A 56203-nucleotide genomic window follows, 5' to 3' on the forward strand; every position below is an offset into this window, starting at 1 on the left:
CAGTCGGAAACTCCGCCCCATCATTAGGGCATATTGTCAAAAAACGCGATGCCGTCATGCCCGCGAATGCGGGAATCCACTGCCTGATGTTTGTGAAGCATTGTTTTATCAATGCTTTTTGAAACTTGTTTTGGATTCCCGCGTGCGCGGGCATGGCGGCGCGGTGTTTTTCGGTCAATTGACGACACGCGGGGCTGCGCCTGATGTGGGGCTTTGTGGTTTGGAACATCAAAAATACCCTGTTTTTCAACAGGGTATTTGCGTTTTAGGCAGTTTGTGTTTGCTGTGCTTTGTGGGAATGTGTTTGATGCTTTCCGCATCAGGGTGTGCCGTTTATCAACAGCCGTGATTGCCGCGCAGACAGGAATCCAAAACAAGTTGAAACAAACTTTGATGCCATATCGCCTGCCAAGCATCGGGCAGTGGCTTCGCATATTCACGGGTATGGTGGTTTAAAATTTGGATAATGATGCGCCGCGTTCCAGTGCCAATAATGCCTGTTTGCGCCACAAGCCGCCCGCGTAGCCCGTCAGTTTGCCGTTGCTGCCGATAACGCGGTGGCAGGGAATCAGCAGGGAAACGGGGTTGCGGCTGTTGGCGGCGGCAACGGCACGGACGGCGCGGGGTTTGTCCAGTGCGCGGGCTTGTTCGGCGTAGCTGCGCGTGTGTCCGTAGGGAATGTCGCACAACGCACGCCATGCCGCCCGTTGGAAGGGCGTGCCCGCAGGTGCGGTGGCGATGTCGCGGAAATGGCGGCGTTGTCCGGCAAAGTAAGCGTCCAATGCCTGTTGCAACACGGCAAAGCGGGCATCGCCGCGCCCGTCAAGCAGACGGTGCTGCCACGCGGCAAGGGCGGTGTGGCTGTGGCGGTCGTCATCAAAAGCGAGCAGACACAGCCCTTGCGGGGCATACACGGCGGTCATGCCGCCGAGCGGGGTGTGAAGACGGGCGGAAGCAAGCGGTGTTTCGTTCATCTTGTGCCTTTTTCTGTTTGAAGCCCCGCCGTTTGCGGCGGTAAAATGGTTTTTTATTCAGGCGGGGCGTAACGCCGTCCGAATCGGGGCAAGGCATGGGGCTGTGCTTGATGTGCAAACGGGTGGAATGGACTCAAAAACACGGCACTGTTATGCCCGCGCAGACGGGAATCCGAGTCGAAGCACGACAAACCTTGATACAACATCGTTTGCCGGTCATCGGGCGGTGGTGTGGTGTTAAGAAAATCGGTTTGGAGGTGCGGTGTTGCGCCCTAAATCTAGGGCGTGTCATCAATTAACCGAAAAACCTCTGCACCGTCATTCCCGCGCCGGCGGGAATCCACATCGAATGCCAAGCATCAGGTGTGGCTTCCCTCAAGCAGGGGAGGGAGCGAGATTATTGGGCAACACCCTGATACCACTTGATAAATTCATCGGGCGGCACAAATCCCAACACCGCATCGCTGCGGCTGCCGTCCGCTTTCAGCGCAAACAGTCCGGGCGGGCCGTACAAACCGTATTCCCGCAACAAAGCCTGATGCGCGGGCGTGTTGGCGGTTACGTCAATTTGAAACAGCCGCTCCATCGGTACGGCGGCGCGGACGGCGGCATGGCGGAAGGTTTTGGCCTCCATTTCCTTGCACGACACGCACCAATCGGCGTAAAAATCCAACAGCACCGGTCGGGACGGGTCGCTTTGCAACGCCTTGTCCATCGCCGCTTTCAGCGCGGCAGGGTCGGTGAAAGTATGCGCGTGGGCGGCATCGGCGGCGGGCGGCGGATACAAGGTCAAAAAGTCGTGCAAACGCGTGGTTTGCCGCGCCGCGCTTTGCCAGCCGAACCACAAACCGCCCATCGCCAACACCGCCGCCAGCAATGCCGAAGCCGCTTTCAGGCTGCCTGAAAACCCTTTCGCCCGCCACGCCAAATACAGCGCGGGCAACACCAACAGCGCGGCGTACAAAGCCGCCGTCAGCGCGTAGGGCAGGTAAGGCGTGGCAAGGTACACCGCCACCGCCAGCAACAACACCCCGAAACCGTATTTGATGCCGTTCATCCAATCGCCCGCGCGCGGCAGAATGTGTCCGCCGAACGTCCCCACCGCCATTAACGGCACGCCCGTTCCCAACGCCAGCGCGTACAAAGCCGCCCCGCCCAACAGCGCATCGCCCGTCTGCCCGATGTAGCCCAAGGCAAACGCCAACGGCGGCGCCACACACGGCCCGACAATCAAGGCCGACAACATCCCCATCACAAACACCGAAGCGATTTTTCCGCCCGACAACTTATTGCTTTGGTTTTGAAAATAACTTTGCACGGCGGCGGGAAGCTGGATTTGGAACACGCCGAACATGGACAATGCCAACACCACCATCAGCGCCGCCGCCGCCAACACCACCCAAGCCTGTTGCAGCCACACCGTCAGCAACGCCCCCGTCAGCCCCGCCAACACGCCGACCAAAGTGTAGGTCAAAGCCAAACCCTGCACATACACCAGCGACAACACGAAACCGCGCCGTTTGCCGCCGCTTTTGTCGCCCACGATGATGCCCGACACAATCGGCAAAAGCGGATACATGCACGCGGTAAAGCTCAAGCCCAAACCCGCCGCAAAAAACCAAAACAAATTCAGCCACAAAGTGTCCCGCGACAGCGCGAAACGGCTGCCCTTGCTTTGTTCGGCGGAAGCAGGCGCAACCGTTGCCGCAGCATCAGTTGCGCCGTTTGACTTTTTTAAAAACAAATCCTTCGGCTGCGCCGCTTCGGGCACGCGGTATTCGCCCGCGCCCTTGATGTCAAACTGCGTTTCCACCGGCGGATAGCACACGCCTACATCGGCGCAGCCCTGATAATGCAGGGTCAAGGTGTAATTTTGCGCGGCGGCGGGGTCGCGATATGCCCATTTGCCTTCGGCTTGGTGGTAATACACGGTTTGTTTGCCGAAAAATTCGTCTTCTTTTTCTTTGCCTTCGCTCATTTCGGGGTCGGCGAGCAGCTCGGCGGGCGCGGTTTCGGCGGTGATTTTGCTTTGGTAGAGATAATAGCCGTCCGCGATGTTAAACTCGGCGCGGATGCCGTTTTCATCGGCGTGAACGGTGGGGACAAACGCCTGTTCGGGCGGAAGCAGGTCGTTCGGATTGACTGCCGCGCCCGCAAACGCGCTGAAGCCCAGCAGCGTGGCGAGTAAAATTAAAATTTTGTTTTTCATGGATTTCCTTTCGGTTGTTGAACAAAAAATCGCACCGTCATTCCCGAGAATGCGGGAATCCGATTTTGATTTTCACAAAGCGGTGTTTCATTCCACTTGGATTCCCGCCTGCGCGGGAATGACGGCTGTGTGTTTTTTCGTCAAACGATGATGCGCCCGACTTTCAGGCTGCCTGAAAGCGGCACACAAAGGCGCAAATTATTCAGCAAAGCCGCCGCGCCGTCAAACCGCAAAAGCCCGTATAATTGCGCCTTTACCCGATTTCACAGAAACCATGCCCGCTTCCCTTGAGATTCTGCAACAGCGTTTGGGACACCGTTTCCGCCGCCGCGAGCTGTTGTTACGCGCACTCACCCACCGCAGTTTCGCCGCCGAACACAACGAGCGTTTGGAGTTTGTCGGCGACAGCATTTTGAATTACACCGTTGCCAAAATGCTGTTTGAAACCTTTCCCGATTTGCCCGAAGGACGTTTGTCGCCGCTCCGTGCCGCTTTGGTGCGCGAAAGCACGCTGGCGGACACGGCGCGGGAGTTGGATTTGGGCGCGGTGCTGCGTTTGGGCGCGGGCGAGCTGAAAAGCGGCGGACGGGAACGCCCGTCTATTTTGGCAGACGCGCTGGAAGCGGTGTTTGCCGCCGTGAGTTTGGACGCGGATTTTGCCGCCGCCGAAGCGGTGGTGCGCCGCCTGTTTGCCGACAAGGTGCGCCAAGCCGAGCGTTTGGCGGGCGGCAAAGACCCGAAAAGTGCCTTGCAGGAAAGGTTGCAGGCGCAAAAACTGCCGCCGCCCGCCTACCGCATCGAGCATCAGCAGGGCGCGGGACACGAAGCCTTGTTTGACGTGGCGTGCGATTTGGGCGCGTTGGGACGGGTGTTCCGCGCCCGCGCTTCCAGCCGCCGCGCGGCGGAGAAAGATTGTGCGGCACAGGCGTTGGCGTGGTTGGCGGCGCGGAAAAAATGACGGGCAGGCTGCCTGAAACCATCACATTTTATCAAAAGGAATTTTTATGAATAAAAATAACAACTTGCCCACCAACGAACCCGAATCCGCCGACAACAAAGCCGCCGCCGCTTTGAAAGACGTGTTCAGCCTGCACCACGACCAAGCCCACCCCGACAAAATCGATGCCGCCGTCCGCGCCAATGTGCGCGTGTCCGGCACGAATATGTGGGTGCTGATTTTTGCCATTGCCATCGCCAGCATCGGCTTGAACGTGAACAGCACCGCCGTGGTGATTGGTGCGATGCTGATTTCGCCCCTGATGGGTCCAATTGTCGGCATGGGCTACGGCGCGGCGGTGGGCGATGTCGCGCTTATCCGCATGGCATGGCGCAATATTGCCGTGTTTGTGGTCATCAGCCTGATTACCGCCACGCTGTATTTTCTGATTACGCCCCTGCAACAGGCGCAAAGCGAGCTGTTGGCGCGGACGCAGCCGACTTTGTGGGACGTGCTGATTGCCTTTTTCGGCGGCAGCGCGGGCATTGTCGCCGCCACCCGCAAGGAAGCGGGCAATGCCGTTCCCGGCGTGGCGATTGCCACCGCGCTGATGCCGCCTTTGTGTACGGCGGGCTACGCTTTGGCACACGGCAAATGGGATTATTTTTTCGGCGCGTTTTACCTGTTTTCCATCAATTGCGTGTTTATCGCCTTTGCCACGCTGATTTTTGTCAAACTGCTGAAGCTGCCGCGCCGTGGTTTGGTAACGGACGGCAAACGTTTGCTGCACCGTGTGGTGATTACCGCCGTGATTGCGGCGGTGATGGTGCCCAGCGCGTATTTGGCGGCGGGCTTGGTGCGTCAGGAGTTGTTCAACACCACCGCCAACCAAGTGGTACAAGAACTTCAGAAACAGGAAGGTTTTTATGTTTTGCGCAGCACGTTTGACCACCGCAAACAAACGGTCGGGCTGATTATCAACGGCACGGGCAACACCGAAAAAATCACCGCGCTGCTCACGCGCAAATTAAACGATGCGGGCGTGCGCGAACCACAGGTGCGGGTGTTGTATGCGGGCGGCAGCCACAGCTTGGAGCAGGCGAAAGCCGAATTGGAAAAAACCATTCGGGCGAATGCCGAGCGTTACAGCCAACCCCAAAACGATGCGGAAGCGGTGTTGGCGGCGGGGCAAGCGGTGCGCGAAACCGATTTGCTGGCGGAAATCCGCGTCCAGTTTCCCGAAGCCACTGGCGTGTTTGTCGGGCGCGGCGCGTTGTGGCAGACGGAAAACGCTGCCGAAGCGGCGGCTTCGCTGGCGGCAGTCAATACGGAAGCAGACGAAGGCTTGACCGTGTGGCTGCGCCTGTCCGAGCCTTTGAGCGAAAAAGAACAAAGCCGTTTGCGGGCGTGGCTGAAGCAGCGTAGCGGCAACCCCGATGTGCATGTTTTCCTGCAATACGCTGCCGAGCCGTCCGGTCAAAGTCATGAATAAATTAACAATTTTAACGGCTTATACGGTTTTGATGCTTGCCGTGCCGCTCGGCGTGTGGCTGGCGGGTTATGCGTGGCTGCCTGAAAACGTGTTGAATTTCAGCCCCGCCGTGCCGTATTTGTTGATTTTGACCGACACGGGTTCGCCGCCGTATGCGGTCGGCACGGCGGTGCTGCTGATGTTGTGGCTGGCGTATTTGCTGCGCGGGCGGGTGCATTGGCGCGTGGTGGTGCTGATGTGTCTGCTGTCTTTGGGCAGCACGCAACTGATTAAAAGCGTGATGAAACAGACTTTTCAAGAACCGCGCCCGTTTGTGGCGGCGTTGGCGGTTTCAGGCAGCCTGAACGCGCCCGCCGACTTTTACCGCTTGCCCGATGCCGAACAAAACGCGCTGGTGTCCGCGCAAGCCGCAGGCATCAACCCGCGCCTTGCCGCACACCAAGCCGGACACCACGATTATTCCTTCCCGTCCGGACACACCATTTTTGCCGTGTCGTGGCTGCTGCTGTTTGCCGGTTTCGGCTGCCGCGTCCGCGTGTGTGCGGCGGTGGCGGCGTGGGCGGCGGCGGTGCTGTTGAGCCGCGTGCTGCTCGGCATGCACTATCCCCTTGATTTGCTTGCCTCAACCCTGATTGCGGGCGCGGTACACGCGGGCTTGTTTGCCCGTGTGCTGCCGCGTTTGCAAAACCGTTTTCCCCTTTTAAATAAAGATTTGAAATCATGAATGAAATTGCTTACCGTTGCGGCTTTGTCGCCATTGTCGGACGACCGAATGTCGGCAAATCCACGCTGATGAACCACCTGATTGGACAAAAAATCAGCATCACCAGCAAAAAAGCGCAAACCACCCGCCACAAAATCACCGGCATCTACACCGACCCCGCCGCGCAACTGGTGTTTGTGGACACGCCGGGCTTCCAAACCAACCACCGCAACGCCTTGAACGACCGCCTCAATCTCAACGTTACCGAAGCGATGGGCGGCGTGGACGTAATTGTGTTTGTGGTGGAAGCCATGCGCTTTACCGATGCCGACCGCACCGTGTTGCGCCAACTGCCCGCGCACACGCCCGTGATGCTTGTCGTCAACAAAATTGACAAGGACAAAGCCAAAAATAAAGAAGCCTTACAAGCCTTTATTGACGAAGTGTCCGCCGCATCCGCCTTTGCGGGCGTGGAAACCGTCAGCGCGAAACACGGCCTGCGTATGGCGAACCTGATTGCCGCGCTCAAACCGATGCTGCCTGAAAGCGTGCCGCTTTATCCCGATGACATGGTTACCGACAAATCATCGCGTTTTCTGGCGATGGAAATCGTGCGCGAAAAACTGTTCCGCTATCTGGGCGAAGAACTGCCCTACGCGCTGAATGTGGAAGTGGAACAATTTAAAGAAGAAAACGGCATGTATGAGATTTATATCGCCGTGTTGGTAGACAAGGAAAACCAAAAACCCATCGTCATCGGCAAGGGTGGCGAAAAACTGAAAAAAATCTCCACCGAAGCGCGTTTGGACATGGAAAAACTGTTTGAACGGAAAGTGTTTTTGCGGGTGTGGGTGAAAGTGAAATCGGGCTGGGCGGATGATGTGCGCTTTTTGAACGAATTGGGCTTGTAAAACCGCAGGTCGTATCATCATTTGAATTTTTGTACTGAACATTCAGTGCAATATAAAAATCCGTCATTCCCGAGAATGCGGGAATCCACTGCACGATGTTTGGCAAGCGATGTTTTATCAACGCCTTTAAATTTGTTTTGGATTCCCGCCTGCGCGGGAATGACGGCGTTTTTTATGATTCGTTGATTTTCAATGTAAGAATTGAAATGATGACACGCCCCAAGTCAGAGCAACCCTCTTTCCTGCTGGCGGGGTTGGGCAAAAAACAAAAAGGCGAAACGCCGACGGAGGGAGTTGGCGGTGTCCGTTCGGCGTTTCTGGGTTCAGCCCTTCGGTGTTGGGCGGGAAAGGACTGAACTTGCGGCGCATTATAGTGGGATTGTGCGGGCTTGGCAAGCGGTTTTTAAGATTTTCGCCAACCCAAGCCGGTTGGTGGCGGCAACACGGCGTTTTCAAAGCCGTTTTCTGCGGCGGCGGGCGCAGATGTTGTTGCTTCGTGTTCGCGCAGGGCATCGGCAAAACTGCTGATGTGGTCGTAGCCGCTGACACGGTGGCAAGGCACGACAATGGCAATTTTGTTCTGCCCCGCCGCCGCCGCAATGTGCCGCGCCGCGTTGGGCTTGTCGGTTTGCGCCGCCAATTGCGCGTAGCTGCGCGTTTCGCCGTAGCCGATGGTGGTCATCAATTGCCACATTTGGCGTTGGGTGTCGTTGCCGATGAAATCCAAATCTGTGGAAAACGCACGCAAAGTGCCTTGAAAATACTGCGCCAATTCATCGCGCAAACGGGCGATGAGCGGGGTTTCGCGCCATGCGAACAGTGCCTGTTTTTCGCGCTGCACTGCCAAAAGCTCGCTTTCCACGCCTTTTTGCGCGACAAATTTCAGCAGACACAAGCCTTTTTCGCCGCACACCGCCAGCATTTCGCCAAAGGGCGAGTCCATCACCCCCACCGCCAGTTCGCCGCGATATTGCGAATGCGCTTGCGAACGCGACAGCAAAAAGGCAATGCGGCGCAAACGGATGTAGTCGTCCAAATCCATGCCCGTGTGTTGGCGGAATGCCTGTTTGAGCGCATCGGTGTCGGCGGCGGCAAGGTGGGCGTGTTCGGCGTAGGCAAGCGAGGGGTTGGCCTGACACGCGAGCCATCGGGCGTAGGGTTGCCAAGGCTCGGGCAACAGGCGGGCGGGGTCGGGGAGCTGGAGCAGGGACATGGGGGAGCAAAAATGCGAATCAAAAACCGTATTGTACGGTTTTTCGCGCTGCGATGGGCAGGATTTGTTCGGTGTGGTTGGTTTTGTACATATTGTCCAATAATCAAATCACCAATGGACGGTTGCATCATTTTTCTTGCCATGCTTGTCCAAAAAGTCTAAAATCCGCGCTTTCTTTTCACATTATCCCAAAAACATCATGGCACAAACCCTTTACGACAAACTTTGGAACAGCCACATCGTCCGCGAAGAAGAAGACGGCACCGTGCTGCTGTATATCGACCGTCATCTGGTTCACGAAGTAACCAGCCCGCAAGCCTTCGAGGGGCTGAAACTGGCGGGGCGCAAACTGTGGCGCATCGGCAGCATCGTGTCCACCGCCGACCACAACGTTCCCACCGGCGAGATTGAAGCGGGCATTCAAGACCCGATTGCCAAATTGCAGGTGGACACGCTGGACAGCAATATTAAGGAATTCGGTGCCTTGGCGTATTTTCCGTTTCAGGACGCGGGGCAGGGCATCGTGCATGTGATGGGGCCGGAACAGGGCGCGACTTTGCCCGGTATGACGGTGGTGTGCGGCGATTCGCACACGTCCACGCACGGCGCGTTCGGCGCGTTGGCGCACGGCATCGGCACTTCGGAAGTGGAACACACAATGGCCACGCAGTGCATTACCGCGAAAAAGTCCAAATCCATGCTGATTGAAGTTTCAGGCAGCCTGAAAAACGGCGTTACCGCCAAAGATTTGGCTTTGTACATCATCGGGCAAATCGGCACGGCGGGCGGCACGGGTTACGCCATCGAGTTCGGCGGCGAAGCGGTGCGCGGTTTGAGCATGGAAGGGCGCATGACTTTGTGCAATATGGCGATTGAAGCGGGGGCGCGTTCCGGCATGGTGGCGGTGGACCAAACCACGATTGATTATGTGCAAGGCCGTCCGTTTGCGCCCAAAGGCGAACATTGGGACAAGGCGGTGGCGTATTGGCGCACGCTGGTGTCGGACGAAGGGGCGCAGTTTGACAAGGTGTACCGTTTTGATGCGGCAAACATCGAGCCGCAGGTAACGTGGGGCACGTCGCCGGAAATGGTGGTGGACGTAAACGGCCGCGTGCCCGACCCTGCCGCCGAAAGCGACCCCGTCAAACGCGGCGGCATGGAACGCGCTTTGCAATACATGGGTTTGCAGGCAGGCACGCCTTTGAACGAAATTGCGGTGGACATTGTGTTTATCGGTTCTTGCACCAACAGCCGCATTGAAGATTTGCGCGAAGCGGCGGCGGTGGCGAAAGGGCGCAGCAAGGCGGCGAATGTGTCGCGGGTGTTGGTGGTGCCGGGGTCGGGCTTGGTGAAAGCGCAGGCGGAGCGCGAGGGCTTGGACAAAATCTTTTTGGACGCGGGCTTTGAATGGCGCGAACCGGGCTGCTCGATGTGTTTGGCGATGAACGCCGACCGTTTGGCACCGCAACAGCGTTGCGCGTCCACCTCCAACCGCAATTTTGAAGGGCGGCAGGGCAACGGCGGACGCACGCATTTGGTCAGCCCCGCGATGGCGGCGGCGGCGGCGGTAACGGGACGGTTTACCGATATCCGCGCTTTGAATTGATGGATTTTTAGGCAGCCTGAAAATGTTTGAACCAACAACTGTTTTACACGGTTTCCGCGTCCGCCTTGAGCCGCTTGCCGCCACGCACGAAGCGGGTTTGCGGACGGCTGCGGCAGACGGGGAACTGTGGCATTTGGTGTATGCCAGCGTGCCGGAGCCGCCCGATACTGCCGCCTACATCGCTCAAGCGCACGGCATGCCAGACAGCCTGCCTTTTGCCGTCATCGATGAAACAGACGGCAGTGTGTTGGGCAGCACCCGTTTTTACCACATCAACCGCTCCGCCCGCCGCGCGGAAATCGGTTACACATGGTATGCGGCACGCTGCCAACAGACACACGTCAATACCGTTTGCAAATATCTGATGTTGTCTTATGCCTTTGAAACAGCAGATTGTTTGACTGTGGGTTGGCGCACGGACGGCATCAATATCCGTTCGCAGGCTGCGATTGAACGTTTGGGCGCGAAAAAAGACGGCGTATTGCGCGGTTTCCAAGTGAGGCGGGACGGTTCCGTCCGCGACACAGTAATGTACAGCATGACGGCAAGCGAGTGGGCGGACGGGGCGAAAGCACGTTTGGCAGCAAAACTGCCGTTTCAGGCTGCCTGAAAGGAAAAACATGAAACAAAAACTCTTGATTTTACTGTGCATCAGCGCATTAAATGCTTGCGCTGCCACTCCGAATCCCATCGCATCCGAAAAGGAACCATCCATGAATACCCCCGACGCCTACATCGGACACGGCAAAACCCGGCCGGAACCTCCTGCGCCCCTGCCCGAGCCGAGCGGCCCGATTCCCGTCATCAGTCCGCAAGAACTGATGACACGTTTTTTGCATTTTGCCGACAGCAGCACGTTTGCACAGCTTACGCCCGAATATTTGGCGCAGATGTTCGGCGTACCGGTTGCACGTTTTTTTTACGAAGAAAGCGGCAATTACGGCTTTATTCTGCCTGCGGCGGGGCAATGGTTCCAAATGGTTAAAGTGGTGAATGACGGGCGCAGGGTTATGTTTGCGTTTATTTTGGACCACGCGGATAAAACCGTTCGTCCCGAATTGGTGCCGGTGTGCGGAATGAGTTTGGACGATTTTGCCGATGCTGCCGAAGCGCGGGGGTTTCACGTACAGGCGGTTGCCGATAAGGGGGTGGTATTGCGGGGCGCAACAATGCGCAAAAGCGGTCGTATGATTGAGATTTCTTCCTCTGCGGCTCACGCACCCGATGAAAAGCGCGGCATCGGTAAGGCATGCATTGAGATGATGACCGTAAGCTTTGCCAAATAAGCAGTAATACGATTGAACGGGTAATGTAAGATGAACACGAATTTGTCTGAAGCATCGTTGGCGGTGCTGGAACAATACCGCAGATTGCCGGGCGTGCAAGCGCAGCACCACCGCAATTTGTTGCAAGCCATTCAAGCTTCCCCCTTATTGGTGGAAAAGTTTAATTCGGCGGTGGCGGAAAACAAATTGAAAGGCATTTTTGTATTGCCGGAAAATTCTTTTGCCGGAGGCTTGTTTGACCCGGAAAATCAAGCCATCGGTTTAGGGCGTGTCATCAACTGACCGAAAAATCTCTGCACCGTCATTCCCGCGAATGCGGGAATCCAAGTCAAAGCACGACAAGCCTTGATAAAACATCATTTGCCAAGCATCGGGCAGTGGCTTCCCGCATTCGCGGGAATGACGGTAGTGTTTATATTCCGTTGATTTTCAATGAAAGAATTTAAATGATGACACGCCCTAAGGTTGTCGCGTTTGATGAAATTGCCGCCGCAAAATTAGCAAACTGCTTCAGGAAATGACCCGTTAAGCCAAGTAGTCCGCTATAATCGGGCGCGTGCGTTCTGCACACCGTTTTCAATATTTACAAGGAATTTGATATGAAAAAAACATTCGCATTATGCCTGTTGGCATTCGGTTTGGCTGCCTGTAGCGGCACGTGGAAAGGCATGAAGTCCGACACTTCGCGCAATCTGGACAAAACCGAAGCCGCCGTGGAAAAAGGCTGGGACAAAACCAAAGAAGCCGGTGAAAAAGTGGCGGACAAAACCGAAGGCGTGCTGAAAAAAGGCGCGGAAACAGTCGGCAAAGGCGTGCGCAAAACCGGCGAAGCCATTGAAAAACTGGGTCAGTAAACCCGCATTTCAAAAGGATAAAACCATGAAAAAACTGATGCTTGCCACATTGTTGGGCTTGGGCTTGGCGGCGTGTGCCGACACCCGCAGCCATGTCAGCGATGACGGCAAAACATGGGAAACCGTGCGTTATCCCGAACAGAAAAACCAACAATAAAACCCGCGCGGCTGCCTGAAAACGTGTTTCGCTTTTTCAGGCAGCCGCGAAACAAAAAAGGAACGCCATGAAAGCCTTTACCACGCTCACCGCCATCGTTGCCCCGCTTGACCGCAGCAATGTGGACACCGATGCCATTATTCCAAAACAGTTTCTCAAATCCATCAAACGTTCCGGCTTCGGCCCCAACGCCTTTGACGAATGGCGTTACCTCGACCACGGCGAGCCGGGCATGGACAACAGCAAGCGTCCGCTCAACCCCGATTTTTCGCTCAATCAGCCGCGTTATCAGGGCGCACAGATTTTGCTGACGCGCAAAAATTTCGGCTGCGGCTCTTCGCGCGAACACGCGCCTTGGGCGCTGGACGATTACGGTTTCCGCGCCGTGATTGCGCCGAGTTTTGCCGATATTTTTTTCAATAACTGCTATAAAAACGGGCTGTTGCCGATTGTGTTGTCGGAAGAGGCGGTGGATTGGCTGTTCCAACAAACCGAAGCGAACGAGGGCTACCGTTTGACGGTGGATTTGCCCGCGCAAACCGTGTCCGCGCCCTGCGGCAGAAGTTTTGCCTTTGAGATTACCGAGCACCGCAAACACTGCCTGCTCAACGGCTTGGACGAAATCGGGCTGACGCTGGCGCACGCGGACGATATCCGCGCCTTCGAAGCCCGCCGCAAGGCGGAGCAGCCTTGGCTGTTTGCCGAATCCTGATTCGGGGACGCATCTGCTGATGCGCCCGAATCGTTGTTAAATTTTTTCCGATGCGGGACGGCGTGCTGCCGCGCCCGCTTTTGTGCCGATGTTTGAAGAAGATTTTGCCCAAACGCCGTTGTTGTCGGGGTTGAACCCCGAGCAGTTGGCTGCCGTAACCTATCCTGCCGAGCCTTTGTTGATTTTGGCGGGGGCGGGAAGCGGCAAAACCCGTGTGCTGACCACCCGCATCGCGTGGCTGCTGCACACCGCGCAGGCGCAGCCGCACAATGTGTTGGCGGTAACGTTTACCAATAAGGCGGCAAAGGAAATGCGTACGCGCTTGGGGGCGATGGTCAGCCATTCGCTGCGGCGTATGTGGTTGGGGACGTTTCACGGTTTGTGCCACCGTTTTTTGCGCATACACCACCGCGAAGCGGATTTGCCGCCGTCTTTTCAGGTGTTGGACAGTGCCGACCAGCTTGCTTTAATCAAGCGTTTGCTCAAACAGGCGGGCATCAGCGAAGAAGCCGTTGTGCCGCGCGTGTTGCAGGGCTTTATCAACGCGCAAAAGGAAAACGGCTTGCGCGCTGCCGATTTGGACGCGCCCGACCCGCACACCAAGCGTTTGATTGCGTGTTATGCCGATTATGAGCAGACCTGCCGGCGCGAAGGCACGGCGGATTTTGCCGAGTTGTTGTTACGCGCTTACGAGGTGTTGAACGCCCGCCCCGAATTGCTGGCACATTACCAAAGCCGCTTCACCCACATTTTGGTGGACGAGTTTCAAGACACCAACGCGCTGCAATACCGTTGGCTGACTTTGCTGGCGGGCGGCGGGGCGGCGTTGTGCGCGGTGGGCGACGACGACCAGAGCATTTACCGTTTTCGCGGGGCGCGGGTGGGCAATATGGCGGATTTGATGACGGCGTTCGGCATTGACGCGCCGGTGAAGCTGGAGCAGAACTACCGTTCGGCGGGGAATATTCTGGCTGCCGCCAATGCCGTGATTGCCCGCAACCGCAAGCGTTTGGGCAAAAACCTGCGTACCGGTGCGGGCGCGGGCGAGCCAATCCGCTTTTATTCGGCGGCGGACGATGCGGCGGAAGCGCGTTTTATCGCGGGGGAAATCCAAGCCCTGCGGCAAGAAGGGCTGCCGCTTGCCCACATGGCGGTGCTGTACCGCAGCAACGCGCAATCGCGCATTTTGGAGCAAACCCTGTTTGCCGAACGCATTCCCTACCGCATTTACGGCGGTTTGCGCTTTTACGAACGCGCCGAAATCAAACACGCATTGGCGTATTTGCGTTTGGCGGTGCACCGCGATGACGACCATGCCTTGCTGCGGATTATCAACATGCCCCCGCGCGGCATCGGCGCACGGACGGTGGAGCAGATTCAGCAGCAGGCGCAGTCGGCGGGCGTGTCCCTGTTTGCGGCGGCGGTGCAGTTGGCGGGCGCATCGGCGAAAATCGCGGCATTCGTGCGCCTGATACACGATTTGCACGAACGGGCGCAGGTGGCGGATTTGGCGGAGCTGACGGCATACACCGTTGCCGCAAGCGGCTTGCACGATTATTTTGCCAAACAGAAAATCCCCGCAGAACGCGAGCGCACCGAAAACTTGGACGAATTGGTGAACGCGGCGCGTTTTTTCCGCCCCGAAGAAGCGGCGGGCTGGGACGGCGTGTCCGCAGACACGGCGGGTGTGGCGGCGGTGGCGGCGTTTTTGGGGCATGCCGCATTGGAAGCGGGCGACAATCAGGCAGACGGCGGACAAGACGCGGTGCAACTGATGACCGTCCACGCCGCCAAAGGCTTGGAATTTGATGCCGTGTTTGTGAGCGGATTGGAAGAAGGGCGTTTTCCGGGTGAACAAAGCTTGGGTGATGCCGAAGCAATCGAAGAAGAACGGCGCTTGATGTATGTCGCGCTCACGCGGGCGAAACGGCGGCTGTATTTGAGCATGGCGCAACAGCGCATGCTGCACGGCATGACGCGCACGGGCGTGCCGTCCCGCTTTGTCGGCGAAATTCCCGAAAACCTGCTGCATTTTCTGTCGCCCAAACCGGCGCGGCGCGGTGCGGGGCATTTCGACCGTTTCGGTGCGGCACAAACGGCGGCGGCGGGGGGGGGATTTTATGCGGGCTTGCGGGTGCGCCATACCAAATTCGGCAAGGGCGTGGTGCTGGCGGCGCGTGAAGCGGGCGGCAGCGTGCGCGTCAAAGTCAATTTCGGCAGCGCGGGCATCAAAGAATTGGACACGGCATTTGCCCGTTTGGAAATGGAGGACTGACGGTGCAGTTTGACCATTTGAGCCGAAAACATCCGCGTTTGCAGGGCTTGTTGGCGCAGTCGGCGCATTTCCGCCGTTTGGACACGGAAGTGAAAAAGCTGCTGCCCGCAAATCTGGCGGCGCATTGCCGTGTTGTCCGCGTGGACGAACAGGGGCAACTGGTGCTGTTCGCATCGGGCAACATGGCGGCGGGGCGCTTGCGGATGATTCTGCCCGCGCTGCTGCCGCGCTTGCAGAATTTGGATGAAACCATTACCGGCGTGGTGTGCAAAGTGATGCCGCCGAACGAGCCGCCGCGCCCGCCCAAAACCCTGTTTATTCCCGAGCAGGCATTGGCGCGTTTTGACGAAACCGCCGAACGGCTGGCGCACCATCAGGGGCTGGCGCAGGCATTGCGCGATTTGGTACGCAACCACCGCAATCAGGCGGATTAGGGCGCGTTATCAATTGACTGAAAAAACGCCGCGCCGTCATTCCCGCGCAGGTGTAGCTTGGGTTGGCGTACAGCACAAACCCAACAAAATCCATAAATTTTCGGAAAAATATTGGGTTTTCACTTCGTTTCAACCCAAGCTACGCTTGCTGCCGCATTGAAAATTCTTGCAAGGTGTCCGACCTTGCAAGGATTGTTGCTTGCAAAACCGCTTCGCAAAGCAACTGATGACATGCCCGAAAACAACGCCGCAAACAGGTTTGTGCTGTTTGCGGCGCATCATCGGTCAGACGGCATGCCTTAATCGACCAAAACCACCTTGCCGTTCATGCTGGCGGAATGTCCGGGAAAGGTGCAGAAAAACACATAGTCTTCGCCCTTTGCCAGCTTGCTCACATTCAGCACCAATGTGTCTTCCTCGCCGCCGCCGAGCAGCTTGGTTGCGCCAATCACGCGCCCGTCGCCCGCTTTCAGATAATCGTTGTCGGCACCGGCAGCCGTGCCGTCCGCGCCCACCCCGTCTTTATCCGCCGCTTTGGTGATGACCAGATTGTGTCCCATTGCCGCTTTGGGCTGTTTGCCCGCGTTTTTCAAAGTGATGGCAAAATCTTTGCAGCTTGATTTGACTTGAATTTCTTTGGTGTCGAATTTCATCGAATCATCGCTGCTGACGGTGAAGACGCACTCGGCGGGAACATGGACGGCGGTGCTTGGGGCAGACGCGGCGGGCGGTGCGGCGGGGTTTTCGGCGGGTTTGGCGGGCTCTTCGCCGCCACAGGCAGCCAGCATCAAGGCGGCAGCCAACAGACTGATATGCGTTTTCATCAAAATTCCTTTTCGGTTTCAAACTGTGCCGTTGCCGGCGGAACAAAGCCCCTAAGGCGTGTCATCATTTAAATGTTCCTACTGAAAATCCGTGCAATATTAAAAATACGGCGTCATTCCCGTTTGTGCGGCAAGAACGGTGTTTTTGTATTGTGCTGATTTTCAGCAAAAAATTTAAATGATGACACGCCCCGGTCGGGCAGAACGGAGCGCAATGTTTTGCATCGCGCTGACGGGATAAATTTTAGCAGGATTTTGTTAATTTGTGTAAATACTTAAGCAATCGCGGTGTTTAAGTTTGCAAATAGGCTTCGCGGCTGCCCAGCCAACGCGCCAAATGCGCGGCAACGGCTTCGGGGTGGCGGGCGAGCAGTTCGCAAGCGGCTTGGCGGGCGGCTTCGAGCAGGTGCAAATCGCTGTCCAAATCGGCAAAACGCAGCATCGGCGCACCGCTTTGCCGTGCGCCCAAAAATTCGCCCGGCCCGCGTATCTGCAAATCTTGACGGGCAATTTCAAAACCGTCCGTGTGTTGGTAAATCACTTTCAAACGTGCTTTGGCAACTTCGCCCAAAGGCTCGGCAAACAACAGCACGCAGGTGCTGTGCGCTGCGCCGCGCCCCACGCGCCCGCGCAGTTGGTGCAGTTGCGACAAGCCCATGCGCTCGGCGTGTTCAATCACCATCAGCGCGGCATTGGGCACGTCCACGCCCACTTCAATCACGGTGGTCGCCACCAAAACATCGGTTTTCCCCGCCGCAAACGCCGCCATCACCGCCGCTTTTTCCGCCGCTTTCATGCGCCCGTGTATCAGGGCGATGTTTAATGCGGGCAATGCGGCTTGCAAACGGGCGTGGGTTTCGGTGGCGGTTTGCAGTTGCAGGGCTTCGCTTTCCTCAATCAGGGGGCAGACCCAATATGCCTGCCGTCCGTGTTGGCAGGCGTGCAGCACCATGCCTTCCACTTCGCTGCGGCGCCGGCAGTTCACCAGCTTGGTGCGTACGGGCGTGCGGCCGGGCGGCAGTTCGTCAATCACGGACACGTCCAAATCCGCCAAAAAGCTCATTGCCAAGGTGCGCGGAATGGGGGTGGCGGACATCATCAGTTGGTGCACGTTGTCGCCCTTGTCGTTCAGCGACAGGCGTTGTGCCACGCCGAAACGGTGTTGTTCGTCCACAATCGCCAAGCCCAAGTCGCAAAAAACCATGTCGTTTTGAAACAGGGCGTGCGTGCCGACCGCCACGCGGATGCTGCCGTCTGCCAAGCCCGCTTTGGCGGCGTCTTTGGCTTTTTTGCGGGTGCGCCCCGACAGCAGCACGGTGTTGATGCCCAAAGGCGCAAACCAACGGTGGAATTTGTGGTAGTGCTGTTCGGCAAGGATTTCGGTGGGCGCCATCACCGCCACTTGCACGGTGTCGCCCGCTTCCAGTGCCGTCAGTGCCGCCAGTGCCGCGACAACGGTTTTGCCACTGCCGACATCGCCCTGAAGCAGTCGCCGCATCGGACGCGCCTGTGCCAAATCGTTGCGGATTTCGGCGCACACGCGCTGTTGGGCGGGGGTGAGCGCGAAGGGCAGTGCCGCCGCAAAGGGCTTGCCGAACGCGCCGTTGCCGTGCAAGGGGCGGGCGCGGGACTGTTCGCGGGCGTGCCGTGCCAAGCGCATGGACAGTTGTTGTGCCAGCAGTTCGTCAAATTTCAAACGTTGGCGCGGGGGAAATGCGGGGTCGGTCAGCAGGTGCGGGGCGGTGTCGGGGGCGGGACGGTGCAGCCGCTCCAGCGTTTGCCGCAGGGGGGGGAGCTTGAGTTGTGCCAACAGGGCTTCGGGCAGCACTTCGCCGTCGTCGATGCGGGCGCGGGCGGCGGCAATCACGCGGCGCAGGGTCGGCTGCGCCAGCCCCGCCACAGTGGGATAAACGGGGGTGAGCGATTCGGCGAGCGGGGCATCGGTATCGGTGCGGATTTTCGGGTGAATCATTTCCGCACCGAAAAAACCGTGTTTGATTTCGCCGATGGCGCGCACCGTTTGCCCCGCCGCCAATTGGCGGACAAGGTTGGGATAAAAATGCAAAAAGCGCAGATTGATTTCGCCGCCGCTTGCGTCCCGAATGCGGGCGAGCAACTGCTTGCGCGGTTGGAACAGGATTTCGCAGTGCGCCACCGTGCCTTGCACTTGGCAGGGCGTGTTGAAGGGCGCATCGGCGATGGCGGTGATGCGGGTTTCGTCCTCATAGCGCAAGGGCAGGTGCAGCGCTGCGTCCCACACGGTGTGCAGATGCAGTTTTTCCAGCTTTTTGGCAAGGGCTTCGCCGACATCGGGCAGGTCGCGGACGGAAACGGGGGCAGAAGCGGGCATCGGAAATCCTTTTCGGGCGAATCGTGCGTTTTTACTATATCATATGCGCCTTTTGTCCGTGCGGAAACGGAAAAATGGAATTGACCACCGCTTTGGGGGCGTTGTTTGTGTCGGCGTTTGCATCGGCAACGGTGCTGCCCGGCACATCGGAAGCGGCGTTGGCGGGGCTGCTGCACCATTACCCGCACGCAAGGCTGTGGGCGTGGCTGGCGGCAGGCACGGGCAACACGCTCGGTTCGCTGGTGTCGTATGCGATGGGGCGGATGCTGCCCGAACGCATCGCCGCCGTTCCCGACACGGTGCGGGCGCGTTTGGCGCGCTGGGGCAAATGGTCGCTGCTGCTGGCGTGGCTGCCGGTGTTGGGCGATGCCCTGCCTTTGGCGGCGGGGTGCTTGCGCTGGCGGGTGCTGCCGTGCGCCTTGCTGTTGGCAGTGGGGAAATTTGCCCGCTACGCGCCGGTGGTTTGGCTGCTGGCTTAGGGTGCGTCATTATTTAAATTTTTCTCATGAAAATCAGAAAAATATAGAAATGCCGTCATGCCCGCGCAACGCCGAATCCGCTTCCAATCAAACGAAAGGTAGAAAAATGTATTTGTGGCTCAAAGCCCTGCATCTGTTTTTTTTGGTGTCTTGGTTTGCCGGACTGTTTTACCTGCCGCGCATCTTCGTCAATCTGGCGATGGCAGCGCAGCCCGATGAACGCGCCCGACTGTTGCTGATGGCGCAAAAATTGTTTAAATTCATGACGCCTTGGGGCGTGGGGGCATTGCTGTGCGGGCTGGCGATGCCTTTGGTGTCGGGCGCGTGGGCGGGCTGGCTGCACGGCAAAATCACTTTGGGCGTGCTGCTGGCGGGTTACCACATTTGGTGCGGACGTTTGCTGCGCGGCTTTGCGGCGGGGACGAACCGCCGTTCGCACAGATGGTTTCGCATATTCAACGAATTGCCCGTATTCATACTGATGGCTGCCGTGTATTTGGCAGTATTCAAACCGTTTTGACGCAGGAACACCCATCATGCCGAATCTGGAAATTGAAAGACGGTTTTTATTGGCAAACGACGACTGGCGCACCGCAGCAGGTGCGTCGCAGCGTTTGGAACAAGGCTATTTGAGCGTGGACAAGGAACGCACCGTGCGGGTACGCATTGTCGGCGCACAGGCGTGGCTGACCCTGAAAGGCTATGTGTCCGACATCAGCCGCAGCGAATTCGAATACCCCATTCCCCCTGCCGATGCGCGGCACATCATGCGTACCATGTGTCCTTTCGTGTTGGTGAAGCACCGTTACCGCGTGCCCTACGAAGGCTCGGTGTACGAAATCGACGAATTTTTCGGCGACAACGCCCCTTTGGTGGTGGCGGAGCTGGAGCTGCCCGCCGAAGACGCACCGTTTGCGCGACCTGCGTGGCTGGGGCGCGAAATCACTTCGGACGGGCGTTTTACCAATGCCTATTTGAGCCGCCACCCCTACGGCACTTGGGCGGCGAAATAATCCAAGCGCGGATTTTTTTGTTAGAATCGCGCCTTTGCGATGATGGCGTGGAACTGCGATGTTGCTGTATTTCCGTTATAACCGTTTGTGGTTGAAAATCTTATTGGTGCTGCTGCTTTTGGCGGGGCTGCTGCTGGGCGGGGCGTATGCGGTGCTGTACCGTGTGTCGTCCTATGAAGCCCTGCAGCAGCAGGCAAATGCGGCACTGCACGGCACGCAGCGCAAAATCAGTTTTGATGCCGACATCGGGCGCACGCTGTTTCCGCGTCCGACCATCGTCCTGCACCATTTCAGCCTGACCGAACCGGACGGGCAAACCCCCGTCGTCCGTGCCAAAGAAATGCGCGTGGGCTTGGCATGGGCAAGCCTGCTGGGCAAGGCGCAGGTGGAAAAGCTGGTGTTGGCGGACGTGGCGGCGTTTGTGGCGCGAAACGATGACGGACGCTGGAATTTTGCCGATTTGCTCGACCGCCCGTCTGAGGGTACGCCCGACATCAACCGCGTCCACATCAGCAACGGCAATCTGATGATACAGGCGTTTGACCGCCAATTGGAGCTGAAGCACATCGAATACAGGCAGTCGCGCCAAAGTGCCGAGCGTTTTCCCTACACCCTGCGGGCGCAAGCCGTGCATCCGGCGTGGGAGCAACTGGAGCTGTCGGCGCGGGGGCAGGCGGTGTTCGAGCGCGGCGTGTTCGGTTTGCCCGACGTGCTGGTGCAGTTTGACGGCATGGAAAACAAGGAAAGCTTTTCGGGCAGTTTGTCGGGAAAAATGCGCTTTCCCAACCGCATTTTGCACGCCGAGCAGGGCAAGCTGATTGTGCGCAGCAACCGCTTTGCCAGCCACACCGATTTGAACATCGGGCGCGTGTTCCAGCAAAACGGCTACTTGCAAATCAACGACATCAACAGCGTGTTTACCGGCAGCGACGAGCAGCGCCGTTACAACGGCACGGTGGCGGTGAAACAGGCGCAGTTGGCAAGCGACCGTTTGACCGTGCCGGATTTGGTGGCAGACGTGTCGGCGCAGGCTTCGGGCAGCGAGCGCATTCATCTGAACATCAAGGGCGCGGCAAATTGGCAGCAGCAACAGGGCTTTGCCATGCCCGATTTCAAATTGTCCACCCGTCAGGAGCAGGCGGGCGGTTTGCCGCGCTTTATTTCCGAATGGTCGGGCGCGCTGGCGGTGCAGGGCGTGCAGGACTGGCAAATCAAGGCGCAAGGCGCGTTCGACCGCCACCCCGCCATGCTGGAGCTCAAGCGCGACAACGACAATATTGACGGACAAATCGAGTTGGCGAAGCTGAATTTGGGCAATTACCTCGACAACATCAGCCGTCATGCCGAAAGCCCTTATCCGGCGTGGTTGAAAGACCGTTTGAAAACCGATATTCTGATTACCGTCAATGCGTTAAACCTGCCCGGATTGGAGGTGTTCAACATCCGCACGGTGTTGAAGGCAGACGAGGCGCAAATGCAGTTTTCGCCTTTGATTGCCGATTTGTACAGCGGACACGCCGAAGGCAGCTTGAGCATCAGCAACAGCCAACCCACGCAATACACTTTGAAGCAAAAAGCGGAAGACGTGCAAATCCGCCCGTTGATGCAGGATTTGTTCCGCAACGGCAGCATTAGCGGTAAGGGTCGCGCCGATTTGAACTTTACCACCAGTGGCAGCACCCGCCGCGAATTGACGGAAAATTTGTCGGGTTTGTTGAGCATCAACGTGGAAAACGGCTATTGGCACGGCATCAGCATCCGTGAGCTGATGAAGGCGGCAACCGCCGATGATGCGGCAGAAGACGGCACGTTGAGCATCGGTGATGACGACACCAAGCGTTCCACGCCGTTTTCCGCCTTCGAGCTGAAAGCGAAAATTGAGAACGGCATCAGCAAGCACCGTACGGACGGCACGTTTACCGCCCCCGCCGTCCGCATGACGGGCAAGGGCGAAACCAATCTGTATAGCGGCATGATGAGCGAGGATTTGAGCATTGTCAGCAATAACGGGCGCGATACTTTGCCCCTGCGTTTGTCGGGCAGCATGGACAATCCGTCCGTCAGCCTGAATTACAACAAAATCACATCGGGCTTGAACACGCCCAAAGAAAAGCAGCAGGCGGTTACCGGCGCATTGAAAAAGCAGTGGGAGTGGATTAAGGAGCAAAACCGCAAAAAACAGCAGGAAGCGCAACAGACCGCTTCGGAAACGGCGCAGCCCTGATTCGACTTCTGCCGCCAGCCGTGCCGGACACCGATTCGGCACGGTTTTTCGTGTGCCCAAGCGACCATAAACACGGTTTTTGCGCTAGAATACGCCGTTTTGCCGACCTTTTTAGTTTTGCCATGAACCACAACGCCCAAACCATCACCGACACCGGCATCGCCGCCGTTTGCGCCGCCGCCGACCACCAAGCCCTCGAACAAGTCAAAGCCCAATATCTCGGCAAAAGCGGCGAACTCAACCTGCTGCTGAAACAACTCGGCCAAATGCCGCCCGAAGAACGCAAAACCGTAGGCGCGTTTATCAACGAATGCAAAACCCGCTTTCAGACAGCCTACCAAAACCGCCGCGATGCGCTGGACGAAGCCAAACTGCAAGCGCGTTTGGCGGCGGAGGCTTTGGACGTGAGCCTGCCCGCACGCGAACGCGGCGAAGGCGGTTTGCACCCCGTAACGCTCACTTTGCAGCGCGTGGTGGAGCTGTTTCACGGCATGGGTTTTGACGTGGCGGACGGCCCCGAAATCGAAGACGACTTCCACAATTTCCAAGCCCTGAACATTCCGCAAAACCATCCCGCCCGCGCCATGCAGGACACCTTTTATGTGGAAAACGGCGATGTTTTGCGCACCCACACGTCGCCGATTCAAATTCGCTACATGCTGGACAAAAAACAGCCGCCGATTCGCATCATCGCGCCCGGCCGCGTGTACCGCGTGGACAGCGATGCCACCCATTCGCCGATGTTCCATCAGGCGGAAGGCTTGTGGGTGGAACAAGGCGTGAGTTTCGCCGACCTGAAAGCCGTGTTCACCGAATTTATCCGCCGCTTTTTTGAACGCGATGATTTGCAAGTGCGTTTCCGCCCCTCGTTTTTCCCGTTTACCGAGCCTTCCGCCGAGATTGACATTATGGCGGACAACGGCAAATGGCTGGAAGTGGGCGGCTGCGGCATGGTGCATCCCAATGTTTTGCAAAATGTGAACATTGACCCCGAACAATACACCGGTTTCGCATTCGGCATCGGGTTGGACAGATTCGCCATGCTGCGCTACGGCGTGAACGACTTGCGCCTGTTTTTTGAGAACGATTTGGGGTTTTTGCAGCAATTTCAAAAATAAACCGTTTAGGCTACCTGAAAATAATTGAAAGATAAATAAAATGGCAAAGATTTTTTCACTAACAGTCAATGGTTATAAATCCATTCGAGAGTTGCAGAATTTTCAGTTTCATAATCTAAATGTTTTGATTGGTGCAAACGGCGCTGGTAAAAGCAATTTTATTAGTCTGTTTCGTTTATTGTATGCGATATATGAACAACAATTGCAACTTTATGTGCAAAAACAAGGTGGTCCAGATGCTTTATTGCATTTCGGGAGAAAGGAAACAGAAAAAATTCATGCAGAATTTTATTTTAAAAATAATGGATATAAGTTTAATCTAATTCCTACCAATGATAATAGACTAATTTTTGAGAAAGAAACTGCTTATTATAAAAACAATGCTCATCTTAAGAATTATGATAGAACTTTGGGCTACGGGCTCGAAGAATCTAAATTAAAAGAAGCACAGGATACTTTTTCTCCTTATATTCGTAATGCTCTAAAAAACTGGCGTGTTTACCATTTCCACGATACCAGTGAAACCGCCAAAGTGAAACAAAAACACGCAAGCAATGATAATCTGACCTTTAAACCTGATGCCGCTAATTTGGCTGCTTATTTGCATCGTATTTATGCAGATTATCCAGATGAATACAAACGGATTGTAGAAAATATTCGTCTTGTTTTACCATTTTTCCATGATTTTGTTCATCGTGATGGTGAGCCAGAAACAATAGAATTAGAGTGGACGCAAGTTGGCAAAACAGATACACCCTTAAAAGCGCATATGCTTTCAGACGGCAGTTTGCGATTTATTTGTTTAGTAACACTTTTATTACAACCGAGTAGCTTATTGCCTGATACGGTTTTAATTGATGAGCCTGAACTGGGGTTGCATCCTTATGCAATTACAGTTTTAGCCGATATTTTCAAACAAGTTACCGAAACAAAACAATTAATTGTATCTACGCAATCCGTTGAATTGGTGAATGAATTTAACCCCGAAGATGTGGTGGTTGTGAATCAAAAAAATGGTGCTTCTACATTTGAACGTTTATCCCAAGAAAAACTTGCTAATTGGCTGGAAGATTATTCTTTGGGAGAGTTATGGAAACAAAATGTTTTCGGAGGACGTCCATAGTGAAAACTGTCATCGTACTGGTAGAAGGGCAGTCAGAAGAAACATTTATTCGGGATGTGGTTGCACCTGCTTTTCATCATCTGGAAATTTATCTTCAACCGCGCTGTATTCCTACTTCTAAAAGTAGCAAAGGTGGTGCAGTTACTTTTGAACGATTTATGCATCATGCACGAAATACTTTGAATGAACGACAAGATACTTATGTTACAACTATGCTTGATTTATATGGATTAAATAAAGATTTCCCTAATTATCATGAAGCTTTATCATGTGTTGATATTTATCAAAAAGCTGAAACATTAGAATTAGGTTTGGTGAATCAAGTTATTGAAACAATATCGTGTAGACCTGAACGATTTGTTCCTTATATTCAGCCTTATGAATTTGAAGGTTTGCTGTTCTCTAATGTGGAAATACTAAGTCAGCAAGAACCTGATTGGGAATATTCTTTGCCAACTTTACAAGCTATCCGACAACAATTTGAAACACCTGAACATATCAATAATAGCTATGATACAAAACCTTCTAAACGTTTAGAAGATTGCTTATCTCCTAAATATCGAAAAACACGACATGGTCCATTAATCGCCAAAGCAATTACATTAAGAATTATTGAGAATGAATGTTTACATTTTCATCAATGGATGAATAAATTAAGGCAATTACCCGATTTATAAAGAAAGTAATTATGCAATTCCCTCTCTCTTGGCTAAAAACACAAGCCAACTTTAATTTATCCCCCGACCAACTCGCCCACCTGCTGACGATGGCAGGCTTGGAGGTGGAAGAAATCTCCCCCGCCGCGCCCGCGTTTTCCGGAGTGATGGTGGCGGAAGTGAAATCCGTTGAAAAACATCCTGATGCCGACCGCCTAAACATCACCCGCGTGGACGCGGGCACGGGCGAACTGCTGCAAATCGTCTGCGGTGCGCCGAATGTACGCGCGGGCATGAAAGTGCCGTGCGCCTTGGCGGGCGCGGTGCTGCCCGGCGATTTCAAAATCAAGCCCACCAAAATGCGCGGACAAGCGTCCAACGGCATGCTCTGTTCCGCCAAAGAATTGGGGCTGCCTGAAACCGGCGCGGACGGCTTGCTGGAACTGCCCGCCGATGCGCCCGTAGGTGCGAAGCTGCGCGATTATCTGGATTTGGACGACACCGTTTTCACCTTAAAAATCACGCCCAACCGCGCCGATTGTTTGAGCATCAAAGGCTTGGCGCGGGAAGTGGCGGCGTTGGCGCAATGTGCGTTTGCCGCGCCCGACATTCCCGCCGTTCCCGCCGCCAACGCTGCCGCCGTCCCCGTCCGCATTGACGTGCCCGCCGACTGCGGCCGTTTTATCAGCCGTCCGATTCGCGGCGTGAACGCCCGCGCCGCTTCGCCCGCGTGGTTGGTGCGCCGTTTGGAACGTTGCGGCGTGCGCAGCATTTCCGCACTGGTGGACATCGGCAACTATGTCATGCTGGAACTCGGTCAGCCGATGCACGTTTTTGATGCCGACAAACTTTCAGGCAGCCTGAACGTGCGCCGCGCCCGCAACGGCGAAACACTGGCGTGCCTGAACGGAAAAACCGTTATCCTGCAAGATGATACGCTGGTGGTGGCGGACGAAGCGGGCGCGTTGAGCATGGCGGGTTTGATGGGCGGCGAAGCCAGCGCGGTCGGCGACGACACGCAAAACATCGTCTTGGAATCGGCGTGGTTCGCGCCCGACATCATCGCCGGCAAATCGCGCCAATACGGCTTCGGCTCGGATTCGTCCTTCCGTTTTGAACGCGGCGTGGACTTCGCCGGCACCCGCGAAGCGGTGGAACGCGCCACCGCGCTGGTGCTGGAAATTTGCGGCGGCGAAGCGGGACAAGTTTTTGAAGCAACGGGCGAATTGCCCGAACGCGCCGCCGTGTCGGTACGCACGGCACGGGTGGAAAAAGTGTTGGGCGTGGCGGTGTCCGCCGAACGCATCGGACGGATTTTGGCGGATTTGGGCTTGCAGCCGCAAGCTACGGCTGACGGCTTCAGCGTGTGCGTGCCGCCGTTCCGTTTTGATTTGGCCTTGGAAGCGGATTTGATTGAAGAAATCGCCCGTGTTTACGGTTATGAAAACATTCCCGATGATGCGCCGCACGGACGTTTGGCGATGCTCGAGCTGCCTGAAAACCGCCGTCCGCGCTTTGACATTTACCGCCACATGGCGGGGCGCGGTTTCCGCGAAATCGTCAGCTACGCCTTTACCGATGAGGCGTGGGAGCGCGATTTTGCCGCCAACCACGACCCGATTCGCGTACAAAATCCGCTTGCCGCGCAATACGGCGTGATGCGTTCCACCTTGATTGGCAGCTTGATTCAGGTTTTGAAACATAATCTTAACCGCAAACACAGCCGTGTGCGCCTGTTTGAAATCGCCCGCGTGTTCGCCAAAAACGCGGACGGCAGCTTCCGCCAGCATGAGCGCGTGGGCGCGTTGGCATACGGCGCGGCCTTGCCCGAACAGTGGGGCGAAACGGCGCGGCCGGTGGATTTTTACGACCTGAAAGCGGACGCGGAAAGCCTGTTGGCGGGGCGGGGCGCGGAATTTGTCGCGGCGGCGCACCCCGCGCTGCACCCCGGACGCAGCGCGAACATCGTGGTCGGCGGCGAAACGGTGGGCTTTATCGGCGAATTGCACCCGAAATGGCTGCAACAATATGATTTGCCGAACGCGCCTTTGTTGTTTGAACTGGATATGGCGGCGGTGTCGGCGCGGGACAAAACCGTTTACCGTCCCGTGTCCAAATTTCAGGCGGTGCGCCGCGATTTGGCGTTTGTGTTGCCCGAAAGCACGGCTTACGCCGAATTGGAACAGGCATTGTGCAGCGTAAACAGTCCCTTAATCCGCGAAATCGCGCTGTTTGACCTTTATCGCGGCGCGGGGCTGCCTGAAAACATGAAAAGCATGGCGGTGAAAATCCTGTTGCAGGACGACCACGCCACGCTCACCGATGAAGCGGTGGAAGCGGTGGTGGCACAGGTGCTGGCGGCGGCGGAAACGGTGGGAGCGCGTTTGCGTTGATGTGTGTTTGAACGGGAACGGCGGCGTGATGCCGCCGTTTTTGCCGTCCGCGTGGCGGCGCAAGCGGCGGTTTGGCGGTGGAATGCCTGTTTTCACAGGATAAAAATATGCAGGCAATGCCCGCAAAAGCAGGTGCGGCACAAGCGGTGGTGTGGTAAAAATACCATTATCCACAAATGCTTGCGTGTAAAATCGCGTAAAAAACGGCAGACGGTGCGGGCGCGTCAATGTAAAAAAATCATTTGTTTTGCACTATTCGCTTGATTCATAACAAACAATTAGGGATAATGCCGTCCTTGAACAAACACCGAGGTACCCACAAAATGACACTCACCAAAGCAGAACTGGCTGATATTCTGGTAGAAAAAGTCAGCAGCGTCAGCAAAAACGATGCCAAAGAAATCGTGGAGCTGTTTTTTGAAGAAATCCGTGCCACTTTGGAGCGCGGTGAGGAAATCAAAATTTCCGGCTTCGGCAATTTCCAGTTGCGCGACAAGCCCCAACGTCCGGGACGCAACCCCAAAACCGGCGAAGAAGTGCCGATTAGCGCACGGCGTGTGGTTACCTTCCATGCCAGCCAAAAACTCAAAGGCATGGTGGAGCATTTCTATGACAAACAGCGTTAAATTGCCGCCCGTTCCCGCCAAACGCTATTTCAGCTTGGAAGAAGTGTGCCGTTTGGCGGCGGTCAAACCCGCGCAGCTTGCCGAATGGCAGCGCCGGCACGGCAGCATCGGCGGGCGCGGCGGCAGCCGTTTTACCCGCTTGGACGTGATGAAAATCCGCCAATTGCAGCACGGCATTGCCGATGTGTTCACCCACGACGGTTTGGACGCGGACGGCAATCCCGCCATCGGTGCCGATGAAATGCGCGATGAGTTGGAAAAAATATTGGGTAAAATCGAAAAAACCCTTGCCAACTGACGGGTCGGGCGCTATAATGCTTGCTTCTGTCGAGTCGGAGTGTGGCGCAGTCTGGTAGCGCACTTGCATGGGGTGCAAGGGGTCGAAGGTTCGAATCCTTTCACTCCGACCAAAATTTATCCAAATCCCGTTCTTATCGGAACGGGATTTTTCTTGTGCGCGGTTTTGTGCAAATCAATTTTCCTGATGCAAAACATCGCCGTCCTTTTCGCACGGGCAGGAAAGGACGGCGATGTTTTGCGGTCAATGTGCTTGAATGTTCATGCGGCGCAGGTTTGCCGAATCAAGCGCATCAACGGCAGTAAAGGGCGTATGCCAATCAGGCGGCGGCATCGAAGCGTGCTTGCGCCGCGTCCCAATCCACCACGCTCCAGAATGCTTTCACATAGTCGGGGCGGCGGTTTTGGTATTTCAGGTAGTAGGCGTGTTCCCACACGTCCAAGCCGATAACCGGCGTGCCTTGACAACCGGCAACGGCCGCGCCCATCAGGGGGCTGTCTTGGTTGGCGGTGGAAACGACTTTCAGCTTGCCGCCGTCAATCACCAGCCATGCCCAGCCCGAGCCGAAGCGGGTGGCCGCCGCTTTTTCGAATTCGGCTTGGAAGGCTTCCACGCTGCCGAAGTCGCGTTCAATCGCGGCTTTGAGCGAACCGCCCAATTGCGTGCCGGTTTTCAGCCCTTTCCAGAAAAAGCTGTGGTTGGCGTGGCCGCCGGCGTTGTTGCGCAGGGCGGTTTGTTTGTCGGCGGGCAGCTCGCCCAAGCGGGCAATCAGTTCTTCCACCGGCAGGGCGGCAAATTCGGGCAGGCTTTCCAAAGCGGCGTTGGCGTTGTTCACATAAGCCTGATGGTGTTTGCTGTGGTGGATTTCCATGGTTTGTGCGTCAAAATGCGGCTCGAGTGCATCGTAGGCATAGCCGAGTTCGGGCAGGGTGTAAGCCATGATTGTGCTCCTGTGGTGTGTGGTTGCTGTAAAAGGGGCAATGATAGCGGCTGCGCGGCGCAGGGGCAAGGGTTTAGAGCGGAAAATCCATTTTCGGACGGTGCGCCGCAGGCATCAGTTGCCGTGATGTTTTTTGAAAATCAGCGAGGTATTGACGCCGCCGAAGGCGAAATTGTTGTTCATCACGTATTCGGTGTCGATGGTGCGGTGGCTGCCGCGAATGTAGTCCACGTCGCCGCAGCGCGGGTCGATGTTGTCCAAATTCAGGGTGGGGGCGAAACGTCCGTCCCGCATCATTTCGATGGCAAACCATGATTCCAATGCGCCGCACGCGCCCAGTGTGTGCCCCAAATGGCTTTTTTGCGAGCTTAAGGGAATGTGTCCGAAGACGGCGGCGGTGGCTTGGGTTTCGGCGATGTCGCCGTGTTCGGTGGCGGTGCCGTGTCCGCTCACATAGCCGATTTGTTCGGGGGCGAGGTGGGCGTCTGCCAATGCCAGCTCCATGCAACGGCGCATGGTGTCCTGTTCGGGGCGGGTAATGTGCGAACCGTCGCAGTTTGCGCCGTAGCCGACGATTTCGGCGATGATGTCCGCGCCGCGTGCGCGGGCGTGTTCCCATTCTTCCAGCACCATCATGCAGCCGCCCTCGCCAATCACCAAGCCGTCCCGTGCGGCATCGTAGGGGCGCGGGGTGGCTTCGGGGCGGTCGTTGCGGCGGCTGGCGGCGTAGAGCGAGTCAAACACATAGGCTTCGGACGGGCAAAGCTGCTCCGACCCGCCCGCCAGCATCATCGGGATTTTGCCGTATTTGATGGCTTCGTAGGCATAACCGATGGCTTGGCTGCCTGAAGTGCAGGCGCTGGAAGTGGGTATCAAACGCCCTGTCAGCCCGAAAAAAATGGCAACGTTGGCGGCGGTGGTGTGCGGCATCATGCGGACGTAGGTGTTGGCATTGAAGCGGTTGGGCAGTTTGGCGAGCAGCAAGCCCACGTCCAGAATGTCGGCGGTGCTGCCGGCGGACGAGCCTGCCGCCACGCCCATGTTGCCGTTGCCAATCAGCTTGGTGTTGCCGAGCAAACCGGCGTGGCGCAAGGCTTGTTCGGCAGCGTCCACACAATATTGCGCGACAGGTCCCATGCTGCGGAGCTGTTTGCGCGACCAATGCGCGGGCGGGGCGTAATCGGGCAAAGGTGCGCCGAGCAAAGTTTCCAATTCGGCGTGTTCGCGCCACGCATCGATGCGGCGCACGGCGTTGCGGCCCGCTTCAAAAGCGGTACGCACCGTTTGCCACTCGCGCCCGAAAGCGCATACCGCGCCGATGCCCGTTATGGCGACCCGTTTGGTGTTCATCTTGTTCCTTTTCGGTTTGAAATCCCGCCGTTTGCGGCGGTAAAATCAGTTTTTGCTCGGGAGACCGCGATTTGTGTGTCGTCCTGCGGATTGAAACATCAACACAATCCTCCGTTTACCGCGATGACTTGGCGGGTGATGTAGGCTGCCTGTTCCGCCATCAGAAAACGCACGGCATGGGCGACTTCTTCGGGTTTGCCCATGCGCCGTGCGGGAACGGCTTTTAAAATTTCGTCCACCGGCACGGTGTCGTCCACGATTTCCGTGTCAATCAAGCCGGGCGCAACGCAGTTTACCGTGATGTTGCGCTTTGCCAATTCCACCGCCAAGGCTTTTGCCGCGCCAATCAGCCCCGCTTTGGACGCGCTGTAGTTCACCTGCCCGCGATTGCCGGTGATGCCCGACACCGATGCCATGCAGACGATGCGTCCTGCGCGGCGGCGGCGAATCATCGGCATCACAAGCGGGTGCAGCACATTGTAAAAGCCGTCCAAATTGGTACGCAACACGCTGTCCCAATCCTCATCGCTGAAGGCGGGAAAGGCGTTGTCGCGGGTCAGCCCCGCATTCAGCACCACGCCGTAATAGGCGCCGTGTTCGGCAATATCTTGTTCCAGCACGCGGCGGCAGGCGGGGCGGTCGGACACGTCAAATTGCAATACGCGGGCGGTGCGCCCGTATCCGCGCACGGTGTCGGCAACGGTTTCGGCTTCTTCGCGGCGGCTGCGGCAATGCACGACAATGTCGTAGCCGTCTTGCGCCAATGCCAGCGCAACGGCTTTGCCGATGCCGCGATTGGAACCGGTAATCAGAATGGTTTGGCTCATATTTGGGGCTTTCTTGGTTGCAGATTGCTCGAAAAATGGGGATTTTAGCAGTTTGACGGATGGTTAGGGGCGTTATGGCATCGATATTTTACTCACTTGTTTCAAAATAAAAACAGGCTGTAAAAGAATTTACAGCCTGTTGTTTATATTGTTAAATTAAACGTCTTTGGATATGGTTGCAGACCACTTTTGTGGGATGGAAGAACTGATCCTGATGAATCGAATCATTCTTGGTGATGTCGGGCAATAAGTGATAACGGGCAATGTTATGGTGCATCACTCCCGCCGCATCGCGACACGAACAACGTTCTGTGAGAATCATCAAACCATATTTGCGTTTCAAACAAGAAATCGTCTGTGCGGTTGAACATACACCCTTGTTACGCAGGTCAAAAGTTGTTTTTTTGCCCTGTTGCAGTTCATGCAAAACAAATTTTTCCAGTGGAGCCATAAGCGCTGTCCCTATTGCTTAATTTTGATTAAAAAAGGAAAACAGCAATTATCAATAATTCCACCATCGGTACGGTATGCACCATAGGGTAAAATCATGTATAATTCGGGATTGGACGCATTATTGGGGTAAATTTTGTGAGAATCTTCCCAATGTGTTTCCAATTGCTGTTTTCGGCACAAGCACGGGTTTTCGAGTCGGCAAACTGATTAACCCGTTTTCCATTTGTCAGGGATATGGATATTTCCATATCCCTGATTCTTTTGGGTAAAAACCCAAAAAACGTTTCAACTCACAGCCGCATGTCGGACGGCTGAATTTGCAAGTTTATGCCATGCGTGGCATAATTTTAAATCATCCCTGCACCGAAGATATGTCATTATTTGCATGCAAAATCAAACGTCGTCATTTCTGTGTGGGCGGTAAGCCATTTGTAAATTCTCACGCACCCATGGTTTAACGGATTTATGCTTATTCTGATTGGGCTTCGCGCTTGTACGGGAAGGACGGGCAGAATTTCACATTGCTTGTTTTGACATATCTGAGATTCGGTCATAAGCTTTGCATAGGTGTCATGTTACCGCGCATCAATGATCATGTCAAACTTAAAGACACATAAAACGAAATTAAATTTTTTCAAAAGTTGTCTTTATAGGGTATGTGATTGTTGAATCACTAATAGAATCATATCTCTATTTCTCTTCTAGCAATTCATTTAACGCGGCATCGCTGCGCGGGCTGTACACGTTCAATGCGCCCGACACCAGCAAGCTGCCTGCAGGCATGTCGTTTTCGTATCCGTGCGCGGGGGCGCGGCAACGCAGTTCGCAATCAAACACGCCCATGCCGCTTTCGTCCTGCCACGATTGGGCAACGCGCACCGTCAGCAGCGTGCCAATGGGAATGGCGGGGCAATGCAGCTTCAGCTTGCGCGTGCCGAGCAAAAAGCCCAAACGCACGGCTTCGCCGCGCGCCGCCGCGTGCACGCCCGCCCACGCCGCCACGCCTTGCGCCATGATTTCCATGCCCAAGTAGGCGGGCAGCGCATCGGCATCGGGCGGCAGCAGAATATGGTCGGGGCGCACGGCGGCTTCGGCACACAAACCGTGTTCATCGCAAGCGGTAACCGCGTCCAGCAGCACCATGCGCCCACTGTGCGGCAGATACGGGGCAACGGGGGTAAGCGGAAAATCAGGCATCGTGTTCTCCGATGATGATGACGCAGTTGCTGCCGCCGAACGCAAACGATGCGCTCGCACCGATGCGCCGTCCGCCGCGCCAACGGCTGTGTGCGTCCGTTAAAGCGATTTCGGGCAGCGCCGCATCGCGCACGCTGTCCCAAAGCTGCGGCGGCAACACGCCCTGCGGATTGTCGCGGCGCGACACCACGCCCCACAGCAACGCCGCTTCCAATGCGCCCGCCGCGCCGAGCGTGTGTCCCGTCAAAGGTTTGGTGGAGGTGGCGGGCGTGGCGCAACCGAACACTTCGGCAACGGCGCGGCTTTCCATCGCATCGTTGTGCGCCGTGCCCGTGCCGTGCAGGTTTATCCAGCCGATGTCCGCCGCCGTCAAGCCTGCCTTGTCCAAGGCTGCCTGAAACGCCGCCGCCGCACCCAAGCCGTCCGGTCGCGGCGAAGACATATGGTAGGCATCGGAACTGCCGCCGTAGCCGAGCAAGGGCAGCGTGTCGGGCAAAGGCTCGCGGCTCATCACAAACGCCGCCGCCGCTTCGCCGATGTTGATGCCGTCCCGATGCGCGGAAAACGGCTTGGCAATGCCCGCCGACAACACTTCCAACGCATGAAAACCGTTTACCGTCAAAGGCGAAAGCGTGTCCACTCCGCCGCACACCACCGCATCGCACACGCCCAGTTTCAGCAAACGCGCCGCACTGATTAATGCCCGCGCCCCCGATGTGCAAGCGGTGGACACGCCGTAACACAGGTTTTGCAAACCGTATGCCGCGCCCACGCATTCCGCCGCGTCCGACATCAGTTGCGCCTGCTGCCTGAACGGCATGCCGTCCCACGTTCCGCCCCGTGCAACGTGTTGAAACAGGGGAATGTTCTCGTCCGCGCCGCCCACCGATGTGCCGATGACCGCCGCCACCCGCCCGCGCCCGTAACGCGCCAACGCCGCTTCCAGTTGCGGCTCAAGCTGTGCCAGCGCGTCCCACAGCAAACGGTTGTTGCGGCTGTGGTGCGCGGCGGGCAAATGCGCGGGAAACGGGCGCAATTCGCGGTTTACCGCACCGAACAGGCGCGTTTTCCCTGCAACCAAATCATCGCGGGCGGTGAGCGGCGTGGCGGCGGGCGGGTGGAACAGGGCGTGTAAATGCGCCGCCAAACCCGTTCCCAATGCCGACACCAGCGCGGGACGGCTCAAATAAACCTGTTTCACGGCTGCATCTCCAAAGGCGAAACCTGCCAAACTATTCCTTCAATATTAAATTTTTGCGTTTCGGCAAGACCTTGCGCCACATGCGGCGACAGCGCGGCAAACAGTTTTTGCGCGGCGCGGTTGGGCGGGGCGAAACCGTCCTGCCGCCAGCCCGTGCGCCCCGCCAACAAGCGTGCTTGCGGCGCACCGAAGGCGTCTGCCAGCAGCCAGCGCGATTGTCCGTCCGCCAAGCCCTGCACCGACAACAGCGAGGTTTGCGCCACGCCGCCGTCCGCGTCCAAACGGTTTACCTGAAACCAGCGCGTTTCGTCCTGCGCCAGTACGTTTTGCGGCGCGGGAACGGCGGCACAGGCGGCGAGCAGCCCCGTCAAGAGTGTGATGCACAATATTTTTTGCCAAGCCATCGTGTCAGTCTCCGTCCTGCCGTCCCACCATTTGCGCCAAGGCGTTCAAACGGCGTTCTGCTTTGTCCACAAAGGGGTTTTCCGTGTCCCAAGCGTAGCCTGCCAACACGGAAGCAATCATGCGGCTGATGTCGGCATTGCGCGAGGGCGCGTAAATCACGTCTTGAAAACGCCCGTCATACCAGCCGTTTACATAGGTGCGGAAGGTTTCCACGCCCACCATCAAGGGTTCGGCAAATTCGCGTTGCCAATCGGCGGCTTTGCCGCGCAGGTGTTTGCCCAGCAGGTCGGCGGCGAGCTTGGCGGAGTGCATGGCGATGGTTACGCCCGATGAAAACACGGGGTCGAGAAATTCGGCGGCGTTGCCCAGCAGGGCGAAATGTTTGCCGTGCAGGGCTTTGACGTTGGCGGAATAGCCGCCGATGCGGCGGAACGGCACGCCGTTGTCCCACACGGCATCTGCCAAGATGCGTTGGAGCATCGGCACGTTGGCCACTGCGTTTTTCAAGGCGGTTTCGCTGTCTTGCCCGATGAAGCGTTCGGGCAGTCCGACCACGCCGATGGAGCTGCGCCCGTCTGCAAAGGGTATCAGCCACAGCCACACGTCGCGGCGGGTGCTGTGGGTGGAAATCAGGATTTTGTCGCGGTCGAAATCGGCGGCGGTGATGTGGTCGTCAATATGGGTGAAATGTGCTTCGCGCACGGGCAGGGCAGAGGGGGTGTCCAAATCCAGCAGGCGCGGCAGCACGCGCCCGTAACCGCTCGCGTCCAATACGAAACGGGCGGTCAGCGCGTATGCCGCGCCGTGTTCGGGAAGCACGTTCAGGCGGGCGTGTTCGCCGGTGTTGTCGAACGCGCACACTTCGCAGCCGAAACGCACGTCTGCGCCCTGCTTGGCGGCTTCGCGAATCAAGATGTGGTCAAAACGGTCGCGGCGCACTTGGAAAGTCGTGCCCGGCCCCGCGCTGAATTTGTCGGTAAAATCAAAATGGGTGTAGCGGTCGCGCCATGTGAAGGCTGCGCCGTTTTTGTGTTGGAACGAGGGTTCGGCGTGCAGGGCGGGCAGGAAACCCGCTTCGTCCAGAAATTCCATGCAGTGCGGCAGCAGGCTTTCGCCAATGACAAAGCGTGGGAAGTGCTGTTTTTCCAACACGCATACGGAAAAGCCTTGCCGCAGCAGCAGGGCGGCGGCCACCGCGCCCGCAGGCCCTGCGCCGATAACGGCAATGTCGAAGGATTCGGATACAGGCATGATGTTGTTACGCCTTCACAAAAGGGTGATTATAGTTAATGTTCTTTGATTTTTATACGGCGTTGGCTCGCCTTGCCGTACTTTTGTGCTGTCTGCGGTTCGCCGTCTTGTCTAAAAATAAATTGCATCAACCATATATATTCGGCAGAAAAGAAGCGCCGTCAACGGCATGGCGGGCTACCAATCCACATTGTCCGCACCCAGCAGCTCCGTCAAACGCTTGCCCAGCTCCGCATCGGGCAACAAATACCATTGCGCCGCATCGGGCAGCAGCTCGCCCGAAGCCTGCGCGTTGGCGTAATGCAGACACAGGCGCACCGTACCTTGCGGGTCGGCGTAACTTTGCAGCAGCGCGGCGATTTCGGCAACGGGGCTGTGCGGGTTCAGGCGCAGGGTCAGGCGGCGGGCGTACACGGCGCGGGCTTCGTCCAGCGTGTAAACTGCGTTGGCGTTGATGCGCAAACCACCGTCATTATTGAACATATCCTCGCGCACGCGGCATTCGCACACCAAAATCCGGTCGGCTTTGAGCGTGTCGCGCGACAAGCTTTCCAGCAGTTCGCCGCGCACGATGACTTCATGCCCGCCGCTTTCGTCTTCCAACCAAACCGCCACCATGCGCCCGTTTTTGGTGTTGATGCTGCGCACCGATGTGGCAAAACCCGCCACGCGCACCACATCGTGCGAAGGACGCAGCCGCGCAAGCGGGGTGGCGGCGATGCGGCGCACTTCCTGCGCGTGTGGGGCAAACGGGTGGCCGCTCAAATAAAAACCGAGTGCCTGTTTTTCTTCAGCCAGCCGCGTGCTTTCGTCCCACGCGGGGATTTCGGTCATTTTTACCGCTTCGATGGCATCGTCAAACATATCAAACAATCCGCCCTGATTGGCATTGCCCGCTTTTTGTTCGGCGTGCTGCATCGCCGCTTCCACATTGCCCAGTAACATGGCGCGGTTGGACTCGATGCTGTCAAACGCGCCCGCGCGGATTAAGGCTTCCACCGTGCGCCGATTGACGTGCTGTTTGCCCACCCGTTCGCAAAAATCAAATAAATCTTTGAATTTCCCGCCTTGTTCACGCGCGGCGACAATGCTTTGCACCGCCGCTTCGCCCGTGCCTTTGATTGCGCCGAGCGCGTAACGGATTTGTTTTTTGTTGTTCGGCACAAAACGGTATTCGGACTGGTTGATGTCGGGCGGCAGAAAGCTGATGCCGTTCAGCTTGCTGCGGGCATCGTCATAAAACACTTTCAGTTGGTCGGTGTTGTCCAATTCGCTGGACATGGTCGCCGCCATAAATTCGGCGGGATAATGCGCTTTCAGCCACGCGGTTTGGTAGGACACATAGGCATAGGCGGCGGCGTGGGATTTGTTGAAGCCGTAACCCGCAAATTTTTCCATGTAGTCAAAGATTTCATCGGCTTTTTCGCGGGGAATGCCTTTCTTTTCCGCGCCTTCGGCAAAAATATTGCGGTGTTGCGCCATTTCTTCGGGCTTTTTCTTGCCCATGGCGCGGCGCAGTAAGTCCGCGCCGCCGAGCGAGTAGCCGCCCACCACCTGCGCTGCCTGCATCACCTGTTCCTGATACACCATAATCCCGTAGGTCGGCTCCAACACGGGCTCCAGCAAAGGGTGCATATACTCAAACTTTGCGCCTTTCATGCGGGCGATAAAGTCGGGAATCAAGTCCATCGGGCCCGGACGGTAGAGCGACACAAAGGCGATAATCTCTTCCAAACGGCTGGTGTTTTGCGCCTGCAACAGCATTTTTTTCATGCCCGCCGACTCAAACTGAAACACGGCGGTGGTGTTGGCATCGCGGAAAATCTGATAGGCTTTTTGGTCGGTCAAATCAATGGCGGCGATGTCAATTTCCTTGCCGGTGGTTTGACGGATAAAGTTTTGCGCGGTTTCAATAATGGTCAAATTCCGCAAACCGAGAAAGTCAAACTTCACCAAGCCCACGTCTTCCACGTCGCCCTTGTCGTACATGGACACGGGCGAGGACGATTCGTCCGCCTGATACACGGGACAAAAATCAGCGATTTTTCCGGGCGCAATCAGCACGCCGCCCGCGTGCATGCCCAGATTGCGGGTCAAGTCTTCCAGTTTCAACGCCAAATTCAATAATTCGTCCGCTTCTTCGGCTTCAATCAGGCGCAGGATTTCCGGTTCGGCGTTCAAGGCTGCCTGAAGCGGCAAAGGTCGGTTCGCTTCAAGCGGAATCAGTTTGGACAAACGGTCGCACAAGCCGAACGGCAGTTCCAGCACGCGCCCCACATCGCGGATAACGGCTTTGGACGACATCGTGCCGAAAGTAACGATTTGGCTGACCGCTTCGCTGCCGTATTTGTTGCGTACGTATTCAATCACGCGCCCGCGATTATTCTGACAAAAATCAATGTCAAAGTCGGGCATGGACACGCGCTCGGGGTTCAAAAAGCGTTCAAACAGCAGCGCGTAGGCAATCGGGTCAAGGTCGGTGATGCCCAGCGCATACGCCACCAGCGAACCCGCGCCCGAACCGCGTCCGGGCCCTACGGGGCAGCCGTTGTTTTTCGCCCAGTTGATAAAGTCCTGTACAATCAGGAAGTAACCGGCAAAGCCCATTTGAATGATGGTTTTCAATTCAAATTCAAGGCGTTGCTCGTATTCAGGCAGCTTGGCGGCGTGTTCCGCCGCATCGGGGAACAAATGCGCCAAACGCCCGTGCAAACCCTGATGCGACAATTCGCGCAAATAATCGTTCAGGCTTTGACCGTTCGGCGTGGGGAAATCAGGCAGGAAGTTTTTGCCCAGCGTAAAGGTGAAATTGCAGCGTTTGGCGATTTCCAAACTGTTTTCAAGGGCTTCGGGCAGGTCGGCGAAACGGTCGGCGATTTCTTCGGGGCGCGGGAAATATTGTTTGCGGGAAAAAGGTTGCGGGCGTTTGCGGTCGGCAATCACGCGCCCTTCGGCGATGCAGACGCGGGCATCGTGGGCGGGAAAGTCTTTTTCGTCAAGGAATTGGGTGGGGTGGGTGGCGACAACGGGCAAATCCAGCCCGGCGGCGATGTTCAGGCTGCCTGAAACGATGCGTTCCCAATCGGGGCGGTCGGGCAGGCGTTGCAGTTCCAAATAAAAGGCATCGGGGAACAGCGCGGCGTAACGTGCGGCGGCGGCGCGGGCGCGGTCGGGGTGGTCGGCCGCCAAGTGCGTGCCGATTTCGCCCGCCGCTGCGCCGCACAGGGCAATCAAACCGGCGTTGCTGCCCTCCTCCAGCCATTCGGGGCGCAGTTGCGGCAGGTGCGGGTCGCGCTGCGGGTCGGTGTAGGCGCGGGTGAGCAGGGCGCACAGGCGGCGGTAGCCGTGTTCGTTTTGCACCAGCAGCATCATGCGGAACGGGGTGTCGGGGCGGTCGGGATTGGACACGCGCACGTCTGCGCCGAGTATGGGCTTCACGCCGTGTTTGCGGCAGGCTTGGTAAAATTTCAACGCGCCGAACAGGTTCATCAAATCGCCGATTGCCAAAGCGGGATAGCCCGATTCGGCGGCGCGTTTGGCAAGGTCGGGAATGCGGATGATGCTGTCGGTAATGGAAAATTCGGTGTGGGCGCGAAGCGGGATAAAAACGGGATTCATAATGTGCGGGCTGCCTGAAAATGGGTTTGCCATTTTAACACAGGGATTTTCAGGCAGCGTGCGTGGTAAGATTTCACTTTTCCCACAGCCAAAACCGATTGAATACCGTCCCCACAACGCCACTCAGCCCCATTTTCCAATAGAGCATGTCTTTGTGCGGAAACAGATAGTCCAAGCCCAACACAATCAGCACCGATGTGGTTGGGTAAAATATTGCAGCGATTAGGTATTTCATCAGCATGCTTTTTGAGGGTTGATTGGTTTGGGGTGCGTTATTTTCACAAACATTACCAAATGCGCCTGAAACGCACCTGCTCTGCCGCCAAACGGCTGACCCTTTGCGGCTGGCGCGTGAAAAACGCCGTATTGCGCGGCAAGCCCGCATCTTTCGGCACAACCGCCAAAATTTTCCCTGCCATTTCGCCCTGCCGTGTGTGCCACGATGCCAGAAACTGTGCTTTGCTCATGGAAATGTGTCCCAAAGACGGGTCGGCAAGCAGCACTGTATCGCCATTGATGCCGCGCAACACCGAGAAATGGTCGGTTTTACGGTGCTTCAGATACACAATCACGGGGATTTGCAACTGCGCCAACTGCTCAAACGGCAGCGCGTAGCCTTTGGCTTCAAAACCCAATTCGGGCATAATGCGCTGCATATCGGCAAACGAAGCCCGCATTCGGGTTTTGTCCATTTTTTCCAAAATTTCCGCTTCGGTCAGCGATTGCCCGTAGTAATTGTTCAGCAGCGTGGCAAGCGATGCCGCGCCGCAGGAAAAATCCAAATCTTGTTTGACAATGCCAAAATCACGCTGTGATTTCCAGCTTTGCAGATGGATTTTGCCGTGTGAAATGGGGTTTTCGGTAAAAGTAGGTGTTGCGAATATGGTGCTGCAGAACAATAAAAAAATTGGGAATACAGAAAATTGATTCATAGTATGATTTACTCTTTATTTGGGAAAATAAAGAGACAAAAAGTCAGGGATAAAATTATAATTTAATGCTTGACTGACCCCAGTTTCATAATCGGTATCATCAAAGTCAAATCCACAAAAAAATACTTCTTACAAAATGAATTTAATGCCAAACTATCTTCATATAAGGTATTTCCATCACAACATATTTGTTCTATTTGATTCGTATTTCTGTTCTCTGAAATCAATATTTCAAACATTAAATGGTCATCACAAGATAATGCTAAATCAAAAATTTGATTCAATTTAGCATTGAAAATATAAAAATAATATGGGCGCGGGATAGGTAAAAGATTTAAGGGAAACGGAACTTGAAGCTTTTTAATTTCTGATACGGAACGACTGTATCCACACTTTTCTATATTGTTTGCAATCAAAGAAGGATTTAAGTAACAACTTAATCTTACCAAGATAAAAGTATCATCTAATACAACTTCAGTCTGCATGGCGCGTATAATGCGCCATGCGCGTTTATGACTTATTTCTGTTAAACTAACACTCATTTTTCTATTTTTTTAAAATGAAAATGTCCTTTATCTTGAACACGCCAACTAGAACCTGGTAACTTTGTATTACGAAGTGCTTGATTGAGATTTCTTGCTGTCTGATTAGGAATTTCTTTTGCATAATGTTTATTTGTTCCCCATCTAAGAGCATAGGTATGTGTCTTTTGAGAGTGGCTATAACTTTTACCACCAATACGCACCCAATGTTTAATTGGACCAATAGTACGAGCGGCAGCAGCACCACCGCCTAATCCTAATGTTCCCCCTACTACTGCTCCTTTTGTTACATTACCAGCAAATTTACCCGTATCCCATTTGTAATCCCCTTTATACGCACCATAGGCGTATTGGATACCTTCCCAGCCTCCCCCGATAATAGCACCAACAGCCCAAGGTGCAAGTTCGCCTTCTGTCTCTTTCATCTCAGTTTGAGACAATTCCACCGCATTTACAGGCGCATGAGCAGCGAACACTTGTTGTTCAAAAATTTGTGTCGCATTGTGTTGTGCAAAAGCAGGCGCAGAAACCAGCGCGGCAACAGTCAAAGCAGCAATTTTTGCTTTCATAAAAAGTTCCTTGAGTAAAGTGTGTAAAAAAACGGCAAAGTCAGAAAGTATGGGAAATCCCCAGCTTCCATTCCGCGCTGCCCTGCCCCGATACTTTGAAACGTGCCGATGCGTTGAGCGCGGTGTCTTTGCCGATACCCAAGCCCACGCCCGCATGGGCGTAGCTTGACGTATTCTTTGGTGAAGTTGTGTTGCCGTCCAGCTTGTCGGCTTGGGCGGCTATCCATTGCACGCCGCCGTTGATGCTGATGCGGTCGTTGGCAGCAAAGCTAACGGACGGGTTCAACATCAAAAAATTGCCCGCACGGTATCTGCCGTTATCGGTATTTTTGGCAAGGTTCAGCTTGTAGGCAGCCGTCAGCGACAAAACAACGGGGTCTATGGCTTTGTAGGTGGTCGCACCCACCAACCAGCCTTTGCCCAATGCGGCTTTGCCTTGCGATTTTTCATATACGGCGGTTTCGGCAAAACCGATGAGGGCGGGGTTTTTGCCGTCTTGCACAAATGTGTGGCTGATGCCCAGCGACACATCGGCAAGGTTGCGGCTGCTGCGGCTGTATTCGCGCTCGCCGTTAAAGCTGCGTTCATTGCGCCAAATGTGGTTGGCATTGCCGTAAACATCGGTTTTCCCCGTTAAGCCGTAGCGCAAACCGAGTGTGGCGACCAGCATATCGCTGTTGCGGTTTTGTTCGCGCAGCTCGGTGGGCACCGGCACAAACGATGCCGTGCCTGTTTGGATAAACACGGGGTTGGCAAATTCGCCTTTCTGCTGCTCGCCGTTGATGTAGGCAAGGCTGCTTTCCAAACGCAATTTGCCTTTTTCGGTAAGCAGTTCTTCCAGCGAAAGCGGCAAATCGGCACGGACGGACGGTGCGGAAATGCACAAGGCAAGCGGCAACAGACGTTTCATCGTTCGGTTAATGAAAAACGGGTTTACATTTTTCACATTCTAGAACGGGTTGGGGGGAGTCAAGACTTTTTGCCGATGTTTTTTGTAAAACATTGCTTGTTATGGATTTTATTTTGCGTCTTTAAACCCGCGTTTCAAATGCACCATCAGCAGCGCGACTGCGGCGGGCGTTACCCCCGAAATCCGCGAAGCCTGTCCTGCCGTTTCAGGACGGTGCTGGTTTAATTTCTGCTGCACTTCGGCGGACAAGCCTTTTACTTTGCCGTAATCGATGTTTTCAGGCAACCGCAGCGTTTCCAAATCGCGGCGGCTGCCGATTTCCTCGTTTTGCCGCTCGATATAGCCCTGATATTTCACCTGAATTTCCACCTGTTCCACCACCGTTTCCGCCAATTCGCTTTCCGGCTTCGCGCCGTCCAGCGTCATCAGCGCGGCATAATCCAAGTTGGGGCGGCGCAGCAAATCGTGCAGATTGGCTTCGCGGCTCAATTTTTGCCCGAACACGCGCATCTGCTCGCTTTCAGGCAGCTTGGCGGGCGTGTACCACGTTGATTTCAAACGCTGGATTTCGCGTTCTACCTGTTCGCGCTTGTCGCTGAACGCCCGCCATTGCGCTTCGGAAACCAAGCCGATTTTGTAGCCGTCTTCGGTCAGGCGCATATCGGCGTTGTCTTCGCGCAGTTGCAGACGGTATTCGGCGCGGCTGGTGAACATGCGGTAGGGTTCGTTCACGCCTTTGGTAATCAAATCGTCCACCAAAACACCGAGATACGCCTGTTCGCGCCGCAAAATCAAAGGCTCCTGCCCGCGCACGAACTGCACGGCATTCGCGCCCGCCAGCAAGCCTTGCGCGGCGGCTTCTTCGTAGCCTGTGGTGCCGTTGATTTGTCCGGCGAAAAACAGCCCGTCTATGCTTTTGGTTTCCAAGCTGGCTTTCAGATTGCGCGGGTCGAAATAATCGTATTCAATCGCATAGCCGGGACGGAGAATATGCGCGTTTTCCAGCCCTTTCATGCTGCGGACGAGCGCGATTTGCACGTCAAACGGCAGGCTGGTGGAAATGCCGTTGGGATAATATTCGTGGGTGGACAAGCCTTCGGGTTCAAGGAAAATCTGATGGCTTTCCTTGTCGGCAAAACGGTGGATTTTATCTTCGATGGACGGGCAATAACGCGGGCCCACGCCCTCGATTTTGCCGGCAAACAGGGGGCTGCGGTCAAAACTGTTGCGGATAATATCGTGTGTTTTCAGGTTGGTATGCGTAATCCAGCACGACACTTGGCGCGGGTGCATGGCGGCGTTGCCGCGCACCGACATCACGGGAACGGGCGTGTCGCCCGGCTGCTCGGTAAGCTGGGAAAAATCAATGGTGCGCCCGTCCAAACGCGGCGGCGTGCCGGTTTTCAGACGGCTTTGCGGCAGTTGCAGCTCTTTCAGGCAGCCTGAAAGTCCGTGCGCGGCGGGGTCGCCCGCGCGCCCGCCCGCGTAGTTTTCCATGCCGATGTGGATTTTGCCCGCCAGAAACGTCCCCGCCGTCAGCACCACCGCGCGGGCTTTAAACTCCACGCCCATCGCGGTTTTCACGCCGCTTACGCGCCCGCCGTCCAGCGTGATGTCTTCCACCGATTGTTGGAACAATTCCAGATTTTCCTGATTTTCCAATAGATAACGAATGGCGGCTTTGTACAGCACGCGGTCGGCTTGGGCGCGGGTGGCGCGAACCGCCGCGCCTTTGCTGGCGTTCAAACGGCGGAATTGAATGCCCGATTGGTCGGTCGCCAAGGCCATCGCGCCGCCGAGCGCGTCCACTTCGCGGACGAGATGCCCTTTGCCGATGCCGCCGATGGACGGGTTGCAGGACATTTGTCCCAAAGTTTCAATATTGTGGGTGAGCAACAGCGTGGACGCGCCCATGCGGGCGGCGGCGAGCGCGGCTTCCGTGCCGGCGTGTCCGCCGCCGACCACAATCACGTCATAGGTTTTGGGGTAAATCATGATATTGGATATTTTGAAAAAATCGGGCGATTGTACGCGCTTTCGCGTTGGGGCGAAAGACGGATAAAATAGGTGATGACGTTTTGATTTGGGGCGAAAAAGCATGCTGGAACCGACCACCCGCCGCATTGTCGCCGTTTTGCAACAATGGGACGGCAGGCACGGTTACGCCGAAACCGCGCAAGGCGCGGGCTATCATCTGCACCGCGAACATCTGGAACAGCCGCAGCCCGTATGGGCGGGCATGAATGTGGAAATTTATCTGGACGAAAACGAGCGCGGCGAAACGGAACGCATGGTTTTCCGCCCCGTGCCTTTGGCGGGCGAAGACACGGCGGAAGCGCGGCTGCCCGAACACGGGCGCAAGCTGTATGCGGACGGGAAAATGTCCGCGTGGCAAGCCGTCCGGCAGGGTGTGCTGACGACTGCCGTTTGGTATGGGATAACTGCTTGGTTAAACGATGATAATTTGATTTCTTGGCAAGCTGTTGCCTTGTTGTTCTGCGCCATGTTGCTTATCTACGGCTTGCCGTTGTTGTACCGGCGCAGCCGCCCGCCCGTATGGGTGGACAACGAACAAAGTTTGTGGCTGGACGGCAGCATGGTGCGCGTGGCTTGGGCGGCGCAGGGCAGGGCGTATTATTTTTTTTGACTGGCGCGATATTTATGCCATACGCGAACGCCGCAGCCTGTTTGGGCGCGAATATTGGGTTTTGACCGTGCGCCGCAGCGCGGTGGTGCAAGTCTCGGCGGGCGATGCCGCCGCCCGCGAACAAACAAGCACCGACATCAAATTTTATCCCCGCATCTTAAGCCGCGCCGACCGCGATACCGTGCGGCAGTGCTTCAATTCGTTTGCTTGCCGAAAATAATCCCGTCAAACACCTTTTGCACCCCGTTGCGGCTGCATGCCCATGCCGTCAGCACCGAAGCAAGCGTGGCAAACAGGCAGGTGGCGGCGAAATCGTGGCGCCAAGGGTAAAACGGCTGCACCGCCAGCACCGCAAAGCCGTGCAACAGATACACGGGCAGTGTGCGCCGTCCCAGTGCCGCCAATATTGAAGCGCCGCGCCGTCCGGAGAGCAGCACCGCGCTTTGCAGCGCCGCCAACACGCCCAATGCCGACAACAGCATCACAAACACGCGCAGCAACGTACCGTGTATCGGGTCGAGATGCTGCTGCCAAAAATTAAAGCTGCCGTAAACAAAAGAAATGTTTAACGCGCCCGCCACGCAGCAGTATGCCAGCAAAGCCGTTATCAGCGCGATGCAGGCAAGGTGTTGCCATGCGGGGCAGGTGTGGCGCAAACGGTGCAGCAGTGCCGTGCCGTGTTGTTGCCCGAGCAGGAAAAACGGCAGAAAGCACAGGGTTCTGCCCAAAGAAAACCAATAGGTGTCCCACGTTGCCCAGCCCGCAGCAAGGGCGGCGGCGCAGGAGAGGGCAAGGGAAAAACGGCATTTTTGCAATAAGGGGGTCAGCGCATACCACAGCATCAGGCTGTAGAGATACCACATAATCCAGTTGGGGCGGGCGATGAAGATAATCAAATCATATAGGAATGATTGTGAAATTAAATGCGGGGGGGGGGTAACGCGGTTGCAGACGGTATAAAGCAATTGGAACAGGACGTACAGCAGGGCAAGCCGTTTGATTTTGTGCTGCCAATGGCGGGGGGTGAAAAAGCAGCCGGACAAAAACACGAATGTGGGAATGTGTATCAGGTACATCAGGCTCAAAAGCGGCATTTTGGGCGTTGCGTTCCAGTCAAGCAGCCGTTCGATAAAGTGTCCGAAGACAATCATTATTATCATCAAGCCTTTGGCGGTGTCGGCATGGGGGAGGCGGGTGCGGTTCATGTCGGGCTTTGTGCTTGGTAGGTCAAATCGTAGCGGACGGTAAAGCGGCGGGTGTCGCCGGTGGGCAGGGTGATGCGCCCGATGCCGTTGTTGAAGCAGTCGGGGGCGCCGCTCAGGTTTTCCAAGGCAAGGGCGTCGCGCTCGGGGGGCAGGTACACCTGTATGAAGGGGTAGGCGGCACAGGCGTAAATATTCAGTGTGAAATCTTGGCTGTGCAGGGTGCAGGCGGGGGTGTCGGCGGCGGGGTCGGTGCGGACGAAGCAGTCGTCCAAGGTTGCGCCGCGCAGGGAGGCGGGTTCGGCAAAACGGTGGTCGTCCAGCGTGTCGCCGGTGGGCAGCAGTTCGGCATCAAAGCGCAAACGGCGGCGGGCGTGTAGTTGCAGCGTCCAATCGTCGGCGCAGCCGCCCAGTGTGAAATACGGGTGCCAGCCGTCCGCAAGCGGCAGGGGCGCATGACCCGTGTTGGTGATGTCGGTTTGCACCGACAAGCCTTGCTGGTTGAGGGTGTACAGGATGTCGATGCGGTAGGGAAAGGGATAGCCCGCGCTGCCGCCGTAGTCGTGGCGCAAACCCGCCCACGCGCCATCGGCGTTCGTGCCGATGCGGTACACGGCAAATTCGGCATCGTAGAGCAGCCCGTGCAGCGCGTGTCCGTCTGCCATGTGTTTGTCGATGTGGTGTGCCGTGCCGTTGAAGCGGTAACGCCCGTGCCGCAAACGGCAGGGAAACGGCGACAATTTGGCAGAAGCAAAACGCCGTGTGATGTTTTGGCGGGCATCATCGGGCGAAGCGTAGCCGCGCAATGCGTCAAACCATGCGTTTTGATGCCAAACGGCGTAGCGGTTGGGCAGTGCGCCGAAGGTGTAGATTTCGACATCGTGGCGTTGGTGTGCGTGCAGGCGAATCCGCTCGCGGTCGTGGGTGGCGGCAAACATGGGGCGCGGTTTCCAAAAAAACGGGAAGTGATTATAACCCTGCTGCGGCAGACGATTAAAGCACTTGCCCCATAAATTTGTGGTTGGGGACGGTTTTCCCGTACAATGCCGTTTCGTCCCATCATCACGCTACGCCATGCACACCACTCCCGCCGCCGTCCTCTACCGCAGGCTGCTCGGCTACCTGAAACGCTATCTCAAACTGTTTGCCCTGTCGCTGTTGTCGATGATGGTGGTGGCGCTGACCATGCCCGTGTTTGCGTCTTTGATGAAACCTTTGATTGACGAAGGCTTTGTCGGCAAAAATCTGACGATGGCAACCTGGCTGCCGGTGGCGATTGTCGGCTTGTTTGTGGTGCGCGGCGCGTTCAACTTCATCAACGAATGTGTTACCGCCCACATCGCCGGACATCTGGTGCAAACCATGCGCCAAGAGCTGTATGCCAAACTGCTGCGGCTGCCCGGCGCGTATTTCGCCCGCCATTCGAGCGGGCGCATCATGTCGCGGATTATGAACGATGCCGGACAAATCACCGATGCCGGTTTCAACGTCTTGACCGTGCTGGTCAAAGACGGCGTGAGCGTGGCGGCTTTGCTGGTGTGGCTGCTGTATTTGGACTGGAAACTCACGCTGATTACCCTGATTACCCTGCCCGCCATCGGCGGCTGCGTGCGCGTGTTGAGCCGCCGTTTGCGCCAATTGTCGTCCGACAATCAACAGCTTAACGGCGAAATGACCCAATCCTTGAGCGAAACCGTTTCAGGCAGCCGCGTGATTAAAATTTATGGCGGACAAACGCACGAGCAAACACGTTTTGCGCGTTTGGCGGCGGCGGTGCGCCGCAACGGCGTGCGCCAAACCGCCGTGTCCGCCGCCAGTTCGGGGATTACCCTGCTGCTGGTGGCGTGCGCTCTGTCGCTGATTTTGTACCTCGCCGCCAAACGCGCCCAACACAGCGATTTCAGCGCGGGCGACTTTATGTCCTTCCTCACCGCCATGACCATGATGTTTGACCCCATCAAACGCATGACCGGCGTGATGCAGTCGCTGCAACGCGGCTTGGCGGCGGCGCAAAGCGTGTTTGACTTTTTGGACGAAGCCGAAGAACCCGCCAACGGCACTTTGCCCCTGCCCGAACAAACGGGCGACATCGTGTTTGAAAACATCGTCCACCGCTACGCCGATGCCGAACGCAACAGCCTGAACGGATTGAGTTTGACCGTCCCCGCCGGTAAGGTTTACGCCTTGGTGGGCGCATCGGGCTGCGGCAAAACCACGCTGGTGAACCTGCTGCCGCGCTTTTTTGACCCCGATGTGGGGCGCATTCTTATCGGCGGCACCGACACCCGCCACGCCGACATCGCCGTTTTGCGCGAACGCATGGCGCTCGTCAGCCAAGACGTTGTTTTGTTTAACGGCACAATCGCCAGCAACATCGCCTACGGCGCACAAAGCGGCGCGTCCGAAGCCGAGATTACCGCCGCCGCCGAAGCCGCGAATGCGTGGACGTTTATCCGCGAGCTGCCGCAAGGTTTGCACACGCCCATCGGCGAAAACGGCATGAAACTGTCGGGCGGGCAACGCCAGCGCATCGCCATTGCCCGCGCCCTGCTGAAAAACGCGCCGATTTTGATTTTGGACGAGGCCACCAGCGCGCTGGACAACGAGTCGGAACGCTTGGTGCAAGCCGCTTTGGAACAACTGATGGCGCACCGCACCACCATTGTGATTGCCCACCGTTTGAGTACGGTGGAAAAGGCCGATTGCATTGTGGTGATGGACGGGGGGCGCATTGTGGAACAAGGCACGCACGCGGAATTGTTGGCGAAAAACGGACGTTATGCCGATTTGCGCCGTTTTCAGAGTGCTTAAGGATGGAGCATAATAGATAACCACGTCCTTGAATTTGAGTGAAGTGGAAGAATTTAAATTTTTTATTCACCTTGGAGTATCCATATTATGAACAAATATTTTTTAGCAATTATTGTGGCATCATTGTCTTGGTCTGCAATTGCGGATAATACCAACCATATGCAAAAAATTGAGTTGGTCAAGTCCGTCTACAAGCCCTATTTTCGTTCTGCAAACAATACTGATGTTTTTGCCATGCCGAATAAATTTACTCAAGATTTTTTATCGGTATTAAAAGAGGATCAAAATAATACGCCTGATGATGAAGTTGGTTGTATTGGTTACGACCCCATTATTAATGGACAGGATTGGAATGAAACATTATTGAAGCGAAGTTTAAAGGTTAAGGTATTGAGTGGTAATAAAGTTGAAGCTACTTTTTTGCAGTTGGGAAATGAGGTGACAAGAGTGCAATATATTTTACAATGTGTCAAAAATAAATGCCTAATAGATGATATATTTTTGCAACTTCCCGATGAGACGAAATTTTCCTCCTTTAAGCAAACCACCCGCCAATGTATAGCGGAGAATTGAATCCTTCCTTTTTAGTAATTTTAAATAAATCTAAATTAATAGATGGATTGCAAGAAAATATATAAGGTATTTTTTAACCCATTGAAAGAAAAAACATGGCAGCTTTTAACACCCAAACCGTCCTCTCCGTCCACCACTGGACGGACGCCTATTTCACCTTCACCTGCACCCGCGACGACAGCCTGCGTTTTGAAAACGGACAATTTGTCATGGTCGGGCTGATGGTGGACGGCAAGCCCCTGATGCGCGCTTATAGCGTTGCCAGCGCAAACTGGGAAGAACATTTGGAGTTTTTCAGCATCAAAGTGCAGGACGGGCCTTTGACCAGCCGTTTGCAGCATTTAAAAGTGGGCGATGAAGTGCTGATTAGCAAAAAGCCAACGGGAACATTGATTTGCGGCGATTTGAATCCGGGCAAACATTTGTATCTGCTCTCCACCGGCACGGGTATCGCACCGTTTTTGAGCATCACCAAAGACCCCGAAGTATATGAACAATTTGAGAAAATCATTTTGGTGCACGGCGTGCGCTACAAGCAGGATTTGGCGTATTACGACCGCTTTACCCGCGAATTGCCCGAACACGAATATCTCGGCGACATGGTGAAAGAAAAACTGATTTACTATCCGATTGTTTCGCGGGAAGAGTATGTGCATCAGGGGCGTTTGACCGATTTGATGCGCTCCGGAAAACTGTTTGCAGACATCGGTTTGCCGCCCATCAAGCCGCAGGACGACCGCGCCATGCTGTGCGGCAGCCCGCAAATGTTGAAAGACACTTCGCAGGTGCTGAACGATTTCGGTTTGACCGTGTCGCCGAAAATGGGACAGCGCGGCGATTATCTGATTGAACGCGCGTTTGTGGACCAATAAACTGTTTTCAGGCAGCCTGAAATTTTGGGGCTGCCTGAAAATCTTTTTCATTGTTTTAAAATAATTTTTATGCCCAAACTCTCTAAATCCTCCAAAGCGTGGCTAAACGAACACGTCAACGACCCCTACGTCCACCGCACCCAAAAAGACGGCTACCGCGCCCGCGCCGCCTACAAACTGCTGGAAATTAACGAAAAAGACAAAATCATTCAGGCAGGCACGGTGTTGGCAGACTTGGGCAGCGCGCCCGGAAGCTGGTCGCAAGTGGCGGCAAAATTGGTCGGCGCACGCGGCAAAGTGTTTGCGCTGGACATTCTGCCGATGCAGCCGATAGACGGCGTGGACTTTATCCAAGGCGATTTCCGCGACAACGAAGTGTTGGCGCAATTTGAGCAATTACTGGGCGGACGCGCCCTCGACCTTGTAATTTGCGACATGGCACCCAATATGGCGGGCAATGCCGTGATTGACCAAACGCGCAGCTACTATCTGTGCGAACTGGCATTGGCTTTCGCCGCTGACCACCTGAAAACGGGCGGCACATTTTTGGTCAAAGTGTTTCAGGGGGCGGGATTTCAAGCGTTTCAGGCAGCGATGCGCGAACAGTTTGCCACCGTGCAAACGCGCAAGCCCGATGCCTCGCGTAATCGTTCCAGTGAACTTTACCTATTGGGCAGAAATAAACGCTGACAAGCCTTGCTGCCTGATTTACAATCCGTTTTCAGTTTTTTGAATTTTATTGAGGAGTGATGCTCAAGTGGGGAACAGTACGATGAAAAACCTGCTGATTTGGGGGGCGTTGTTTTTGGCGATTTTTGCCGGCGTCAATGCCATGCAGGACAAAAAAACCGATGGGCAACAAATTGAATATTCGCAATTTTTGAAACAAGTCCGTGCGGGTGAAGTGGCGAGTGTCAATCTGGAAGGTTCGCCCGCAGGCTATGTGATTAAGGGCAAGCGCAAGGATTCCATCAGCAGCGCGTTCAGCACCAATGCGCCTTTGGACGACAAGCTGATTCAGACTTTGGAAGAAAATGATGTCAGCATCAAGGTTACGCCCGAAGAGAAACAAGGCTTTTTGGGCAGCCTGTTTATCAGCCTGCTGCCCGTGCTGCTGCTGATTGGCGCGTGGGTGTATTTTATGCGCATGCAAAGCGGCGGCGGCAAGGGTGGCGCGTTTTCATTCGGCAAAAGCCGCGCCCGTCTGCTGGACAAAGATGCCAACACGGTGAAATTCGCCGATGTCGCCGGTTGCGATGAAGCGAAAGAAGAAGTTCAGGAAATCGTTGATTATCTGAAAGAACCGGGGCGTTATCAGAATTTGGGCGGCCGCGTGCCGCGCGGCATTTTGCTGGCAGGCAGCCCCGGCACGGGTAAAACTTTGTTGGCAAAAGCGATTGCGGGCGAAGCGGGCGTGCCGTTTTTCAGCATTTCCGGTTCGGATTTTGTGGAAATGTTTGTCGGCGTGGGCGCAAGCCGCGTGCGCGATATGTTTGAACAGGCGAAGAAAAACGCGCCCTGCATTATTTTTATTGACGAAATTGATGCGGTGGGCCGTCAGCGCGGCGCGGGCTTGGGCGGCGGCAACGACGAACGCGAACAAACGCTCAACCAGCTTTTGGTGGAAATGGACGGCTTTGAAAGCAACGAAACCGTGATTGTCATCGCCGCCACCAACCGCCCCGACGTGCTTGACCCCGCTTTGCAGCGCCCCGGCCGTTTTGACCGCCAAGTGGTTGTGCCGCTTCCCGATATTCGCGGGCGCGAACAGATTTTGGCGGTGCATGCCAAAAAAGTGCCTTTGCACGATTCAGTGGATTTGCACACTTTGGCGCGTGGTACGCCGGGCTTTTCCGGTGCGGATTTGGCAAACTTGGTGAACGAAGCCGCGCTGTTTGCCGGCCGCCGCAACAAGGAAAAAGTAGACCAAAGCGATTTTGAAGATGCCAAAGACAAAATCTATATGGGCCCCGAACGCCGCAGCATGGTGATGCAGGAAGACGAAAAACGCGCCACCGCCTATCACGAAGCGGGACACGCGATTGTGGCGGAAAGCCTGCCGTTTACCGACCCCGTGCATAAAGTAACGATTATGCCGCGCGGACGGGCGTTGGGCTTGACGTGGCAGCTTCCCGAACGCGACCGCATCAGTATGTATAAAGACCAGATGTTGAGCCAAATCAGCATTTTGTACGGCGGTCGGATTGCCGAAGATTTGTATGTGGGACGCATTTCCACCGGCGCGTCCAACGATTTTGAACGCGCCACCGCCATTGCCCGCGAAATGGTTACGCGTTTCGGTATGAGTGACAAAATGGGCGCGATGGTGTATGCCGAAAACGAGGGCGAGGTGTTTTTGGGACGCAGCGTAACCCGTTCGCAGCATATTTCCGAAAAAACCCAGCAGGAAGTGGACGCGGAAGTGCGCCGCATTTTGGACGAGCAATATGCGGTGGCGTATAAAATCTTGGACGAAAACCGCGACAAGATGGAAACCATGTGCAAGGCTTTGATGGAATGGGAAACCATTGACCGCGACCAAGTGCGCGAGATTATGGACGGCAAGCAGCCCAGCCCGCCGAAAGATTACAGCGCGAATGTGCGTAAAGATGACGGCGGCGATGCGGGCGGCGAAACCGCACCCGCCGATGAAACGCCTGCCGCGCCGCCCGCTGCCCCCGTGCCGGTAACGGAAGTTGTGCCGACACAGCAAACGGCAGAAACATCGTCTGCAGACAAGGCATAAAACACAATCACCTGAAAAATTTTATTTTTCAGGTGATTTTTTATTTGGCGGAATCAATCGCGGCTTTCGCGCCTGAATTTGTCCAGTTGGCGGCGGTCGCGCTTGGTGGGGCGGCCATCGGGATACGCCGCGCTGATGCGCGATGCTTGGTCGAGCAGCCGTTGCGCTTCGCGGCGGGCGGCGACGGCTTCGTCTTCGCGGTAGAGCAAACGCGCTTCCGCAGCAGGACGGCGTTGCGGGTTCAGTGCCAGCACCGTGAGCTTGTAGGGCAGCGAATTAAGCGTTAAATCAAGGGTGTCGCCCGCGTGAATGTATTTGCCGGTTTTGACTTTTTGTCCGTTTACCTGCACGCGCCCGAGTTCGATGTGGCGTTGTGCCAGCCCGCGTGTTTTGAAAAAACGCGCCGCCCACAGCCATTTGTCCAAACGCATGGTGTCGGGTGCTTGGCTCATGATGCTGCCTTTTCAATGGCTTGTTGTTGAAGTTGTGCCAATTGGGCAATGCCTTTGTACGCCAGTGCAATCAATTGCTGCAATTCATCCGTGCCGAATGCCGCGCCTTCTGCCGTGCCTTGAATTTCAATGATTTTTTCGGCATTCAACATCACCAGATTGATGTCGCTGTCGCAGCCCGAATCTTCGGGATAATCCAAATCCAAGCGTGCCGTGCCGCCGACCATGCCCACCGAAACCGCCGCCACGCTGCCAATGAGCGGGTTTGCTGAAATTTTCCCTGATTTTAAACAACGGCTTAACGAGATTGCCAATGCCACATATGCGCCGGTAATCGCGGCGGTGCGCGTGCCGCCGTCTGCTTCCAACACATCGCAGTCAATCAGAATTTGGCGTTCGCCCAATTTGCCCAAGTCCAGCGCGGCGCGCAGGCTGCGCCCAATCAGCCTTTGGATTTCCTGCGTGCGCCCCGATTGTTTGCCGGCGGCGGCTTCGCGGCGCATGCGCGTTTGGGTGGAAGCGGGCAGCATGCCGTATTCGGCGGTCAGCCAACCGCGCCCCGTGCCGCGCAGCCACGCGGGGACGTTTTCGTCCAGTGTGGCGGTGCAGAGTACGCGGGTGTGTCCGCAGCAAATCAGTGCCGAGCCGTCTGCGCGGGGCAGGAAGTCGGGGGTGATGGTAATGGGGCGCAAGGCGTCTGCGGCGCGGTTTTGTCGTGTCAATGGCATAAAATTACCTTGTAATCCGATGATTTTTTGTCAAATTGCCGTATGTTCTTATATGATGGCGTCATTGTCAATGACCGGAGTGAACGCATGTTTGGCATCTTGGTGTTTTTGATGGTGGCAAAATGGCAGGATTTTTACGCAGACCGTTCGGCTGCGTGGCAATGGGCGGCGGGCTATGCGGCGGCGGCAACGCTGCTGAATGGCGGTGGCGCGGTGCGGATGTTGGTCGGTTTTGCGGTGTCGGGGCTGTATGCGTGGGCATATTTTGCCCTGCTGCGCCGTTTTACCGATTCGTTGCGGGTGTGGATTCCTTTGTATTTGGGCGGTGCGGTGCTGCCTTTGCTGTTGTCGGTGCTGCTGACGGCGAAGATTTAGGGCGTCATCATTTAAATCTTTTATTATAAATCAGCACAATACAAAAACCGCCGTCATTCCCGTGTAGGCGGGAATCCAAATCGAAGCAGGTGTAGGTTGGGTTGGAGCGAAGCGCAAACCCAACAAAATCCATAAATTTTCGGAAAAATGTTGGGTTTTCACTTCGTTTCACCCCAACCTACGCTTACTTTCTTTTTGCAAGGTATCGAAAATTCGATGGAATTCTTCACGAACCTCATGTTTTAAATCATTGAACACACCCAAAGGAATAATATGGTGCGCTTGTACGGCAACATAATCAGCCATAATCAAATCTCCAATATAAAAACTTAATCAATCAAACAGGGATTTAAATACCAATCTTTAATCATACCCGCATTATCCAATGCTTGGTACAGCCTTTTGGATAAAAACACAGACTGCATCAGCATCGGATCATGCCAAATATCCAGATCACAATATGGTGCTTCATGAGACAAGACAAGATCTCCTTCCCACTCATAATAAACATGATGTTGGTAGCCGTTTCGTTCATAACCTGAAGAACGGCATGAAGGACTTTTTTCCGGCAATACATAATGCCGCCATTCGGCAAGGTCAAAAAAATAGAAAAACCTTTCGTCATCAGGTTCTAATGTGCCCATATTGTAGATTTGCAGTTTAACCAATTTGCTGTTGCCCAAATGAAACTGCTGCAAAATTTCGCCGCATGCTTCGCTCAGCACCAAATGATTA

At 55.7% G+C, this 56203-nt stretch carries 59 protein-coding genes and 1 tRNA gene; 33 read left to right on the top strand and 27 right to left on the bottom strand.

The window, feature by feature from the left end:
- Positions 1-23 precede the first annotated feature (23 nt).
- From G392_RS13840 to dsbD, 3 genes are all read right to left on the bottom strand, one after another.
- Complete coding sequence (locus tag G392_RS13840) at positions 24-416, bottom strand: hypothetical protein (RefSeq protein ID WP_211224374.1); 393 nt, start codon at positions 414-416, stop codon at positions 24-26.
- A gap of 36 nt (positions 417-452) precedes the next feature.
- On the bottom strand, positions 453-974 hold the full coding sequence (locus G392_RS12880) for a methylated-DNA--[protein]-cysteine S-methyltransferase (RefSeq protein WP_034335291.1): 522 nt from the start codon (positions 972-974) through the stop codon (positions 453-455).
- Between the two features lie 397 nt (positions 975-1371).
- Complete coding sequence (gene dsbD / locus G392_RS0110950; protein ID WP_051255715.1) at positions 1372-3183, bottom strand: protein-disulfide reductase DsbD; 1812 nt, start codon at positions 3181-3183, stop codon at positions 1372-1374.
- 274 nt (positions 3184-3457) lie between these two features.
- On the opposite strand from dsbD, the gene rnc reads away from it, so the two are divergent.
- From rnc to G392_RS13845, 5 genes are all read left to right on the top strand, one after another.
- Positions 3458-4141 (top strand): ribonuclease III, encoded by a 684-nt coding sequence (gene rnc, locus G392_RS0110960; RefSeq protein ID WP_027010237.1) that lies wholly within the window; start codon positions 3458-3460, stop codon positions 4139-4141.
- Positions 4142-4187: 46 nt separating this feature from the next.
- Positions 4188-5612, top strand: a complete 1425-nt coding sequence (locus G392_RS12885; protein WP_084165993.1) for a DUF389 domain-containing protein — start codon at positions 4188-4190, stop codon at positions 5610-5612.
- Positions 5605-6336: a phosphatase PAP2 family protein gene (locus G392_RS0110970; protein ID WP_034335294.1), complete on the top strand. Its 732-nt coding sequence runs from the start codon at positions 5605-5607 to the stop codon at positions 6334-6336. Before G392_RS12885 ends, G392_RS0110970 begins: the two co-directional genes overlap by 8 nt.
- A complete protein-coding gene (gene era, locus G392_RS0110975) occupies positions 6333-7226 on the top strand; it encodes a GTPase Era (protein ID WP_034335297.1) in 894 nt (297 codons plus the stop codon). Before G392_RS0110970 ends, era begins: the two co-directional genes overlap by 4 nt.
- Positions 7227-7321: 95 nt before the next feature.
- A complete protein-coding gene (locus G392_RS13845; protein ID WP_156900934.1) occupies positions 7322-7582 on the top strand; it encodes a hypothetical protein in 261 nt (86 codons plus the stop codon).
- A 47-nt stretch (positions 7583-7629) separates the two neighbouring features.
- On the opposite strand, the gene G392_RS13175 is transcribed toward G392_RS13845, so the two are convergent.
- Complete coding sequence (locus G392_RS13175) at positions 7630-8439, bottom strand: methylated-DNA--[protein]-cysteine S-methyltransferase (protein ID WP_051255717.1); 810 nt, start codon at positions 8437-8439, stop codon at positions 7630-7632.
- A 196-nt stretch (positions 8440-8635) separates the two neighbouring features.
- On the opposite strand from G392_RS13175, the gene leuC reads away from it, so the two are divergent.
- From leuC to G392_RS0111035, 9 genes are all read left to right on the top strand, one after another.
- Positions 8636-10045 carry a 3-isopropylmalate dehydratase large subunit gene (gene leuC / locus G392_RS0110995; RefSeq protein WP_027010241.1) on the top strand — a complete coding sequence of 470 codons (1410 nt, stop codon included), beginning with the start codon at positions 8636-8638 and terminating at the stop codon, positions 10043-10045.
- 22 nt (positions 10046-10067) lie between these two features.
- Positions 10068-10655 (top strand): GNAT family N-acetyltransferase, encoded by a 588-nt coding sequence (locus tag G392_RS0111000; RefSeq protein ID WP_034335299.1) that lies wholly within the window; start codon positions 10068-10070, stop codon positions 10653-10655.
- Positions 10656-10758: 103 nt separating this feature from the next.
- Positions 10759-11331 (top strand): hypothetical protein, encoded by a 573-nt coding sequence (locus tag G392_RS0111005; RefSeq protein ID WP_156900936.1) that lies wholly within the window; start codon positions 10759-10761, stop codon positions 11329-11331.
- Positions 11332-11361: 30 nt separating this feature from the next.
- Positions 11362-11613, top strand: coding sequence for a hypothetical protein (locus G392_RS0111010; RefSeq protein ID WP_027010244.1), 252 nt, complete (start codon positions 11362-11364; stop codon positions 11611-11613).
- A 317-nt stretch (positions 11614-11930) separates the two neighbouring features.
- Positions 11931-12185 (top strand): hypothetical protein, encoded by a 255-nt coding sequence (locus G392_RS0111015; RefSeq protein WP_027010245.1) that lies wholly within the window; start codon positions 11931-11933, stop codon positions 12183-12185.
- Between the two features lie 25 nt (positions 12186-12210).
- On the top strand, positions 12211-12342 hold the full coding sequence (locus G392_RS14330) for a hypothetical protein (RefSeq protein ID WP_281168345.1): 132 nt from the start codon (positions 12211-12213) through the stop codon (positions 12340-12342).
- Between the two features lie 67 nt (positions 12343-12409).
- Complete coding sequence (gene leuD, locus G392_RS0111025; RefSeq protein WP_027010246.1) at positions 12410-13054, top strand: 3-isopropylmalate dehydratase small subunit; 645 nt, start codon at positions 12410-12412, stop codon at positions 13052-13054.
- Positions 13055-13142: 88 nt separating this feature from the next.
- Positions 13143-15329, top strand: coding sequence for a UvrD-helicase domain-containing protein (locus G392_RS0111030; protein ID WP_027010247.1), 2187 nt, complete (start codon positions 13143-13145; stop codon positions 15327-15329).
- A gap of 2 nt (positions 15330-15331) precedes the next feature.
- Positions 15332-15763, top strand: coding sequence for a DciA family protein (locus G392_RS0111035; RefSeq protein WP_027010248.1), 432 nt, complete (start codon positions 15332-15334; stop codon positions 15761-15763).
- 299 nt (positions 15764-16062) lie between these two features.
- Here G392_RS0111035 and azu read toward each other — a convergent pair whose 3' ends face one another.
- Together azu and recG are read right to left on the bottom strand one after the other, a co-directional pair.
- Positions 16063-16587, bottom strand: coding sequence for an azurin (azu, locus tag G392_RS0111040; protein ID WP_027010249.1), 525 nt, complete (start codon positions 16585-16587; stop codon positions 16063-16065).
- A gap of 292 nt (positions 16588-16879) precedes the next feature.
- Complete coding sequence (gene recG / locus G392_RS0111045; protein WP_034335303.1) at positions 16880-18937, bottom strand: ATP-dependent DNA helicase RecG; 2058 nt, start codon at positions 18935-18937, stop codon at positions 16880-16882.
- A gap of 74 nt (positions 18938-19011) precedes the next feature.
- Between recG and G392_RS0111050 the strand changes: the two genes are divergently transcribed.
- From G392_RS0111050 to G392_RS0111105, 11 genes are all read left to right on the top strand, one after another.
- Complete coding sequence (locus G392_RS0111050; protein WP_027010251.1) at positions 19012-19416, top strand: YqaA family protein; 405 nt, start codon at positions 19012-19014, stop codon at positions 19414-19416.
- 106 nt (positions 19417-19522) lie between these two features.
- Positions 19523-19936: a CopD family protein gene (locus G392_RS0111055; protein WP_027010252.1), complete on the top strand. Its 414-nt coding sequence runs from the start codon at positions 19523-19525 to the stop codon at positions 19934-19936.
- A 16-nt stretch (positions 19937-19952) separates the two neighbouring features.
- Positions 19953-20429: a CYTH domain-containing protein gene (locus G392_RS0111060; RefSeq protein WP_027010253.1), complete on the top strand. Its 477-nt coding sequence runs from the start codon at positions 19953-19955 to the stop codon at positions 20427-20429.
- Positions 20430-20487: 58 nt separating this feature from the next.
- Positions 20488-22653: an AsmA family protein gene (locus G392_RS0111065; protein WP_027010254.1), complete on the top strand. Its 2166-nt coding sequence runs from the start codon at positions 20488-20490 to the stop codon at positions 22651-22653.
- Between the two features lie 122 nt (positions 22654-22775).
- Positions 22776-23771: a phenylalanine--tRNA ligase subunit alpha gene (gene pheS, locus G392_RS0111070; RefSeq protein WP_027010255.1), complete on the top strand. Its 996-nt coding sequence runs from the start codon at positions 22776-22778 to the stop codon at positions 23769-23771.
- A 40-nt stretch (positions 23772-23811) separates the two neighbouring features.
- Positions 23812-24894 (top strand): AAA family ATPase, encoded by a 1083-nt coding sequence (locus G392_RS0111075; protein WP_027010256.1) that lies wholly within the window; start codon positions 23812-23814, stop codon positions 24892-24894.
- A complete protein-coding gene (locus tag G392_RS13410; RefSeq protein WP_084165995.1) occupies positions 24894-25571 on the top strand; it encodes a DUF4276 family protein in 678 nt (225 codons plus the stop codon). The genes G392_RS0111075 and G392_RS13410 overlap by 1 nt, the downstream gene beginning before the upstream one ends.
- An 11-nt stretch (positions 25572-25582) precedes the next feature.
- A complete protein-coding gene (pheT, locus tag G392_RS0111085) occupies positions 25583-27943 on the top strand; it encodes a phenylalanine--tRNA ligase subunit beta (protein ID WP_027010257.1) in 2361 nt (786 codons plus the stop codon).
- A 323-nt stretch (positions 27944-28266) separates the two neighbouring features.
- On the top strand, positions 28267-28569 hold the full coding sequence (locus G392_RS0111095; RefSeq protein WP_027010258.1) for an integration host factor subunit alpha: 303 nt from the start codon (positions 28267-28269) through the stop codon (positions 28567-28569).
- Positions 28553-28867, top strand: coding sequence for a hypothetical protein (locus tag G392_RS0111100; protein WP_027010259.1), 315 nt, complete (start codon positions 28553-28555; stop codon positions 28865-28867). The genes G392_RS0111095 and G392_RS0111100 overlap by 17 nt, the downstream gene beginning before the upstream one ends.
- A gap of 35 nt (positions 28868-28902) precedes the next feature.
- A tRNA-Pro gene (locus G392_RS0111105) sits at positions 28903-28979 on the top strand.
- Positions 28980-29186: 207 nt separating this feature from the next.
- Here G392_RS0111105 and sodA read toward each other — a convergent pair.
- The 15 genes from sodA to mnmG form a co-directional block, all read right to left on the bottom strand.
- Positions 29187-29807: a superoxide dismutase [Mn] gene (sodA, locus tag G392_RS0111110; protein WP_027010260.1), complete on the bottom strand. Its 621-nt coding sequence runs from the start codon at positions 29805-29807 to the stop codon at positions 29187-29189.
- Between the two features lie 114 nt (positions 29808-29921).
- The gene (locus G392_RS0111115) at positions 29922-31157 is read right to left on the bottom strand and encodes a beta-ketoacyl-ACP synthase (RefSeq protein WP_027010261.1); all 1236 of its coding nucleotides are present in this window, start codon (positions 31155-31157) and stop codon (positions 29922-29924) included.
- Positions 31158-31255: 98 nt separating this feature from the next.
- Positions 31256-31984 carry a 3-oxoacyl-ACP reductase FabG gene (fabG, locus tag G392_RS0111120; protein ID WP_027010262.1) on the bottom strand — a complete coding sequence of 243 codons (729 nt, stop codon included), beginning with the start codon at positions 31982-31984 and terminating at the stop codon, positions 31256-31258.
- Positions 31985-32135: 151 nt separating this feature from the next.
- Positions 32136-32435 carry a hypothetical protein gene (locus G392_RS0111125; RefSeq protein WP_027010263.1) on the bottom strand — a complete coding sequence of 100 codons (300 nt, stop codon included), beginning with the start codon at positions 32433-32435 and terminating at the stop codon, positions 32136-32138.
- A gap of 692 nt (positions 32436-33127) precedes the next feature.
- Entirely contained in the window at positions 33128-33634 is a 507-nt protein-coding gene (locus tag G392_RS0111130) for a hotdog family protein (RefSeq protein ID WP_027010264.1), read from the bottom strand.
- Entirely contained in the window at positions 33627-34835 is a 1209-nt protein-coding gene (locus tag G392_RS0111135; protein WP_034335311.1) for a beta-ketoacyl-ACP synthase, read from the bottom strand. The genes G392_RS0111130 and G392_RS0111135 overlap by 8 nt, the downstream gene beginning before the upstream one ends.
- Positions 34832-35239 (bottom strand): hypothetical protein, encoded by a 408-nt coding sequence (locus G392_RS0111140; protein WP_034335313.1) that lies wholly within the window; start codon positions 35237-35239, stop codon positions 34832-34834. Before G392_RS0111140 ends, G392_RS0111135 begins: the two co-directional genes overlap by 4 nt.
- A gap of 4 nt (positions 35240-35243) precedes the next feature.
- Positions 35244-36491: an NAD(P)/FAD-dependent oxidoreductase gene (locus tag G392_RS0111145; RefSeq protein ID WP_027010267.1), complete on the bottom strand. Its 1248-nt coding sequence runs from the start codon at positions 36489-36491 to the stop codon at positions 35244-35246.
- Between the two features lie 177 nt (positions 36492-36668).
- Positions 36669-40142, bottom strand: coding sequence for a DNA polymerase III subunit alpha (gene dnaE / locus G392_RS0111155; protein ID WP_027010268.1), 3474 nt, complete (start codon positions 40140-40142; stop codon positions 36669-36671).
- Between the two features lie 40 nt (positions 40143-40182).
- Positions 40183-40344, bottom strand: coding sequence for a hypothetical protein (locus tag G392_RS13850; protein ID WP_156900938.1), 162 nt, complete (start codon positions 40342-40344; stop codon positions 40183-40185).
- 52 nt (positions 40345-40396) lie between these two features.
- Positions 40397-41041 carry a C39 family peptidase gene (locus G392_RS0111165; protein ID WP_027010269.1) on the bottom strand — a complete coding sequence of 215 codons (645 nt, stop codon included), beginning with the start codon at positions 41039-41041 and terminating at the stop codon, positions 40397-40399.
- Between the two features lie 62 nt (positions 41042-41103).
- Positions 41104-41583, bottom strand: coding sequence for a hypothetical protein (locus tag G392_RS13855; protein ID WP_245571965.1), 480 nt, complete (start codon positions 41581-41583; stop codon positions 41104-41106).
- On the bottom strand, positions 41580-42152 hold the full coding sequence (locus G392_RS13420) for a hypothetical protein (RefSeq protein ID WP_084165996.1): 573 nt from the start codon (positions 42150-42152) through the stop codon (positions 41580-41582). The genes G392_RS13855 and G392_RS13420 overlap by 4 nt, the downstream gene beginning before the upstream one ends.
- 40 nt (positions 42153-42192) lie before the next feature.
- Complete coding sequence (locus G392_RS0111180) at positions 42193-43062, bottom strand: hypothetical protein (RefSeq protein ID WP_027010270.1); 870 nt, start codon at positions 43060-43062, stop codon at positions 42193-42195.
- 108 nt (positions 43063-43170) lie between these two features.
- Entirely contained in the window at positions 43171-45057 is a 1887-nt protein-coding gene (gene mnmG / locus G392_RS0111185) for a tRNA uridine-5-carboxymethylaminomethyl(34) synthesis enzyme MnmG (protein WP_027010271.1), read from the bottom strand.
- Between the two features lie 103 nt (positions 45058-45160).
- Between mnmG and G392_RS0111190 the strand changes: the two genes are divergently transcribed.
- Both G392_RS0111190 and G392_RS13860 read left to right on the top strand, forming a co-directional pair.
- A complete protein-coding gene (locus G392_RS0111190) occupies positions 45161-45709 on the top strand; it encodes a hypothetical protein (protein ID WP_027010272.1) in 549 nt (182 codons plus the stop codon).
- Between the two features lie 61 nt (positions 45710-45770).
- Positions 45771-45929 carry a hypothetical protein gene (locus G392_RS13860; protein WP_156900939.1) on the top strand — a complete coding sequence of 53 codons (159 nt, stop codon included), beginning with the start codon at positions 45771-45773 and terminating at the stop codon, positions 45927-45929.
- Here G392_RS13860 and G392_RS0111200 read toward each other — a convergent pair.
- Both G392_RS0111200 and G392_RS0111205 read right to left on the bottom strand, forming a co-directional pair.
- On the bottom strand, positions 45904-46914 hold the full coding sequence (locus G392_RS0111200) for an acyltransferase family protein (RefSeq protein ID WP_027010273.1): 1011 nt from the start codon (positions 46912-46914) through the stop codon (positions 45904-45906). The two genes, G392_RS13860 and G392_RS0111200, sit on opposite strands and share 26 nt — an antisense overlap.
- On the bottom strand, positions 46911-47849 hold the full coding sequence (locus G392_RS0111205; RefSeq protein ID WP_027010274.1) for an aldose 1-epimerase: 939 nt from the start codon (positions 47847-47849) through the stop codon (positions 46911-46913). The genes G392_RS0111200 and G392_RS0111205 overlap by 4 nt, the downstream gene beginning before the upstream one ends.
- Before the next feature lie 136 nt (positions 47850-47985).
- On the opposite strand from G392_RS0111205, the gene msbA reads away from it, so the two are divergent.
- The 5 genes from msbA to ftsH all read left to right on the top strand — a co-directional run bounded on the left by msbA (position 47986) and on the right by ftsH (position 53913).
- Positions 47986-49722 (top strand): lipid A export permease/ATP-binding protein MsbA, encoded by a 1737-nt coding sequence (msbA, locus tag G392_RS0111210; RefSeq protein WP_027010275.1) that lies wholly within the window; start codon positions 47986-47988, stop codon positions 49720-49722.
- 87 nt (positions 49723-49809) lie between these two features.
- Positions 49810-50295 (top strand): DUF3828 domain-containing protein, encoded by a 486-nt coding sequence (locus G392_RS0111215; RefSeq protein ID WP_027010276.1) that lies wholly within the window; start codon positions 49810-49812, stop codon positions 50293-50295.
- 95 nt (positions 50296-50390) lie between these two features.
- Positions 50391-51167 carry a ferredoxin--NADP reductase gene (locus tag G392_RS0111220; protein WP_027010277.1) on the top strand — a complete coding sequence of 259 codons (777 nt, stop codon included), beginning with the start codon at positions 50391-50393 and terminating at the stop codon, positions 51165-51167.
- 69 nt (positions 51168-51236) lie between these two features.
- Positions 51237-51857, top strand: coding sequence for an RlmE family RNA methyltransferase (locus G392_RS0111225; protein ID WP_027010278.1), 621 nt, complete (start codon positions 51237-51239; stop codon positions 51855-51857).
- A gap of 82 nt (positions 51858-51939) precedes the next feature.
- Positions 51940-53913, top strand: a complete 1974-nt coding sequence (gene ftsH / locus G392_RS12900; RefSeq protein WP_376986756.1) for an ATP-dependent zinc metalloprotease FtsH — start codon at positions 51940-51942, stop codon at positions 53911-53913.
- A 53-nt stretch (positions 53914-53966) separates the two neighbouring features.
- On the opposite strand, the gene G392_RS0111235 is transcribed toward ftsH, so the two are convergent.
- Positions 53967-54365 (bottom strand): RNA-binding S4 domain-containing protein, encoded by a 399-nt coding sequence (locus G392_RS0111235; RefSeq protein WP_027010279.1) that lies wholly within the window; start codon positions 54363-54365, stop codon positions 53967-53969.
- On the bottom strand, positions 54362-55093 hold the full coding sequence (rph, locus tag G392_RS0111240) for a ribonuclease PH (protein WP_027010280.1): 732 nt from the start codon (positions 55091-55093) through the stop codon (positions 54362-54364). Before rph ends, G392_RS0111235 begins: the two co-directional genes overlap by 4 nt.
- Before the next feature lie 87 nt (positions 55094-55180).
- Here rph and G392_RS0111245 point away from each other — a divergent pair, with 87 nt between their 5' ends.
- The gene (locus G392_RS0111245) at positions 55181-55468 is read left to right on the top strand and encodes a hypothetical protein (protein WP_027010281.1); all 288 of its coding nucleotides are present in this window, start codon (positions 55181-55183) and stop codon (positions 55466-55468) included.
- Between the two features lie 168 nt (positions 55469-55636).
- Here the strand turns inward: G392_RS0111245 and G392_RS13865 are convergent, their stop codons facing one another.
- Both G392_RS13865 and G392_RS14000 read right to left on the bottom strand, forming a co-directional pair.
- Entirely contained in the window at positions 55637-55774 is a 138-nt protein-coding gene (locus tag G392_RS13865) for a hypothetical protein (protein ID WP_156900940.1), read from the bottom strand.
- Between the two features lie 23 nt (positions 55775-55797).
- Positions 55798-56203: hypothetical protein (locus G392_RS14000; protein ID WP_027010282.1), on the bottom strand; the 406-nt coding region annotated here is incomplete at its 5' end.

The sequence above is a fragment of the Conchiformibius kuhniae DSM 17694 genome (genome assembly GCF_000428785.1).
Taxonomy (GTDB): domain Bacteria; phylum Pseudomonadota; class Gammaproteobacteria; order Burkholderiales; family Neisseriaceae; genus Conchiformibius; species Conchiformibius kuhniae.

Coding starts and splice junctions, on each gene's coding strand:
- G392_RS13840 (WP_211224374.1), bottom strand. CDS start 416: ATGCTTGGCAGGCGATATGGCATCAAAGTTTGTTTCAACTTGTTTTGG.
- G392_RS12880 (WP_034335291.1), bottom strand. CDS start 974: ATGAACGAAACACCGCTTGCTTCCGCCCGTCTTCACACCCCGCTCGGC.
- dsbD (WP_051255715.1), bottom strand. CDS start 3,183: ATGAAAAACAAAATTTTAATTTTACTCGCCACGCTGCTGGGCTTCAGC.
- rnc (WP_027010237.1), top strand. CDS start 3,458: ATGCCCGCTTCCCTTGAGATTCTGCAACAGCGTTTGGGACACCGTTTC.
- G392_RS12885 (WP_084165993.1), top strand. CDS start 4,188: ATGAATAAAAATAACAACTTGCCCACCAACGAACCCGAATCCGCCGAC.
- G392_RS0110970 (WP_034335294.1), top strand. CDS start 5,605: ATGAATAAATTAACAATTTTAACGGCTTATACGGTTTTGATGCTTGCC.
- era (WP_034335297.1), top strand. CDS start 6,333: ATGAATGAAATTGCTTACCGTTGCGGCTTTGTCGCCATTGTCGGACGA.
- G392_RS13845 (WP_156900934.1), top strand. CDS start 7,322: ATGTTTGGCAAGCGATGTTTTATCAACGCCTTTAAATTTGTTTTGGAT.
- G392_RS13175 (WP_051255717.1), bottom strand. CDS start 8,439: ATGTCCCTGCTCCAGCTCCCCGACCCCGCCCGCCTGTTGCCCGAGCCT.
- G392_RS0111000 (WP_034335299.1), top strand. CDS start 10,068: ATGTTTGAACCAACAACTGTTTTACACGGTTTCCGCGTCCGCCTTGAG.
- G392_RS0111005 (WP_156900936.1), top strand. CDS start 10,759: ATGAATACCCCCGACGCCTACATCGGACACGGCAAAACCCGGCCGGAA.
- G392_RS0111010 (WP_027010244.1), top strand. CDS start 11,362: ATGAACACGAATTTGTCTGAAGCATCGTTGGCGGTGCTGGAACAATAC.
- G392_RS0111015 (WP_027010245.1), top strand. CDS start 11,931: ATGAAAAAAACATTCGCATTATGCCTGTTGGCATTCGGTTTGGCTGCC.
- G392_RS14330 (WP_281168345.1), top strand. CDS start 12,211: ATGAAAAAACTGATGCTTGCCACATTGTTGGGCTTGGGCTTGGCGGCG.
- leuD (WP_027010246.1), top strand. CDS start 12,410: ATGAAAGCCTTTACCACGCTCACCGCCATCGTTGCCCCGCTTGACCGC.
- G392_RS0111030 (WP_027010247.1), top strand. CDS start 13,143: ATGTTTGAAGAAGATTTTGCCCAAACGCCGTTGTTGTCGGGGTTGAAC.
- azu (WP_027010249.1), bottom strand. CDS start 16,587: ATGAAAACGCATATCAGTCTGTTGGCTGCCGCCTTGATGCTGGCTGCC.
- recG (WP_034335303.1), bottom strand. CDS start 18,937: ATGCCCGCTTCTGCCCCCGTTTCCGTCCGCGACCTGCCCGATGTCGGC.
- G392_RS0111050 (WP_027010251.1), top strand. CDS start 19,012: ATGGAATTGACCACCGCTTTGGGGGCGTTGTTTGTGTCGGCGTTTGCA.
- G392_RS0111055 (WP_027010252.1), top strand. CDS start 19,523: ATGTATTTGTGGCTCAAAGCCCTGCATCTGTTTTTTTTGGTGTCTTGG.
- G392_RS0111060 (WP_027010253.1), top strand. CDS start 19,953: ATGCCGAATCTGGAAATTGAAAGACGGTTTTTATTGGCAAACGACGAC.
- G392_RS0111065 (WP_027010254.1), top strand. CDS start 20,488: ATGTTGCTGTATTTCCGTTATAACCGTTTGTGGTTGAAAATCTTATTG.
- pheS (WP_027010255.1), top strand. CDS start 22,776: ATGAACCACAACGCCCAAACCATCACCGACACCGGCATCGCCGCCGTT.
- G392_RS0111075 (WP_027010256.1), top strand. CDS start 23,812: ATGGCAAAGATTTTTTCACTAACAGTCAATGGTTATAAATCCATTCGA.
- pheT (WP_027010257.1), top strand. CDS start 25,583: ATGCAATTCCCTCTCTCTTGGCTAAAAACACAAGCCAACTTTAATTTA.
- G392_RS0111095 (WP_027010258.1), top strand. CDS start 28,267: ATGACACTCACCAAAGCAGAACTGGCTGATATTCTGGTAGAAAAAGTC.
- G392_RS0111100 (WP_027010259.1), top strand. CDS start 28,553: ATGACAAACAGCGTTAAATTGCCGCCCGTTCCCGCCAAACGCTATTTC.
- sodA (WP_027010260.1), bottom strand. CDS start 29,807: ATGGCTTACACCCTGCCCGAACTCGGCTATGCCTACGATGCACTCGAG.
- G392_RS0111115 (WP_027010261.1), bottom strand. CDS start 31,157: ATGAACACCAAACGGGTCGCCATAACGGGCATCGGCGCGGTATGCGCT.
- fabG (WP_027010262.1), bottom strand. CDS start 31,984: ATGAGCCAAACCATTCTGATTACCGGTTCCAATCGCGGCATCGGCAAA.
- G392_RS0111125 (WP_027010263.1), bottom strand. CDS start 32,435: ATGGCTCCACTGGAAAAATTTGTTTTGCATGAACTGCAACAGGGCAAA.
- G392_RS0111130 (WP_027010264.1), bottom strand. CDS start 33,634: ATGCCTGATTTTCCGCTTACCCCCGTTGCCCCGTATCTGCCGCACAGT.
- G392_RS0111140 (WP_034335313.1), bottom strand. CDS start 35,239: ATGGCTTGGCAAAAAATATTGTGCATCACACTCTTGACGGGGCTGCTC.
- G392_RS0111145 (WP_027010267.1), bottom strand. CDS start 36,491: ATGCCTGTATCCGAATCCTTCGACATTGCCGTTATCGGCGCAGGGCCT.
- dnaE (WP_027010268.1), bottom strand. CDS start 40,142: ATGGCAAACCCATTTTCAGGCAGCCCGCACATTATGAATCCCGTTTTT.
- G392_RS13850 (WP_156900938.1), bottom strand. CDS start 40,344: ATGAAATACCTAATCGCTGCAATATTTTACCCAACCACATCGGTGCTG.
- G392_RS0111165 (WP_027010269.1), bottom strand. CDS start 41,041: ATGAATCAATTTTCTGTATTCCCAATTTTTTTATTGTTCTGCAGCACC.
- G392_RS13855 (WP_245571965.1), bottom strand. CDS start 41,583: ATGAGTGTTAGTTTAACAGAAATAAGTCATAAACGCGCATGGCGCATT.
- G392_RS13420 (WP_084165996.1), bottom strand. CDS start 42,152: ATGAAAGCAAAAATTGCTGCTTTGACTGTTGCCGCGCTGGTTTCTGCG.
- G392_RS0111180 (WP_027010270.1), bottom strand. CDS start 43,062: ATGAAACGTCTGTTGCCGCTTGCCTTGTGCATTTCCGCACCGTCCGTC.
- mnmG (WP_027010271.1), bottom strand. CDS start 45,057: ATGATTTACCCCAAAACCTATGACGTGATTGTGGTCGGCGGCGGACAC.
- G392_RS0111190 (WP_027010272.1), top strand. CDS start 45,161: ATGCTGGAACCGACCACCCGCCGCATTGTCGCCGTTTTGCAACAATGG.
- G392_RS0111200 (WP_027010273.1), bottom strand. CDS start 46,914: ATGAACCGCACCCGCCTCCCCCATGCCGACACCGCCAAAGGCTTGATG.
- G392_RS0111205 (WP_027010274.1), bottom strand. CDS start 47,849: ATGTTTGCCGCCACCCACGACCGCGAGCGGATTCGCCTGCACGCACAC.
- msbA (WP_027010275.1), top strand. CDS start 47,986: ATGCACACCACTCCCGCCGCCGTCCTCTACCGCAGGCTGCTCGGCTAC.
- G392_RS0111215 (WP_027010276.1), top strand. CDS start 49,810: ATGAACAAATATTTTTTAGCAATTATTGTGGCATCATTGTCTTGGTCT.
- G392_RS0111220 (WP_027010277.1), top strand. CDS start 50,391: ATGGCAGCTTTTAACACCCAAACCGTCCTCTCCGTCCACCACTGGACG.
- G392_RS0111225 (WP_027010278.1), top strand. CDS start 51,237: ATGCCCAAACTCTCTAAATCCTCCAAAGCGTGGCTAAACGAACACGTC.
- ftsH (WP_376986756.1), top strand. CDS start 51,940: ATGAAAAACCTGCTGATTTGGGGGGCGTTGTTTTTGGCGATTTTTGCC.
- G392_RS0111235 (WP_027010279.1), bottom strand. CDS start 54,365: ATGAGCCAAGCACCCGACACCATGCGTTTGGACAAATGGCTGTGGGCG.
- rph (WP_027010280.1), bottom strand. CDS start 55,093: ATGCCATTGACACGACAAAACCGCGCCGCAGACGCCTTGCGCCCCATT.
- G392_RS0111245 (WP_027010281.1), top strand. CDS start 55,181: ATGTTTGGCATCTTGGTGTTTTTGATGGTGGCAAAATGGCAGGATTTT.
- G392_RS13865 (WP_156900940.1), bottom strand. CDS start 55,774: ATGGCTGATTATGTTGCCGTACAAGCGCACCATATTATTCCTTTGGGT.